General features: G+C 32.6%; 51 protein-coding genes (2 of these 51 running past the window's edge). 14 read left to right on the top strand and 37 right to left on the bottom strand.

The window, feature by feature from the left end:
* The 5 genes in view from ftsH to FHQ18_RS07235 are tightly spaced (at most 23 nt apart) and all read right to left on the bottom strand, a layout consistent with a single transcriptional unit that may run on beyond the window.
* A protein-coding gene (ftsH, locus tag FHQ18_RS07255) for an ATP-dependent zinc metalloprotease FtsH (protein WP_149266502.1) crosses the window boundary here: on the bottom strand, positions 1–1,494 show its 5' portion. 330 nt of this gene lie to the left of the window's left edge; the window shows 1,494 of its 1,824 coding nt (coding positions 1–1,494); its start codon is at positions 1,492–1,494; its stop codon lies off the left edge, out of view.
* Between the two features lie 9 nt (positions 1,495–1,503).
* Positions 1,504–2,037 carry a hypoxanthine phosphoribosyltransferase gene (gene hpt / locus FHQ18_RS07250; protein ID WP_149266501.1) on the bottom strand — a complete coding sequence of 178 codons (534 nt, stop codon included), beginning with the start codon at positions 2,035–2,037 and terminating at the stop codon, positions 1,504–1,506.
* Positions 2,034–3,281 (bottom strand): tRNA lysidine(34) synthetase TilS, encoded by a 1,248-nt coding sequence (tilS, locus tag FHQ18_RS07245; RefSeq protein WP_149266500.1) that lies wholly within the window; start codon positions 3,279–3,281, stop codon positions 2,034–2,036. The genes hpt and tilS overlap by 4 nt, the downstream gene beginning before the upstream one ends.
* Positions 3,265–4,626, bottom strand: a complete 1,362-nt coding sequence (locus FHQ18_RS07240) for a glucose-6-phosphate isomerase (protein ID WP_149266499.1) — start codon at positions 4,624–4,626, stop codon at positions 3,265–3,267. The genes tilS and FHQ18_RS07240 overlap by 17 nt, the downstream gene beginning before the upstream one ends.
* Positions 4,627–4,649: 23 nt before the next feature.
* Positions 4,650–6,203, bottom strand: coding sequence for a cyclic di-GMP-binding domain-containing protein, MshE-related (locus tag FHQ18_RS07235; RefSeq protein WP_188020368.1), 1,554 nt, complete (start codon positions 6,201–6,203; stop codon positions 4,650–4,652).
* 114 nt (positions 6,204–6,317) lie between these two features.
* Between FHQ18_RS07235 and mobB the strand changes: the two genes are divergently transcribed.
* The 5 genes from mobB (at position 6,318) to mltG (ending at position 11,798) form a co-directional block, all read left to right on the top strand.
* Positions 6,318–6,977: a molybdopterin-guanine dinucleotide biosynthesis protein B gene (gene mobB, locus FHQ18_RS07230; protein ID WP_149266497.1), complete on the top strand. Its 660-nt coding sequence runs from the start codon at positions 6,318–6,320 to the stop codon at positions 6,975–6,977.
* Positions 6,970–8,136: a molybdopterin molybdotransferase MoeA gene (locus FHQ18_RS07225; RefSeq protein WP_149266496.1), complete on the top strand. Its 1,167-nt coding sequence runs from the start codon at positions 6,970–6,972 to the stop codon at positions 8,134–8,136. The genes mobB and FHQ18_RS07225 overlap by 8 nt, the downstream gene beginning before the upstream one ends.
* Entirely contained in the window at positions 8,106–9,347 is a 1,242-nt protein-coding gene (locus FHQ18_RS07220) for a S1C family serine protease (protein ID WP_149266495.1), read from the top strand. Before FHQ18_RS07225 ends, FHQ18_RS07220 begins: the two co-directional genes overlap by 31 nt.
* Before the next feature lie 68 nt (positions 9,348–9,415).
* Positions 9,416–10,534 (top strand): glutamine-hydrolyzing carbamoyl-phosphate synthase small subunit, encoded by a 1,119-nt coding sequence (gene carA, locus FHQ18_RS07215; protein ID WP_149266494.1) that lies wholly within the window; start codon positions 9,416–9,418, stop codon positions 10,532–10,534.
* 256 nt (positions 10,535–10,790) lie between these two features.
* Complete coding sequence (gene mltG / locus FHQ18_RS07210) at positions 10,791–11,798, top strand: endolytic transglycosylase MltG (RefSeq protein WP_149266493.1); 1,008 nt, start codon at positions 10,791–10,793, stop codon at positions 11,796–11,798.
* On the opposite strand, the gene FHQ18_RS07205 is transcribed toward mltG, so the two are convergent.
* Positions 11,795–12,673 carry a LysR family transcriptional regulator gene (locus FHQ18_RS07205; RefSeq protein ID WP_149266492.1) on the bottom strand — a complete coding sequence of 293 codons (879 nt, stop codon included), beginning with the start codon at positions 12,671–12,673 and terminating at the stop codon, positions 11,795–11,797. The genes mltG and FHQ18_RS07205 overlap by 4 nt on opposite strands.
* A gap of 85 nt (positions 12,674–12,758) precedes the next feature.
* On the opposite strand from FHQ18_RS07205, the gene FHQ18_RS07200 reads away from it, so the two are divergent.
* Entirely contained in the window at positions 12,759–13,691 is a 933-nt protein-coding gene (locus FHQ18_RS07200; RefSeq protein ID WP_246798687.1) for a YeiH family protein, read from the top strand.
* Positions 13,692–13,714: 23 nt separating this feature from the next.
* Here the strand turns inward: FHQ18_RS07200 and elbB are convergent, their stop codons facing one another.
* Positions 13,715–14,380: an isoprenoid biosynthesis glyoxalase ElbB gene (gene elbB / locus FHQ18_RS07195; protein WP_149266491.1), complete on the bottom strand. Its 666-nt coding sequence runs from the start codon at positions 14,378–14,380 to the stop codon at positions 13,715–13,717.
* 364 nt (positions 14,381–14,744) lie between these two features.
* Between elbB and FHQ18_RS07190 the strand changes: the two genes are divergently transcribed.
* Positions 14,745–15,569, top strand: coding sequence for an SIR2 family NAD-dependent protein deacylase (locus FHQ18_RS07190; protein ID WP_149266490.1), 825 nt, complete (start codon positions 14,745–14,747; stop codon positions 15,567–15,569).
* Between the two features lies 1 nt (position 15,570).
* On the opposite strand, the gene FHQ18_RS07185 is transcribed toward FHQ18_RS07190, so the two are convergent.
* On the bottom strand, positions 15,571–16,068 hold the full coding sequence (locus FHQ18_RS07185) for a flavin reductase (protein WP_149266489.1): 498 nt from the start codon (positions 16,066–16,068) through the stop codon (positions 15,571–15,573).
* 151 nt (positions 16,069–16,219) lie between these two features.
* Between FHQ18_RS07185 and FHQ18_RS07180 the strand changes: the two genes are divergently transcribed.
* Complete coding sequence (locus FHQ18_RS07180; RefSeq protein ID WP_246798685.1) at positions 16,220–17,464, top strand: hypothetical protein; 1,245 nt, start codon at positions 16,220–16,222, stop codon at positions 17,462–17,464.
* 1 nt (position 17,465) lies between these two features.
* Here FHQ18_RS07180 and FHQ18_RS07175 read toward each other — a convergent pair whose 3' ends face one another.
* The 4 genes from FHQ18_RS07175 to FHQ18_RS07160 are packed head-to-tail and all read right to left on the bottom strand — an operon-like array spanning position 17,466 to position 22,695.
* Positions 17,466–18,386: a sulfurtransferase gene (locus FHQ18_RS07175; protein ID WP_149266487.1), complete on the bottom strand. Its 921-nt coding sequence runs from the start codon at positions 18,384–18,386 to the stop codon at positions 17,466–17,468.
* Positions 18,387–18,404: 18 nt separating this feature from the next.
* Complete coding sequence (locus tag FHQ18_RS07170; protein WP_149266486.1) at positions 18,405–18,776, bottom strand: hypothetical protein; 372 nt, start codon at positions 18,774–18,776, stop codon at positions 18,405–18,407.
* Between the two features lie 40 nt (positions 18,777–18,816).
* Positions 18,817–21,921 carry a molybdopterin-dependent oxidoreductase gene (locus FHQ18_RS07165; RefSeq protein WP_149266485.1) on the bottom strand — a complete coding sequence of 1,035 codons (3,105 nt, stop codon included), beginning with the start codon at positions 21,919–21,921 and terminating at the stop codon, positions 18,817–18,819.
* A 33-nt stretch (positions 21,922–21,954) separates the two neighbouring features.
* On the bottom strand, positions 21,955–22,695 hold the full coding sequence (locus tag FHQ18_RS07160) for a 4Fe-4S dicluster domain-containing protein (protein WP_149266484.1): 741 nt from the start codon (positions 22,693–22,695) through the stop codon (positions 21,955–21,957).
* A 196-nt stretch (positions 22,696–22,891) separates the two neighbouring features.
* On the opposite strand from FHQ18_RS07160, the gene FHQ18_RS07155 reads away from it, so the two are divergent.
* Genes FHQ18_RS07155 through arsB form a run of 3 tightly spaced genes read left to right on the top strand, consistent with a single transcriptional unit; the run spans position 22,892 to position 25,062 of the window.
* Positions 22,892–23,590: an ArsR/SmtB family transcription factor gene (locus FHQ18_RS07155; protein WP_149266483.1), complete on the top strand. Its 699-nt coding sequence runs from the start codon at positions 22,892–22,894 to the stop codon at positions 23,588–23,590.
* Positions 23,587–24,003 (top strand): arsenate reductase ArsC, encoded by a 417-nt coding sequence (locus tag FHQ18_RS07150; protein ID WP_149266482.1) that lies wholly within the window; start codon positions 23,587–23,589, stop codon positions 24,001–24,003. Before FHQ18_RS07155 ends, FHQ18_RS07150 begins: the two co-directional genes overlap by 4 nt.
* A gap of 12 nt (positions 24,004–24,015) precedes the next feature.
* Positions 24,016–25,062, top strand: coding sequence for an ACR3 family arsenite efflux transporter (arsB, locus tag FHQ18_RS07145; RefSeq protein WP_149266481.1), 1,047 nt, complete (start codon positions 24,016–24,018; stop codon positions 25,060–25,062).
* Positions 25,063–25,128: 66 nt separating this feature from the next.
* Here arsB and FHQ18_RS07140 read toward each other — a convergent pair whose 3' ends face one another.
* The 8 genes from FHQ18_RS07140 to pckA all read right to left on the bottom strand — a co-directional run bounded on the left by FHQ18_RS07140 (position 25,129) and on the right by pckA (position 33,580).
* On the bottom strand, positions 25,129–26,514 hold the full coding sequence (locus FHQ18_RS07140; RefSeq protein WP_246798683.1) for a sigma-54-dependent transcriptional regulator: 1,386 nt from the start codon (positions 26,512–26,514) through the stop codon (positions 25,129–25,131).
* Entirely contained in the window at positions 26,504–27,883 is a 1,380-nt protein-coding gene (locus tag FHQ18_RS07135) for a sensor histidine kinase (protein ID WP_149266479.1), read from the bottom strand. Before FHQ18_RS07135 ends, FHQ18_RS07140 begins: the two co-directional genes overlap by 11 nt.
* Before the next feature lie 158 nt (positions 27,884–28,041).
* Complete coding sequence (locus FHQ18_RS07130) at positions 28,042–28,890, bottom strand: substrate-binding domain-containing protein (protein WP_149266478.1); 849 nt, start codon at positions 28,888–28,890, stop codon at positions 28,042–28,044.
* Between the two features lies 1 nt (position 28,891).
* Positions 28,892–29,959, bottom strand: a complete 1,068-nt coding sequence (locus FHQ18_RS07125; RefSeq protein WP_149266477.1) for a radical SAM/SPASM domain-containing protein — start codon at positions 29,957–29,959, stop codon at positions 28,892–28,894.
* On the bottom strand, positions 29,949–30,638 hold the full coding sequence (locus FHQ18_RS07120; RefSeq protein WP_149266476.1) for a PP-loop family protein: 690 nt from the start codon (positions 30,636–30,638) through the stop codon (positions 29,949–29,951). The genes FHQ18_RS07125 and FHQ18_RS07120 overlap by 11 nt, the downstream gene beginning before the upstream one ends.
* Positions 30,622–31,023 (bottom strand): archease, encoded by a 402-nt coding sequence (locus FHQ18_RS07115; protein ID WP_149266475.1) that lies wholly within the window; start codon positions 31,021–31,023, stop codon positions 30,622–30,624. The genes FHQ18_RS07120 and FHQ18_RS07115 overlap by 17 nt, the downstream gene beginning before the upstream one ends.
* 1 nt (position 31,024) lies before the next feature.
* On the bottom strand, positions 31,025–31,855 hold the full coding sequence (locus FHQ18_RS07110; RefSeq protein WP_188020367.1) for an energy transducer TonB: 831 nt from the start codon (positions 31,853–31,855) through the stop codon (positions 31,025–31,027).
* Between the two features lie 126 nt (positions 31,856–31,981).
* Entirely contained in the window at positions 31,982–33,580 is a 1,599-nt protein-coding gene (gene pckA, locus FHQ18_RS07105; RefSeq protein ID WP_149266473.1) for a phosphoenolpyruvate carboxykinase (ATP), read from the bottom strand.
* A 65-nt stretch (positions 33,581–33,645) separates the two neighbouring features.
* On the opposite strand from pckA, the gene FHQ18_RS07100 reads away from it, so the two are divergent.
* From FHQ18_RS07100 to FHQ18_RS07090, 3 genes are all read left to right on the top strand, one after another.
* A complete protein-coding gene (locus FHQ18_RS07100; RefSeq protein ID WP_149266583.1) occupies positions 33,646–33,966 on the top strand; it encodes an HNH endonuclease in 321 nt (106 codons plus the stop codon).
* Positions 33,956–36,571: an alanine--tRNA ligase gene (gene alaS, locus FHQ18_RS07095; protein WP_149266472.1), complete on the top strand. Its 2,616-nt coding sequence runs from the start codon at positions 33,956–33,958 to the stop codon at positions 36,569–36,571. The genes FHQ18_RS07100 and alaS overlap by 11 nt, the downstream gene beginning before the upstream one ends.
* 390 nt (positions 36,572–36,961) lie before the next feature.
* Positions 36,962–37,348, top strand: a complete 387-nt coding sequence (locus FHQ18_RS07090; RefSeq protein ID WP_149266471.1) for a class II SORL domain-containing protein — start codon at positions 36,962–36,964, stop codon at positions 37,346–37,348.
* 31 nt (positions 37,349–37,379) lie between these two features.
* Here the strand turns inward: FHQ18_RS07090 and FHQ18_RS07085 are convergent, their stop codons facing one another.
* From FHQ18_RS07085 to FHQ18_RS07005, 17 genes are all read right to left on the bottom strand, one after another.
* Complete coding sequence (locus FHQ18_RS07085) at positions 37,380–38,726, bottom strand: TrpB-like pyridoxal phosphate-dependent enzyme (RefSeq protein WP_149266470.1); 1,347 nt, start codon at positions 38,724–38,726, stop codon at positions 37,380–37,382.
* Positions 38,727–38,950: 224 nt separating this feature from the next.
* The gene (locus tag FHQ18_RS07080) at positions 38,951–39,334 is read right to left on the bottom strand and encodes a DUF3783 domain-containing protein (RefSeq protein ID WP_149266469.1); all 384 of its coding nucleotides are present in this window, start codon (positions 39,332–39,334) and stop codon (positions 38,951–38,953) included.
* A gap of 3 nt (positions 39,335–39,337) precedes the next feature.
* A complete protein-coding gene (locus FHQ18_RS07075) occupies positions 39,338–40,087 on the bottom strand; it encodes a nitrilase-related carbon-nitrogen hydrolase (protein WP_246798680.1) in 750 nt (249 codons plus the stop codon).
* A 340-nt stretch (positions 40,088–40,427) separates the two neighbouring features.
* Positions 40,428–42,329 carry a TRAP transporter permease gene (locus tag FHQ18_RS07070; RefSeq protein ID WP_149266468.1) on the bottom strand — a complete coding sequence of 634 codons (1,902 nt, stop codon included), beginning with the start codon at positions 42,327–42,329 and terminating at the stop codon, positions 40,428–40,430.
* 67 nt (positions 42,330–42,396) lie between these two features.
* The gene (locus tag FHQ18_RS07065; RefSeq protein WP_149266467.1) at positions 42,397–43,407 is read right to left on the bottom strand and encodes a TAXI family TRAP transporter solute-binding subunit; all 1,011 of its coding nucleotides are present in this window, start codon (positions 43,405–43,407) and stop codon (positions 42,397–42,399) included.
* 139 nt (positions 43,408–43,546) lie between these two features.
* The gene (locus tag FHQ18_RS07060; RefSeq protein ID WP_149266466.1) at positions 43,547–44,455 is read right to left on the bottom strand and encodes an ABC transporter substrate-binding protein; all 909 of its coding nucleotides are present in this window, start codon (positions 44,453–44,455) and stop codon (positions 43,547–43,549) included.
* Entirely contained in the window at positions 44,436–45,809 is a 1,374-nt protein-coding gene (locus FHQ18_RS07055; RefSeq protein ID WP_149266465.1) for a sigma-54-dependent transcriptional regulator, read from the bottom strand. Before FHQ18_RS07055 ends, FHQ18_RS07060 begins: the two co-directional genes overlap by 20 nt.
* Positions 45,787–47,472, bottom strand: coding sequence for a sensor histidine kinase (locus tag FHQ18_RS07050; RefSeq protein ID WP_149266464.1), 1,686 nt, complete (start codon positions 47,470–47,472; stop codon positions 45,787–45,789). Before FHQ18_RS07050 ends, FHQ18_RS07055 begins: the two co-directional genes overlap by 23 nt.
* Before the next feature lie 423 nt (positions 47,473–47,895).
* Positions 47,896–48,894, bottom strand: coding sequence for an MBL fold metallo-hydrolase (locus FHQ18_RS07045; RefSeq protein ID WP_149266463.1), 999 nt, complete (start codon positions 48,892–48,894; stop codon positions 47,896–47,898).
* Positions 48,884–50,428, bottom strand: coding sequence for a bifunctional aminoglycoside phosphotransferase/ATP-binding protein (locus tag FHQ18_RS07040; RefSeq protein ID WP_149266462.1), 1,545 nt, complete (start codon positions 50,426–50,428; stop codon positions 48,884–48,886). Before FHQ18_RS07040 ends, FHQ18_RS07045 begins: the two co-directional genes overlap by 11 nt.
* Positions 50,428–50,943 (bottom strand): cysteine hydrolase family protein, encoded by a 516-nt coding sequence (locus FHQ18_RS07035; RefSeq protein WP_149266461.1) that lies wholly within the window; start codon positions 50,941–50,943, stop codon positions 50,428–50,430. The genes FHQ18_RS07040 and FHQ18_RS07035 overlap by 1 nt, the downstream gene beginning before the upstream one ends.
* Positions 50,940–51,788 carry a deoxyribonuclease IV gene (locus tag FHQ18_RS07030; protein WP_246798679.1) on the bottom strand — a complete coding sequence of 283 codons (849 nt, stop codon included), beginning with the start codon at positions 51,786–51,788 and terminating at the stop codon, positions 50,940–50,942. The genes FHQ18_RS07035 and FHQ18_RS07030 overlap by 4 nt, the downstream gene beginning before the upstream one ends.
* Complete coding sequence (fbp, locus tag FHQ18_RS07025; RefSeq protein WP_149266460.1) at positions 51,788–52,783, bottom strand: class 1 fructose-bisphosphatase; 996 nt, start codon at positions 52,781–52,783, stop codon at positions 51,788–51,790. The genes FHQ18_RS07030 and fbp overlap by 1 nt, the downstream gene beginning before the upstream one ends.
* Positions 52,784–52,792: 9 nt before the next feature.
* Positions 52,793–54,364, bottom strand: a complete 1,572-nt coding sequence (locus tag FHQ18_RS07020; RefSeq protein WP_223144593.1) for a SpoIID/LytB domain-containing protein — start codon at positions 54,362–54,364, stop codon at positions 52,793–52,795.
* Positions 54,345–55,454, bottom strand: a complete 1,110-nt coding sequence (locus FHQ18_RS07015) for a flagellar assembly protein T N-terminal domain-containing protein (protein ID WP_149266458.1) — start codon at positions 55,452–55,454, stop codon at positions 54,345–54,347. The genes FHQ18_RS07020 and FHQ18_RS07015 overlap by 20 nt, the downstream gene beginning before the upstream one ends.
* A 38-nt stretch (positions 55,455–55,492) precedes the next feature.
* Entirely contained in the window at positions 55,493–56,530 is a 1,038-nt protein-coding gene (locus FHQ18_RS07010; protein WP_149266457.1) for a polyadenylate binding domain-containing protein, read from the bottom strand.
* Positions 56,531–56,545: 15 nt separating this feature from the next.
* Positions 56,546–57,671, bottom strand: the 3' portion of a protein-coding gene (locus tag FHQ18_RS07005) for an S-layer homology domain-containing protein (protein WP_149266456.1). The gene runs 89 nt beyond the window's last position; 1,126 of the gene's 1,215 nt are visible here — the last part of the coding sequence; its start codon lies beyond the right edge, outside the window; its stop codon occupies positions 56,546–56,548.

Raw genomic sequence — 57,671 nt, 5'->3', positions numbered from 1 at the left:
CTCCGTAGCTCTTTCTATATCATTTCCAGCACCTGTAGTATATCTATTATAAACAATCTCTTCGGCAGCTCTACCACCCATAAGCACACTTATTGTCCCTTCTAAGTATTCCTTGGAATACATGTGTTTATCATCCTGAGGTAACTGTTGAGTCACACCAAGAGCCATCCCTCTTGGTATAATACTCACTTTATGAACAGGGTCACTACCAGGAGTGAATTTTGCTACAATTGCATGTCCAGCTTCGTGATATGCAGTAACTTTTTTCTCCTCTTCACTTATAGTCATACTCTTACGCTCTTTACCCATTGTAATCTTGTCTTTTGCCTCTTCAAAATCATCCATTTCAACCTTTTCTTTGTTTTTCCTTGCAGCAATTAATGCAGCCTCATTTACAAGGTTTGCAAGATCAGCACCGGCAAATCCAGGTGTCCCCTTTGCTATAATTTCTAACTTTACATCATCACCAAGAGGAACCTTTTTTGTGTGCACTCTCAAAATTTCCAATCTTCCCTTCACATCCGGTCTTGGTACAACTACCTGTCTATCAAAACGGCCTGGCCTTAACAGAGCTGGATCTAAAACATCTGGTCTATTGGTAGCTGCTATAAGTATAACCCCTTCATTTGACTCAAAGCCATCCATCTCTACTAACAACTGGTTTAACGTTTGTTCTCTCTCATCATGACCACCACCTAAACCAGCTCCTCTATGTCTACCAACTGCATCTATTTCATCAATAAAAATTATACATGGAGCATTCTTTTTCCCTTGCTCAAAAAGATCTCTTACTCTTGCAGCCCCAACTCCTACAAACATCTCGACAAAGTCAGAACCAGAAATACTAAAAAATGGAACCCCAGCTTCACCAGCTACTGCTTTTGCCAATAAAGTCTTACCTGTTCCAGGAGGCCCCACCAGAAGAACCCCTTTAGGAATTTTCCCACCAAGACGCTGAAATTTGTGAGGATCCTTCAAGAACTCAATTATCTCCTGTAACTCTTCCTTTGCCTCCTCTACTCCCGCCACATCATTAAAGGTAACCCTTTGCTGATCCTGTGTTAGCAGCTTTGCACGGCTTTTTCCAAAGGTAAAAGCTTTCCCTCCAGCTCCTTGCATCTGGCGCATAAAGAATATCCATATTGCTATTAAAATTATCATTGGAAGCCAAGAAATTAACACCTGAACATACCATGGATTTTGATCCGGTGGTTTGGCATAAATCTGTACCTTGTGCTCTCTTAAAATTTTTATCAGTTCATCATCAGGTGGATAATAAGTTTCAAATTGTGTTCCATCTAAATATTCTCCAGAAATATGATTCTGCTTGATAATTACCACCTTGACCTTATCAGCCTGCACATTATCTACAAATTCAGAATAAGAAATTTTCTTTCTAATCCCCTGAGTAGAATTAAAAAAATTAAACATTATGACCATCATTAAAGCAATAACCATCCATAGCATCATGTTTTTATAAAAATTGTTTTTCATCTACCTCTCCTACTTAAATCTTAATATTGATATTTCAGGTAAATTTCTAAAATAACCATTGTAATCAAGTCCGTAGCCAACCACGAACTCATCTGGTATAGTAAATCCCACATATTCTGCTTTAATATCAGCCATTCTACGCTCAGGCTTATCAAGTAATGCACATATTTTAAAGCTCTTTGGCTTTCTTACTTCTAACAATTTCTTCAAATAACTTAGTGTAAGTCCTGTATCCACAATATCTTCCACCAATATAACATTTTTATTACTAAGTGGTTTGTCTATATCACAAAGTAATCTTACCACACCACTAGTTTTAGTTGTTTCACCCACATAGCTTGATACTGATATGAAACTTACTTCAAGAGGAACTTCTATTTCCCTCACAAGATCTGCCATAAAAATCCATGAACCTTTTAGTACTCCAACCAGAAATAATTCTTCTCCACGATAATCTTCAGAAATCATTTTTCCAAGTTCTTTAACTTTTTTTTGGATATCTTCTTTTTTTATAAATGGTTCAAGATAATAATTCTCTTTCATAAACCCCTTCCAATTTTTTTTATTTTTATTGGGCCTTCTTTTGATATATGCTCAGCCCATATAATATTACCGTTCTCTTCTACCAAAATTGCCGTATCCCTTATAATCAAATCAATTTTTTTATCAATAAAAATATCCTTTAATTTTTTTCCTTTAAATTTATCCCCTTTTCTTCTGTTCCTCACAATCAATTTCTTATTTATCATGTCATTATCAAATGTAACAATTTTCCCAAGATGCTTCACAACTATCTCAGTCTCACCATAGTCTTTAACAATTTCAAAACTTTTAAGATACTCATTTTTAAACAAATAGCAACGGGAGATTGATTTTTCAAACAGAAAATTATTTGGAAGATTTATACGTTTAGATGTTTTTTTCTGAATAATTTTAATTAGCTCGTCCACATATTTTTTTTCTGCTTTAATATATCTTAGCAGTAAATTCATCAAAAAATATCTTTTTTCATAATTTTCAAGCTTGTTAAATTTTTCCAATTCAAAGGATACAAAATTAAAATTAGTTATTTCATAGTCTAAACTAACTTTTTTATCCAAATAATTTTTCAATTCTTTAGATTCATTTATCAATCGTTCAATATTGTTATAAAAACCTTTGTTGTAGCTTTTAATCTCTTTTAAAATTCTATTTCTTATCCAATTTCTAAGATATCTCTCATCTCTGTTTGTTATATCCTCCACAAAAGGAATCTTGAAAAAATTTACATAATATTCAATTTCTTCTCTTTCAATATCTATCAAAGGTCTGAATATTTTTTCATCAATGTTAAACCCAGACAAGTTATAAATTGGTGTCCCCCTGAAAACTCTAATAAAAAAATTTTCTATCAAATCATCTTTATGGTGAGCTGTTAAGATAAAATCATAATTCAATTCTTTTAAAAGAAAATAAAGTTTTTCATAACGTAAAATTCTCCCAGCTTCTTCAATACTCATATTGTAATTTTTTACATAATCATATACATAAATATCAAAAAGATAAAACTTAACTCCCCATTCTTCACACAATTTTTTACAAAACATAGCATCAGCATCGCTATTTTCACGAATGTGATGGTTGATATGACAGGCAACAAAACTATTTACACCAATAACTGATTGATTTTCCTTAAAAAAATGAAGTAGTGATACGGAGTCCTTTCCTCCAGAAAGGGCAATTATAACATTTCTATCTTTAAGAATTTGACAACTTTCAAATAGTTTTTTTTCATATAATGTATTCATCAAGCTTTAAATAACCTTGCTCAAACTTTTTTATATAATCCTCAAACCCTCTTAGCCCCAATAATCCATAAGCATAATTCTTCCCTTCTTCAACCCCAGGCTGGTCAAACGGATTTATATTGAAATACAACCCAACAATTGGAACAACATACATAAAAAGCATCATCAAATAACCAAGCCTGTATTCATCTATGATATCAGTAACAATCTTAACTGATGGTCTATTAGCATTTTTTAGTGCAAGCTCAGTGGCATAAAGCTCATAATTCAAAAGCTCACCTAAAGATTTCCCCTTCAAATAATCTACCTCTTCATCCATAACAGATACAATCTTTTTATCCGCATCATGATTTAAAACTTCAATGAACGTAAACACCTTATCATCAGGACCTTCTTTAAAAAGCTGCAAAAGAGAATGCTGGTCAATAGCTCCTACTGACTTTAAAGGTGTTGTCCCGAAAAAAATCTCTTTACCGTCTTTATCATAGCGCTTCCCAAGGCTTTCAGCCCATAGCTGACAATACCAGTCAGCAAATTTTGAAAGCCTCGAAGTATAAGGCATCAACACATTAATTTTATACCCTTTCTCTATATAAAAAATATAAATAGCAGACAGTACCAATGCCTGCTGCAGGTTAGTAGCAATAAAATCCTTAGCACCTTCTATCATTTTATCTATTTCTAATCCCAAAAGTGAAGCAGGAACAAGCCCCACAGGTGAAAATACAGAAAAACGCCCTCCAACATTTTTAGGTACAAAAAAGGTATCTATTTCATTTTCCTCACTCCATTTTCTAAGTAAACCTTTTTCAGGATCAGTAATCACAATGATATGATCCTTTGGCTTTTCAACCTCTTCTGATAACCATTTGTAAAGTATATTGAAATTTGATACAGTCTCAACTGTGCCGCCAGATTTTGAAATAACACAAACTAAAGTGTCAGATGGCTGACAGTTTTTCATTATCCATTGAATCTTATACGGGTCCACATTATCTGCAATCCAGATACGAGGAAAACCACCACGTTCTGAAAAAGTCAAACTGTTATAACCATGAGGTAGCAATGCATTTACAATTGCCTCTAACCCTAAAGATGAACCTCCAATACCAACCACAACCAAATCATTGAATTTTCCAAGTTTTTTCTTAGCATAAGCTGTAATATTATCTAATGCCTGATCCACAAGTTTAGGGAAACCTATATCCCCTTTATCAACAAGCTTTAATAACTTCTGGTACCCAATGTTTGCCTTATCTTTATATTCATCTATCTCAATGCTATCTAATCCAGATTTCAAACTTGATTTTACAGCAAAATTAATATCTACTTTAATATTATGCATTTATTACCCCCCTAAAAACAATATTACTCCTTCAAATATGTTTTAAGAAAATCATAATCTACACTATATCTGAATATATCTTCTTTTTCAATTACACCTTTTGAAACTAAATCAGCAAATTTCTTTTCTAAAGGGATATACTCATTTGACCCTTTCAATTGTGTATCAATACTAGTAAATGATTCTTCCATAATAAATTTTTTTAATTTCAGGCTCATCTTTATATATTCATAAACATACAACTTTTTATCAGAATTTCTCAATTTTACTAAACGTTGGGCTATACATAATCTTAAATTATTAGAAAATCTATTTAATAATACCCTCTTTCTTTTTTCATCCATCAAATTAATTAAACTGTAAATAGCATTAGTAACATTTGGTGCTTCCACAGAAAGAAATACCTTTTTACCCGCTTCTGCTAAATTTATAAGAAGTTCTAACTCCTTGTAGGTTGTTACTTTCGATACAAAAATGACATTTGAATTTAGAAAATAATCTGTCTTTATTGCATCATAAAATGTTGGGAAGTCGTTACCCACTTCAAATTGATAAACTAACGAATTATTCGAATTTATATCATAAATCATGAAATCATCAATAAACAGAAGTGTATATGATTCATTTATACTAAAATTATAAGCAATTGAAGCCAAAACAGTTGATTTTCCATGTCCATAGGGTGCACTTATAATATACAATCCACTACGGCCACTTAATAAATCACTTAAAATTGAGTCTTCTATTTCAAAACTCATAATGTCTGGAATAGATTTTTTTAAATGAATAAAGGTAAGGCTATATTTATTTTTTTGTTTAAGAACAGAAACAAAAAAATTTTTATTGTTTATTTTAACTAAAACTCTTACAAAACCATTTGTTATTAAATCTTTTTTCAATCTATCATTCAGATATTTTTTGATAAATTCTAAAATTTTACCATGGGTAATAATATTATAATTTAATTTTATTACCACATTATCCTTTTTAAGCAAAGGTGGCATACCATCTATAAAAACAATTTGCTCATAATACATTTCAATTTTATCAATAACTGCCGCTACTTTATCAATTTCAACATCAACATTACCAAATTTTTCAACAATAAGACTCTTCAAACTAATATATTTATAATCTTTTAAACCATACGGAAAGTTTCTTAAATCCTCTATAATCTTTCTAAAAACATTATCTTGTAATAAAAAAAGGATAATTTTTTTGCCAGATTCAAACTCAAGCTCATCTAAATAATTTAATGAATTATAATTAGTAATTCCAATAGCTAGTTTATCATCGATAATTTCTAATGGAATAACTTCTTTTTCCAACACAGTTCTTAAGCTCAAATAATTTTGAACCTCTTTTGTAATTACTATTTCGGATTTTTCGTACTTTTTCAAATTGTATTGTTCAGCCAAAAAGCTATAAAATTTATCTTCATCAATAAACCCCATTTTCATTAAAACATTTCCTAATTTCTCCCCGGTAATTTTTTGTCTTCTCAATGCTATTTCTAGCTGTTGCTCTGTAATAATCCCTTTTTCTACGAGGAGCTCACCAATTCTTTTAACTGCCATTTTATTCTCCATTAATTTATTAATTAACAAAATTATATCATAATATGTAAAATTTGACAAACCTATTGATGATTTTAATATTGTCATGTAATATTTCTATTAAGGAGGTGTAAAATGATACCAATTATATCCATAGTGGGAACTTCTGATTGCGGAAAAACAACACTTATCGAAAAGTTATTAAAAATTTTCAATGAAAAAAACTTAAGAGTTGCAACAATTAAACATGATGTCCATGGCTTTGATGTGGATAAAGAAGGTAAGGATACCCATAGACACAAGCAGGCTGGAGCTTATGCTGTTATTATCTCATCACCATGGAAATATGCACTCATTAGTGATGTGGAAAAAGAGCTCACTCTCGATCAATTAGTATTTAAGTTAGCTACAGATGTAGATTTAATTTTAACAGAAGGTTTCAAAAGTGCTAATAAACCTAAAATAGAAATTTTTAGAAAAGGTCATACTGACAAATTGTTGTGCAAAAATGATCCAACACTTATTGGTGTTGCTACTGATGATTTTGATAATCCTGAACTGAAAGGGGTCAAAAATATCTTTGATTTAAACAAACCTGAGGAAATAGCTGACTTTTTAATTGAGCACTATGTGGAGAAAAAAAAGAGAAAAATCGCGATAACAGTTGATGGCAAACCTGTTCACATGAAAGATTTTGTAGCAGATATTGTTTCTTCCACAATAAGCTCTATGATAAAAGCATTAAAGGGTTGTGAAAATGCTAAAGAAATACTTATAAAGATGAAAGATGAATAATTTTGTTGACCTTTACGACGCTTTAAAAATTTTAAATGACATAACTGTAAAAAGAAACTCAAAAGTTATTAATATTGAACAAGCTTTTGGTAAAACATCGTGCAAAACTATCACCTCCCCTTTTGATCTTCCTGATTGCAACACTTCAAGAATGGATGGTTTTGCAATAAACTCGTCTATTTCTGATTTCACCAAGCCCTTTAATGTAGTTGATGAAATCTATGCAGGTGAAATAAGCTCCAAAACGGTTAAAAAAAATGAAGCAATAAAAGTTGCAACAGGAGCAAAGCTAAACGATGACATCGATATGGTAGTACCGTTTGAATATATTACTTATGTTGATGAAAAACTTTTTTTAACTCCTCAAAAAAATTCTTACATCCAGAAAAAAGGTAGTACTATCAAAAAAGGGGACACTATCATTGAAAAAAATGAAATAATTGACCATAGAAAAATTGAAATTTTAGCTACATTAAGAATAAACTGTGTAGAAGTTTACAGACCTGTAAAAATTGCACTGATATCTACAGGTTCTGAACTGACAGAATATTTTGCAAAGTACACTCACATATTAAACAGCAACTATTATATGATATCAAGTTTTTTAAATAACTTTGATACGGAAGTAACGTATCTTGGTATTGAAAAAGATGATTTTGAATCCATAAAAAGCAAATTAAAAATCAATATAGAAGATTTCGATGTTTTAATCACAATTGGTGGCACAGGTTATAGCAAAGCAGATATTATAGAAGATGTGGTAAAATCACTTGGAGGAAAAATTTTAATTAATGGGATCAATGCAAGTCCAGGTAAAACATTTAAATTTGCCCTTATTGATGAAAAGCCTTTTTTCATAATTCCAGGAAACCCACACTCAGCTATTGTCTGCACAGAACTTTTTATAGGTTTTTTTCTGCGTGGATTATCAGATAAAAACCTTTTAATTAAAACCCCAGTAAAATTTAAATTGAATAAAAAACAAAACTTTTACAAAATTATAAAATCTATAACTGTAATTGAAGATGACAACCTTGTCTCTTACGATTTATATCAGTATAATAACAAAGGTTTCAGGAGCTTAACTATTGTGGATAAAAATAAAACTGAATTAAATGAAGGTGATTTATGCGACACATTTTTATTATTTTATCTCTGATTTTTACATTTACTTTTAATAGCTTTGCCTCACACAGAATCAATGACGTAGTTATTGCAATTCAAAAGATTGAAAAATCTGTTGTAAATATCAGAACAGAGAAGATTATAAAAAAAACCTTCAACCCTTTCTTTAATGACCCATTTTTTAACGACTTTTTTGGTTTTGAAAGAACATATAAGACTCAGAGTTTAGGTTCTGGTTTTTTTGTAAAAAATAATATTGTGGTTACAAATTATCATGTTATTGAAGCTGCAAGTAAAATTTTTATTATCCCTTATGACAACAACCAGTATGAAGCTGAACTAATTGGTGGAGATAAACTTCTTGATATTGCTCTTTTAAAAATTAAAACAAAAAAAAGTTTCCCTCCTGTAACCCTTGGTAACAGCGATAACATTTATCTAGGTGAAACCGTTATTGCCATGGGTAACCCTTATGGGCTAAGCAATTCAGTAACCACAGGCGTTGTAAGCAACACAAAACGTATTCTTAAATCAAAAGACGGATTTTCCATTTTCATTCAAACAGATGCATTAATCAATCCTGGAAATAGTGGTGGACCCCTCGTAAATTTAGATGCAGAAGTAATTGGTATTAACTCTGCTATTTATAGAGATGCTCAGGGTATTGGTTTTTCTGCACCCATTAATATGTTAAAACGTATAATGCCAGAAATTTTAAAATACAAAAAAATTAGAAGAGGATATATTGGATTCCTTGTTGAAGAAACAGAAAATGGCAACCTAATGATTTCTCATGTTGATAAAAACTCCATAGCTTTCAAAGTCGGTATAAAAAGAGGTGATATTCTATACTCCCTTGAAGATATCCCTGTTTCCAACAAAAAAGCCATCAATTATATGCTTAGAAGTTACCCCCCAGGTTCTTCATTAAAAATAGTTATAAAAAGAAAAGATGAACTTTTAAAAACCAAAATTAAGCTTGCTACATTTCCAAAAAATTATGGTATAAAACTTTTAAAAGAAATTTTTGGATTGGAATTTCGTCAGAAAGGGGAATATATCGTCGTTACTAATTCAGGAATTCCTGCTTATATTAGAAAGGGAGATATTTTAATAAAAGTTAATGACAAAGATATAACAGCAATAAACGTCTTGAATGAAAGTGTCATAAACAACTATTTAAATGAAATGGAGTTCTCTGTTTATAGAAAAGGACAAATATTTACAATTTTATTAAATCTATAACTAAAAATATTGAAAATTTAATATAATTACACTATAGATTCGAGAATTTAAATTTTGGGAGTGGGATAATGAAGAAAGCCTACCTTGTATTGGAAGATGGAACAGTTTTTGAAGGTAAAAGCTTCGGTGCAGATGGTGAGTGCACCGGTGAAGTTGTATTTAATACATCTATGACTGGTTATCAGGAAATTTTGACAGATCCATCATATTTTGGACAAATGGTCTGCATGACATATCCTTTAATTGGCAATTATGGCATAAATGAAGAAGATTTTGAGTCAACAAAACCATTTGTTTCAGCCTTCATTGTAAAAGAATACAGCAAAATCTATTCAAATTATAGAGCCACAACATCTCTGGGTGATTTTTTAAAAAAATACGGAATTCTAGGAATCGAAGGTATCGATACCCGTAAACTTGTTAGACACATCAGAGAACAGGGATCTATGAACGCTATAATTTCAACAGAGACAGATGACCTTGATTACCTGAAAGAAAAAGCAAAAAACATTCCATCCATTGTAGGTCAAGATCTTGTTCAATATGTGACCACTAAAAGTAAATACGAATGGACTGAAGGAAGCTGGCAACTTGGTAGTGGTTTTTATAAGCCTGAAAAATTTAAATATCACATTGTGGCTGTTGATTTTGGGATAAAACGTAATATTTTGAGGTATTTTGTTGATAATGAATGCAAAGTGACGGTAGTTCCTGCTACTACAAAATTTGAAGAAATAGAAGAACTTAACCCTGATGGAATATTTTTGTCAAACGGTCCTGGTGATCCAGAGCCAATCACTTATGGAATTGAAATAGCAAAAAAGGCTGTTGAAAAATATCCTGTTTTTGGAATATGTCTAGGAAACCAGATACTCTCTTTAGCACTTGGTGGTAAAACCTACAAACTCAAATTTGGCCATCACGGTGGAAATCAGCCAGTAATGGATTTGACAACCAAAAAAGTAGAAATAACTGCTCAAAATCACTGTTTTGCAGTGGATATAGATTCTTTATCTGATGTTGTGGAAGTAACTCATATCAATCTTAACGACAAAACTGTTGAAGGGATAAAACATAAAACAAAACCTGTTTTTGCCGTACAATATCACCCTGAAAACGGCCCTGGTCCTCACGATGCTGTATATTTATTTAAGCGATTTGTAGACATAATAGAAAAATCTAAATAGTACAACTGTTTAATGAGTCTGGCGTCACCCCATAATTTGCAAATTAACGCTTTAAGAATACAAAGGAAAAACATTTTTCGGGTTCAGGTTTCCAAAAAATCGCCATGGATGACGATTTTTGAGAAACCTGCCTCGCAGTGGCACTGGACGTGCCACGAGAATGAGAAAAATGTTTTTCCTTTGTGTTTACTATGTAATTTAACAATAAAATACATAAAATTATTATTATTCCACAAAAAATGGGGTGACGCCAATAATGAGTAAGTTACTAAAAATATTTATTATTGTTATAATAGTTTCATTTACACTCTCTTTTATTGTAGGATTATGGATTTTAAAATGTGAAAACTTCTTAGATAACAATTACATCTCTTTAAGCTTAGAAATTTACAAAGGTGAATCAGTAAATGAAACATATAACAAAATTTTCAAGCACCTTAACCCTCCTCCTTTCTTTAAAGAATATCTAATTTATACATACAAATTTGCAAAAAACAGAAAATTTGGTGACTATGAATTTAAAAATAAAAGTTTGAGAAAAGTAATATATGATATAAAGAATGGTAATGTAATAAAAATCAAAATAACAATACCTGAAGGCTACAACATTTATGAAATAGCAAAACTTTTGGAAGCTAAAGATATCACAACGTATGAAAAATTTATTGCCACTGCTCATAATACAAAATTTATTAACCAATTAACAGGACTTAAGTTAAAAACAATAGAAGGGTTGTTATACCCTGAAACATACTATTTTAGTAAAAAACAAACACCAGAAAATATTATTACTACCATGTATAAACTTTTCAAAGAAAGATTACCTGACAACTTTGAAAATGAGGTATCTAAACACGGACTAACCTTTTATGAAGGGATAATTTTAGCATCCATCGTTCAAAAAGAAACTTATTTAGAAGACGAATACCCTATTGTAGCATCAGTCTTTTACAATCGATTAAAAAGAAAAATGAAATTACAGTCAGACCCAACAGTAATATACGGTATCTTTGAAAATTTTAACGGAAATTTGCAAAAAAAAGATTTACATAATGATAACAATCCATACAACACATATATAATTAAAGGTTTACCTCCCACTCCCATTTGCAATCCTTCCCGTAAAGCAATAAAAGCTGTCATATATCCAGCAACAACAAACTATTTATATTTTGTAGCAGACAAAAATGGTAAGCATCATTTCAGCAAAACATATTTTGAACATAAGAAAAAAGTTTATCTTTATCAGATAAAAAAACATTAATGCAAGTTAAGATAATCCATAAATTTTTTAATTACAGTAGTAATATATTTCTTTTTGTGCATTACAAAATAAAATTTCCTTTTCAAATCAAGAAAAGGAACATTTAAAATTTTAATCTTTTTTAATCTTACCAAATCTTCCAACACAGCTTTTGATAAACATCCTACACCTACTCCTTGTGAAACAGCATTTTTTATAGCTTCTGTATGACCAAGCTCAAGTAACACATTTACAGGAATATTAGATCTACTCATTGCATACTCAAACACTTCTCTCGTTCCAGACCCTCTTTCTCTTAAAATCCATTCGCATTCTTTTAATTCATTTACCGAAATAACATCTCTCTTTGCTAATTGATTATTGATATTTACAAATACGGCCAATTCATCCTCTATCCATTCAATCATTTTAAGATCGGTATGAGTAGAAAAACCTTCCACAAAACCAAAATCAACATCAAAACTCAAAATTTTATTTAATATTTCTTCAGTATTTCCAACTTCTAACATTATCTTTACATTTTTATTTTTAACAATAAACTCTGAAATATATGCTGGCAATATATAATTACCTATTGTAGAGCTTGCGCCAACTCTTAATTCTCCTACAACTTTACCACTTTTAAATATTCTTGATAACTCATATGACTTTTCAATTATTTCCAAGGCATATCCTTTAAGATGCCTCCCGTTCTCATTTAAATACAACTTTTTGCCCACTCTTTCAAACAATTGCTCGCCAAGTTGATTTTCAAGCTCTTTCAAAGCCATGCTTGCAGCGGCCTGAGTCATATTTAATTCTTCAGCTGCCTTCGTAATATTACCTGTTTTAATAATTGTAATAAACACCTCAAGCTGTCTCAAAGTAATATTCATAAATTTTCCTTATATATTTTAATTATTTTATTTATTTTACTTATTAACACAAAAATTATATATTTTCTACAACAAGGAGGTAAATATGATGAAAAAGTCTAGTGTAAAATTAATATTTATAATATGCTTCTTTTTAACAGCCATCCCTATTTTCAGCTCAGCATACGCACTCATTCTAGGGCTAACCTTAAGCCTTATTTTCGGTAATCCGTTTCCAAAACAAACTGCACAATACAGCAAACAGCTTTTAAAACTTTCCGTAATCGGTTTAGGGTTTGGCGTTAATTTTTATGAAGTAATTAAAGTTGGTAAAGACTCAATAATTCTCACTTTCTTGACCATAAGTGCAACAATTCTTATCGGCTATTATTTAGGAAAGTTTTTAAATGTAGAGAAAAAAACTTCGATATTAATCTCTTTTGGCACAGCAATTTGTGGCGGAAGTGCCATAGCTGCCATGGCACCAACGATTGATGCTGATAACAACTCCATAGCAGTTTCTCTAGCAACAGTATTTACTTTAAATGCCATTGCGCTATTGATTTTCCCACCCATAGGTCATTTTCTAAACTTAAATGAACAACAATTTGGACTCTTTTCAGCTCTTGCAATACATGACACAAGTAGTGTTGTGGGAGCTGCAGCCACTTACGGCAGTGTCGCCCTTGCCATTGCGACCACAGTAAAACTTACAAGAGCTTTATGGATTGCACCCTTTTCAATGGCTGCAGGTTTTATAACAGGGAAAAAGAAAAAAGCCTCTTTCCCTCTCTTTATATTAGGATTTATTGCTGCAGCATTTATAAACACTCTTTTTACTAACCTAAATACTATTTGGCACTCAATTGCCATTTCATCAAAACAGCTACTTGTAATGACACTTTTCTTAATTGGTACAGGACTCAGCAAAGAAGTATTAAGGGAAGTGGGAATAAAGCCGCTTATTCAGGGAATAACTCTCTGGATAATAGTTTCGATTTCCACTTTAGGATTAATTTACACGGGATTATTAAATTAAAAGGGAGCTAATGCTCCCTTTTATTATTTGATAAAATCTAACAATTGTTTCACAGTTTTCTCTATCCCCTCTGCTACTTCTGAGATTCTCTGTCCAAGCATATAGGCAGGTGTGGTGATTATTTTATTCTCCTCATCAACCACAGCTTCTTTTACAGGACAACTAATATGAGTTGCTCCAAGATTTTTAATAGCAGATGCTACATTTTCATCTGTTCCAATAGTAATTTTAGATTTAATACCTGTTCCTTCAAGAGCCTTTGCAATCAACACTGGAGCTATACATATAGCCGCAAGGGGTTTTTTAGCTTCAACAGTCTCTTTTACTATCCTTTTAACTTCAAGATCAATATTACAATCCACGCCATCCACGGCAAAGGTTGTTAAATTCTTTGCAGCACCAAAACCTCCTGGAAAAATAAGTGCATCAAAATCATCAACTTTTACATCTTTAAGATCTCTAATATTTCCTCTTGCAATTCTTGCTGATTCCACAAGAACATTTCTACTTTCGCCTTCAGTCACTTCCCCTGTGAGATGGTTTACCACATGCATTTGTTCTATGTTAGGAGCAGCAATTAGCAATTCAGCACCATATTTGTCAAGAAAATACATAGTTAAAACCGCTTCATGAATCTCACTACCATCAAAAACCCCACAACCACTCAAAACCACACAAACCTTTGCCATTTTACACCTCCAACATCATAATTTATGAACCACTCTATATAAATTTAACTCAAACAAAACAATCTTGCAATTATAAAATAGTGTTAGCTGAAAAAATGAAGCTTAAGTGCTGTATAGTAATTTTTTGAAACAACAACAAAGCATAAAGGGGGGTAACCCCCCTTTAAATCCCCCGAAATATAGTATGACTTCCATCCCCCACTTTTTTATTAATAACTGTCTAAAGACTGGTGGAATTTTTATAAGAATATCTGGTAAAATTAACTATTATTAATTAGTTACCACTTTTTCAGTGGCAACTAAAATATTATTTTGTTTTCACACAAATGTTGAAAGGAATCATTTTTTATATTAAATATAGAATATGTTGATGGAAGAAAAATATAAAACTGCGGCAAATGCAATAAAACAAGCACAATGCATGATAATCACAGCCGGTGCTGGTATCGGTGTGGATTCTGGTTTACCAGATTTTAGAGGTGAAAAAGGGTTTTGGAAAGCTTATCCTATGTATGAAAGGCTTGGACTCAGCTTTGTTCAGTGTGCAAATCCAGTTCACTTTGAAAAAGACCCTGCTTTTGGATGGGGATTTTACGGACATCGTCTTGAAATGTATAGAAATACTACGCCACACAAGGGATTCCATCTAATGCTTGAATGGATAGAAAAATTTGAAATGGATTACTTTGTAGTCACTTCAAATGTTGATGGACAGTTTCAAAAAGCAGGATTTTCTGAAGATAAAATATATGAAATACATGGTTCTATTCATCATCTCCAGTGCGTAAAACCTTGCACCATGGCAATATGGAAAAATAAAGAACATGTTGAAATAGATTATGATACAATGAGAGCAAAAAATATCCCAAAATGTAAATTTTGTGGTGATGTGGCAAGACCAAATATCCTTATGTTCGGAGACTACTCATGGATAGCCGATAGAAGCCATACCCAATCTATAAAATACGAAACTTTTATGGAGAATAATAAAGATAAAAATTTCGTTGTCATAGAAATAGGTGCAGGTACTGCTATACCTTCAATAAGATATACAAGTGAACGTATTGGCAGACACTATAACGCAACAGTAATCAGAATTAATCCAAGAGAACCGCAAATAAATAAACCACATATATCCATTGCCGAAGGAGGGCTTAAAGCCCTCACTGAAATCAATAAATACTTGTAAACTATACTTTCTTTAAAACTTTAACTATTTCTCCCACATACATCCTATGATAGTCTTTTTTTGGATAATATGTATCTATCTCCTTATCTAAAAAATTTGCTGATTTTATATCGTCAAAATAGATCTTTTTACAACAATACACCAGATCAGCCTCTTCGAAATATATAAATCCATCGCTTTCTACCTTAGTAAGACCTGTTTCCTTTATTTTATCTACATCAAATCCTGACTTCGTACCACAATATGTCAAAATATCCTTATATTCCTCATCAAAAAAGGTAAGTGTAAAATAATCATTTTCTTCCATCAATTTATAAGTAAACCTTGTTGGCCTCATAAAAACAAATACTACATTCTTATGCCATAAAACACCCATACCTCCCCAGCTCGCTGTCATAGGATTTATTCTTTCTGCTGAAGGAGTAACAAGCATCCATTTTTCACCAATTTCATAAAAAGGATTAAGTTTTAGCTCTTTCAATAATATTTCTTTAAACATACAACCTCCATCTAAGTTAATCGTTTATATAAGATAAACAAATTTTTATTGTTTTTAAATATCTTTTTTGCTATTCAAAGTCATGCAAAATGAAAATCTGACTTATTCAAAAATATTCCGATTTTGGTTCCCCCTTGCTTCAACCTGGATAATGATGTCATTAGAGGGCCCTATTCTTGCAGCAATTATTGCAAGAGCTCCCAATGAAAAGGTAAATCTAGCAGCCTATGGTATTGCACTTGCTTTTGGTTTAATCCTTGAGTCACCTATAATTATGATAATGGCTGCAGCAACTGCATTAATAAAAGATAAAACCTCATATAAAATGCTGCGCAACTTTACAATGATTCTAAATCTATCAGTAACACTTCTTTTCCTAATCTTACTACTTCCTCAAGTTTTTAACTATATTGCAGGCACACTTATCGGATTAACAGACCCTGTGTATTCTCTCACTTACAACGCAATTATGTTTTTACTCCCATGGCCGGGAGCCATCGGATACAGAAGACTTTATCAGGGAGTATTAATCGTTTCAGAAAAAACAAGATATATTGCTTACAGCACTGTAATCAGACTCATCTCTAATGTTTCAACAGCATTATTACTTTTTTTCTTAACACCTATCAAAGGTGCATATATTGGAACTATTGCACTCTCCACAGGTGTTATTTTTGAAGCAATTGCTGTAAGATTAATGGCACATAAATCTGTAAAACAGCTCAAACAAACTTCCAAGGAAGAAAAACTAACGTACTCATTCATTGCAAAATATTATTATCCACTGGCACTTACACCATTTATTGCCCTTTCCTCTCAACCTATAGTTACATTTTTTCTTGGAAAAAGTATAAAAGCCCTTGAATCATTGGCTGTAATGCCTGTAGTTTATTCTTTGACTTTTATCTTTAGAAGTCTTGGCTTATCATACCAAGAAGCAATTATTGTACTAGTATCAAAATATCCAAAAGAATTTAAAAAAGTTAAAAATTTTGCCATTTACCTTGCTATAACTATAACTTCATTACTGTTTATTATAACCTGGACACCTATTTCAAATTTCTATTTTAAAGTTTTAAGTGGATTGACAGAGGAGCTTGCAAATTTTGCAAAGTCCCCCGCCATGATAATGTCTATAATGCCTGCTTTGACTGTACTTCTAACATTTCAGCGAAGCACCTTAATGCTTAAGAAAAATACCTTGCCTATTACGATAGGCACAGTCATAGAAGTTTCAGGAATCATCTTTGTAATCTCCACATTAATAAACTTAAAACTTTTTGTAGGTGCAATTTGTGCTGCCATTGCCTTTGTATCAGGCCGTCTCCTTGCCAACACTTATTTCTACTTAGTTTTTCTTCTGATTAAAAAGAAATTTCAAAAAAACTCCTCTTAAATTAATTTGAAAAATTTTCAATCACATATTTTTTTGTTGGTAATTCATAGGTAGTCCATTCTATTAAACTACCATCAAAGTTTTTCACACTATCCGCTTTGAGAATTTCATGTAAGATAAACCAACCCAAAGCAGAATGATTGCCAGTATTGCAATAAACAATTATCGGTTTATGAATATCAATATTTAAAGCAAATAACGTTTTCTCCATATCGTTTTTTGAAATAAAAGTACCATCATCATTAAAAAATAGATCTTCGGACACTGAAAATGCTGTAGGGATATGCCCAGAATACGCAATATAACTTTTTGTTTTAATCCCCAGATAGTAAGCCATCTCTCTAAAATCTATTATTATAGAATTTTTATCATTTATTGCCTTTTTAACCTCACTAATATCTGCCAAAATTTCGTGATTAACATCTTTCAAAACTACATTACCCTTTGTTACCGCCTTCCCAGCTCCTTTTTCTATCTTTTTTATATCATTTACCCACTTGTAATATCCACCATCAAGTAAAGCCACATTTTCAAATCCATAAACTTTAAACTGCCAGTAAAGTCTAGCTGCATATTTCGCATTTATATGTTTTCTCTGTTTTGTATAGATCACCACTGCTGAATCATTGTTTATCCCAAGTGATCTCAAAAAGTTTTGAAAATACTCTTTCTCAGGTAAAAAACCTTTGACAGATTTTCCCATAATAATTTTATCTACTCTAACTTTGGATTTATCAACAAATACAGCATTTGGAATATGACCTTTATAGAAATCTTGCTTTGATCTTCTCACATCTAACAAAATAACTTTATCCAAATTTTTTTCTAACCACCAGACACTTACATAAGGAGTTGATATTTTAATTGCATAGCTATTAATTACTAAAAAACAAAGAAATAATGTAAAAAATAATTTTTTCATTTCTCACCCCTAAATTTTTTAACAACCCCACTCTCTTTCTTCTTTAATTTGAGGCAGAATTTTGTATTTTTTTTCAATATATTTGTCACCTATATCAATTTTAATGATTACATCATCCCCTTCAAAACATTTATTTTCAAGCTCTAAATAACTGTTGTTGCCAGAAGCACTATATATACCTTTGTTAACCGTAATCCCATTCATCTGGAATACTTGTAAACACTTATTGCTGATACTAATTTTAAAATCAGTTTTTTTATGAACAACAATTATTACATTTTCTAACTCATGAATTTCTTGAGGAAATTCAAAATTTTCATTTTCACTTAAACCCAACAGAGGAATTAGTAAAATAATTAATATAATTTTTATACATATAATAATTCGCATATTTCACCTCAAAAAAAGAGGGGAGATCACTCCCCTCAAATTATGCCTTAACTACTTTTACATGTGTATCATAAAAGGAGGCACTACCACCAATTTTGTCTGTGAGACACATGTTTTTCAGTACAGGATCAACAAGCATTGCAGCATTTGGACAAAGTCCAGTCGCTCTTCTTTTATCCCCTTTAATTACCTTTCCATCTACTACAACATCGTGTGAGCCATATGCCCAATGTCCATAGTGCCAGCTAACTGCAACAGTTCCTGGCTTGATCGCTTCACTCACTTTTACTTTACCAATCATCTTAATTTTCATACCATTTTTCAAATCCCATACACCATCAGGGTTAGTTGGTGAAACAATTTTTGCTGTATCTCCATCACTCAAACCAAGTCTATCGGCATCTTTACTATTCATCCATATAAAGTTTTCATCAAGATACAAGTCTAGCATCCAGTAGTTACTAGAAGTCCTGGACTGTCCCCCTGTTATCTCTTTATAACTTATCAAATGTAAATCATAGCCATCCTGTTTCAAAGGTCTATCAAACATATCAGCAGCAGGTACATAAACTGGATAACCATAAAATCTTTTACCTGTCATAGAATCTCTTGTTTGTGCAACACTCTCCACATAAAGACTTATATCTTTTTTGTACTGATAAGCCAGTTTATCACCCTTATGCGCTCTACTTGTATGCTCAAATCTTCCACCTCTGTTCAATACATAAACAATTTTCTTCCAGTTTGGACTCTCTTTCACTTTAGCCACATCAAAAGCAGCTTTTGTTAAATGTTTTCTAGCGTTGAAGAAAACATCAATCTCTTTTGCATCAGCATCTGGAACAGGTGCTCCTTCCATTGCGATATTTTCAGCAAGTTTCAGATAAAAATCTTCCTCTCTGTAATTATCTAAACCAGGACCGAATCCATCTTTACCAAAACCAGGTAAATTCAACTGCTCAGCAATTGCATACATCAATGTTTCCATACCAAGATGGACTTCCTGACCATATACCTTAGTTTTATCAGTCATAGGATTTACAACAGGTTGTCTGATTTTGGAAACTTTCACTGTGTTGTCAGGTGTTGGATGTGAAAATCCCCATCTTTCCCATATAGCTTTATCTGGAAAAATGTAATCACAATACATAGTTGTTTCACCAATAACAATATCACTACCAATTAATAGAGGTATCCTATTAACATCTTTAAGCATTTCTATAAACACATGACCAGCTGGAGAAGCAAACGCAGGTGTACCTTTATGTATCATAAGACATTTTACATCATAAGGATAACCTTCATATGCTGAAGGTATAATCTCTTGATAAACATTCCCGGTAAATGGGTAAAATGGTCTCTTCGCTGGATATCCATTGAAAAATGTTGTCTTTTCATATTTTGTTTTTTCACGAGTTACAGGATATCCAAATGTCCCAAGTTTATTTTTAACAAGTTTTTTCATATTAAAAGGATTACCTTTTTTGCCACCATATTCATGCCAATGTCCACCACCTACAGAAAGACCACCAGCCCAATCAACATTTCCTATAAGTAAGTTAAGAGCTATTATTGCTGTTGCATTGTAATACCCATTTGTATGTTGAACTGGACCACGATAAAAATCTATAGCTGCTTTTTTACCATAAGATGTAAATTCTCTTGCTAATGTAATTATTTGCTCAACTGGAACATCACATAAATCAGCCCACTCTTTAAGAGTTCTTGACTTTGTAGAATCATAATAAATCTGGAACGCTGATTTTACCTTTATACCGTTTATCACTGTATCTACAAAAAGATCTCCAAAGACAGCATCCCCTTTCTTCTTACCAGCAACAGGCTTGCCATCCTTCATAACAACAAAATCACCAGATAAACCAATTTCTGATGGTTTAAGGAACGCACCTGGCCCATCTTTTTCGATTTTCACAAGCCATGTTGAATTTGTAAAGGTTGTCTCATTTATCGAATAAGCTGCTTTGTAATTTGCCGCTGATAGATATTTCTTATCATATCTCCCGGTCTCAATAATGTATCTACCCATTGCAAGAGCAAATGCTGCATCAGTCCCTGGTCTTATTGGCACCCAATAATCAGCTTTTGCAGCAGTCTTGGACATACGTGGATCAACCACTGCAATTTTCATATTTTTTTCAGTATAACCTGCAGTAAGCTTTTCAGATATAGGTGGTGGACCAAAATTAGCTTCAAAACCACCTGTACCAAAATAAATAACAAATTTACATTCCATCAAATCTGGTTTTAAATGATGTTTACCATTAAACATTTCAGCAAAACCAATATGGTGAGATTGTTCACAAATTGTGGTATGCTCATAGAAGTTTACTGAACCAAAACAATCTTTCATAAATCTCTTCATAAATTCTTTACGGCCATGCTCAATACGACCTGCCATAAAAACAAATTTGTTGTTGTAAGGCCCTGCATCAGGATGGTCAGGATTTGCAAATAAATCCATTTTACCTGCGTACTTTGACTTAAACTCTGACCAGCTCATTTTCTTTTCTGCAAGAGCTTTAGCATCTTTTGCCATCTGCTTCATAAGTTTTGGATCACGCACTTTGAAGATATCTTTTAAACCTTCAACCTTTCTGTTCTCTTCACCTGGCACATCTTTAAAAAGGTATCCACCTTCAACAATTTCTTTTACAGCTTGCTCAAAAGGAATAGCTTTCCACTTATTTTCACCTCTCTTACCAGCTCTTTTTAAAACCTTCACAATTCTATATGGATCATACAATGTTTGCACACCTGCTTGTCCCTTAGGACATATTTTACCATCAATTCTTGCAGCTACATCCACTGGAGTATTGTAAGGTAAATTTTCATACATATTTTGAGCAGAATATGGATTACCATCTATTTTATGTAATACACCATCATAAACCTTACATTTAATATTACATGCTGTGTGACACTGCAAACAAACAGAATAAATTACATGCTCTGGTTTTGCTAACACATATTTTGAAAGTTCACCTTTCTTTGACATCTCATCCAACTTTTTCTGAACACAGCCAAGCTGTGACATAAGCATAACAGAACCACCTAAAAAGGCAGACGATTTTAAAAAGCCTCTTCTATTAACCTCTATTTTATCCACAATAGATTTTTTACTCATAAATTACCTCCACATTAAATATTTAAAATTATTTTATTCATGACATTTTTTACAAAGCTCTATATCATCAGCTACATATTTTGTAGTAGGTTTCGTACCTTCACCCGCAAGGAACGTATAAACATTCAACTCTTTTGCTTTTTGATATACAAGACTTTCAGGATCATTAATATCACCGAAATAATTTGCACCACCAAGACATGTTGTCACACATGTAGGAAGCATACCCATCTCAAGTCTATGAAGACAATAATGACATTTTCTACAGCTACCTATTGGTAAATTCTCACCAACCCTCTCATATTTATGACCATATTCAAAGATTGGTCCTTTTTCATAATCCATAATTTCTGGAGTGCCTTCAGTATAATAATTACCCTTATCAACTGATATAGCTGAATATGGACAAGCATCAACTGCTGCACCACCACAGCTTTGACATTTTGAATAATCAATGGCAACGATGCCATCTTCTCGTTTGTAAATCGCACCAGATGGACAAGCTTTAATACATGGGGCATTATCACACTGCATACAAAGTCCAGGCATAAATATTCTCATAACATTTGGGAATTCTCCATCTTCAGCTTCTTTCACCCAACGATAGTTTACACCTTCTGGTGTTTTGTTTTCAGCTTTGCACGCCACAGAGCACGAATGGCATCCAGTACACTTTCTAATATCCACCAGCATAACCCACTTTCTTTTGTTAGCTGGTTTTAAAAGCGCTCTTTCCAAGTCCTTTTGCATACGCAAAATTATAGATTCGCTCATAATTTGACCTCCTGAAATTAATCACTTTAAGAATAAGCATATTTCATGCCAAAATATTGCGAATAAAAATCCTTTATTATGAAAGGTAATTAAAATCATTATGTAAAGTTTCTTAACAAATACGTTCAATTTCTTTACATTTGAACTCTATCGATTACGTATTGACATATCGTGATACATAGATATATTTGCCGCCATGTCTATGGAAAAATTTTTGAAAGCAATTTCTGACAAAAATAAATTAAGGATTTTAAATCTGATTAATTATCAAGGTCAATTATGTGTGTGTGATCTTGAAAATGTTTTAGAATTAAAACAATCAACTTTGTCCACACACCTCTCTAAATTGAAACAAGCAAATATTTTAGTTGATATGAAAGATGGTAAATGGACATATTACAGAATAAATGAACATCTAGAAAAATCAAAAAAAATTATCCTCAATGAAGTGCTAAATAACTTTTTAAAAAGTGAAACTGCACTTACAGATTTAAAAAAACTTTCATCAAATAAAAATAGCTGCATACCTGCAAAAAAGATTTTAGTGGTAGATTATGACAATTCTTTATATAGTCAAATTATTGAAATCGAATTATCAAAAAAAGATAACATAACCTGTGTAAGTGCAGGAATTGCACCTGCTCCAGAGGTAAATCCTTTAATAAAGAAATTATATCCGAAAGAGTATGCAGAATTAAGATTTTTCACAAAAAATATTAGCAACTTTAAAAAATATTACTTTGATCTTGTCTTAATTTTAAACGACTTTGATAATATTGAAAATTTAAATATTAAATTTGGTAAAATCGAAACTATCAATTTGAATGATATAAAAAATCTCAAACCAAAAGATATGAGAAAAAAACTGATTGAAAAATGTGAGGTGTATTTATGAAAAAAAAGCTTCTTTTTTTGTGCACAGGAAATTCATGTAGGAGTCAGATGGCAGAAGGATACGGGAGGTTATACCTTGGTGATAGATTCGATGTTTATTCGGCAGGCATCGAAAAACATGGACTCAATCATTACATGATAAAAGTTATGGAAGAAGATGGTGTGGATGTAAGCAATCACTACTCAAAGACTCTAAATGACCTTAGTGACATTGATTTTGATGTGGTGGTTACAGTTTGTGGCCATGCCAATGAAACATGCCCAGCTTATCTTGCAAAAGCAAAGATCATTCACAGAGGATTTGAAGATCCTGCAAAGGCAACAGGAAGTGAAGATGAAATTCTTCAAGTTTTTAGAAAAGTTAGAGATGAAATAAAAAATTATATTAAAAACGAACTGAGTAAATTGATATAGGAGAAAAGCTTTATGGAACTGGTATCAAAGAAACTATCTTTTATTGACCGCTATTTAACATTATGGATTTTCATTGCAATGATTTTTGGTGTAGGGGTTGGTTATTATGTCCCATCTGTTGTAAATATAATAAACAAATTTCAGATTGGTACAACCAATATCCCGATTGCTATTGGATTGATTCTTATGATGTACCCACCCTTTGCAAAAGTTAGATATGAAGAATTGCCAGATGTTTTTAGAAATTTAAAAATCCTCTTTATCTCTCTATTACAAAACTGGGTTATTGGTCCGATTTTAATGTTTTTTATAGCTATTACTTTCCTTAGGAATTACCCTGAATATATGGTTGGACTGATAATGATTGGCCTTGCAAGATGTATAGCTATGGTAATTGTATGGAATGAGCTTGCGAAAGGAGATACAGAGTACGCAGCTGGACTTGTTGCTTTCAACTCAATCTTTCAGGTGCTTTTTTACTCTGTTTATGCATGGATTTTTATAACCATTCTTCCCAAATATTTCGGGTTGCATGGAGCAGTAGTAAATATAACTATATCGCAGATTGCCAAAAGTGTTTTTATCTATCTTGGTATACCATTCATCGCTGGAATGATCACAAGATTTATAGGTGTAAAAATTATGGGTAGAGAAAAGTATCATCAGGTTGTAATACCAAAAATCAGCCCTCTAACTCTTATTTCTCTGCTTTTTACAATTGTGGTAATGTTTAGCCTCAAAGGGAAATTAATTGTGCAGCTACCAATGGATGTGATAAGAATAGCAATTCCATTACTTTTATATTTTGTAATAATGTTCTTTGTCTCATTCTATATAGGGAAAAAGATAGGTGCTGATTATAGCAAAACCACAACCCTTGCCTTTACATCTGCAAGTAACAATTTTGAGCTTGCCATAGCTGTTTCTGTGGCTGTCTTTGGAATAAACTCAGGAGCTGCCTTTGCTGCCGTAATAGGACCTCTTGTAGAAGTGCCTGTTATGATTGGACTTGTAAATGTGGCTTTATATTTTCAAAAACGTTACTTCCAAAATTTATAACGTATATGATATTATGATGCGAGCATGCATTATAGTGTGCTCGCATAATATTAGTTTAAAAAAACATCAACTATTAGCAGATTTTATTCCATATTTTTTGAGTTTTGCATTAAGAGTAACTCTGCTTATACCAAGTAATTCTGCTGTATTACTCAAATGATAATTTGTCATTTTTAGTGCCTTTCTAATCAATTTTTCTTCCACTTCTTCAACACTCTTTTCCAGAAGATTGTATTTATATTTACTTGTAAAATACTCTGTAATATCTTGAACATCTTTTTTTTCAATTTCACCATCAATCTTAATATCTTCCACTTTTATTAGATTATCCCTTGTAATCAAAACTGCTTTTCTAATCACATTTTCTAGTTCTCTTACATTTCCTGGCCAATTATATTCCTTTAATATTTCAAAAACTTCATTTTCTATGCAGCATATTCTTTTATTTAATTCCTTTGAATATTTTTTTGCAAAATAAATTGCAAGCTCCTTTATATCGTCTTTGCGCTCTCTCAATGGAGGCAAATGGATATTCACCACATTTAACCTGTAAAACAAATCCTCTCTAAATTTCCCTTCTCTAATCATTGATTTTAAGTTCTTATTTGTAGCAGCAATAATTCGGACATTTACATAATGGAACTTACTGCAACCAAGTTTTTCAATTGTACCGTCCTGTAAAACTCTTAAAAGTTTTGCCTGCAAATCTATAGACATATCTCCAATTTCATCAAGAAATATTGTGCCATTATGTGCTAACTCAAACTTCCCAAGTTTTCCTTTTTCTGCACCTGTAAATGCACCTTTTTCATAACCAAAAAGCTCACTCTCCAGTAGCTCTTCAGGGATGGCTGCACAGTTAATTGGAATAAAAACAGATTCACTTCGTTTACTATACTGATGAATTATTTTTGCAATAAGCTCCTTACCTGTTCCACTCTCACCTGTAATTAATACCGGATAATCAGTCCTTGCCACATTTGCTACCAAGACCATAACATCTTTCATAACTGGAGAAGAACCTATAAAAATATTTTCATGATATTCATAATCATCTATTTTATAACTATTTTCAGGACAAGATTCTCCCAAGTCAGTTCTTTTCAATTTATTTATAATTTTAATCAACTCATCTGGGGCAACAGGTTTAACAAGATATTCAATAGCTCCCATTTTAATACTATCAAGAATTAAATTACTAGTTCCATAAGCTGTCATAACCACCACAGGGAGATTAGCATCTATCTTTTTAGCCTCCTCCAACACATCCAAGCCATTTATTTCTCCAAGCTTGTAATCAAGAAACATAATATCAAACTTGATACTTTTTAGATGATTTAATGCTTCATCCATATTCAATGCAGTATATACATCAAAATGATCACCTAAGACTCTTTTCAAACTATAACACAGCGCATTATCATCATCCACAATAAGAACTCTAGCAGACATACGCATCCCTCAATCTTATTATAAATTTTGCACCATTTTCCCTCCCCCTTTCAAAAACTAACTCCCCATCCATTGCAGTAATAATCATATCACAAATAGCTAATCCAAGACCAGTCCCTGATGACTTAGTTGTATAAAATGGCATAAATATTTTATCTTCACTTTCTAGAGAAATACCTTCACCATTATCCTCAAATTCAATAATTATATCACTATTATCTCTTGTAACTTTCATTATTATTTCGTTTGCCTTAGCTTCAATTGAGTTATTTATAAGATTTAGTAACACCTGAAGCAACTTCTCTTTGTCAGTATAAATTTTCTTTAAATCATAAATAATCTTTAAAGAAACATTATCAAATCTTTTCATTACATATTGTCTCAATTCATAATTTATACTTTCTACTTCTACATCTGCTTTTCTAACATCTACAGGTTTTGAATACTCCAAAAATTCATTTATTCTTTTCACAAGCCTATTTGCTTCATTTTGAATAACTTTTAAATCTTCAGAACAACTATTGTTTGCGGCAGAACATTTTTTCAGCTGATAAACAATAAGATTTATCGTCATAATAGGGTTTTTTAGTTCATGAGCAAGACCTGCAGCCATCATTCCTATTGACGCAAGCTTTTCATTTTTTCTAACCTTTCTTTCCTCTTCATAAAGTTTATTCAAAGCTGCGGCCAATCTTTCTGACATATTGTTTAATGTATCTGATAATTTTTTAATCTCGTATGAAGCATATTCTGGCACAGAGGTTTTAAAAGGCAATTTATCATAATCTAGTTCATTTATCTGATTTATAAAACTGTTCATAGGTCTAATCAAAATTTTTGTTAGATAAAGCCCTAACATAACCCCAAAGAAAATAATCGCAAAATTAATCATTGCTAAATTTAAAAGATTATTCTTAATTTCATTAATTATAAACATTTGATCTATTAAAAATACCAAATATCCAATAGGCTCGTCTTTTATCTTTATTGTTTTTACCCTTTTAAAATTTACCTTATCAAAATCCTGAAGTGTCTTTGCATCTCTTTTAACCTTTGAATCCAAAACATATCTTTTGTTTTTATCAAAAAGGTAAATATCACTTATGTATGGAGAATTCTCTGTTATTTTTTTTAAAGTCTCAAAAATAGTATAAACATCATCATAAAGTATTGCTTCAGTTAAGTTATACTCATTGATTTTAAAGTTAGAATCGATAATGTGTTCAATATTATTTTTCAAAAAGCTGTTTAAATAAACAAAAAGGACTATTAAATTTACAATTACAGTACCTGCACCTAAAAAGCCAATTAGTAAACTAACTCTATGTTTTAACCTTGGTGGTAAAAAACGGAATAATTTTCGTATCATTGTTAATCAGCTAACTCTAATTAGCTCCTTTCAAACAATTATTCTAGGGGTTGCATCAAAATTTCGTCCGTATAAGGACGGGCCCCTTATAAATAAAACAGTTCCATGCTTCTTTTCAGCAAAAAATAATATTTTTTATACCCAAAAAACAGGTAAAACTAATTATTAAACGTATTTAAAAACTTCCGCATAGTTAAAACTTTTTTCAAAAGTTTATAATCAGGTTCAACAAATTTATCTATTTTTAATTTTTTTAGTATTTTAGCACCTTCTTCATTTTTATGCATATTAAGTAAAACTCTTTTTAGTCTTTGTTTGATATTTTTATCAAGATATGTTGAAACAACAAAAGGTGGAGATAAAAACTCATCAGATTCATGTACTATCTTGATATTTTTAACTTTTTCTGGTTGTGAATGTGACACATATTCAAAAACAAGGCTATCCACAGCAGCACCATCCACAACACCTTCGTTGACAAGATAAATTGATTTATCATGACTGTTTGTAAAATAAATACGAGAAAAAAACTGTTCTGGTTTTACTTTCTCTTTTTTTAAAATCAAATATGTGGGATAAATATAACCACTATTTGACAATCTATCAGTAAACGCAAAAACCTTGCCCCGTAATTCATCAATATTATTTATCCCATAATTTTTATTTACAATAATGTATGATTTATATGTACTTTTACCGTTTACTACTGGAACAGCAGCAATTTCGTATTTTTTATTATTTAGATAAATCAAAGCTCCGGTACAAATAGATGCAAAATCAACTTGGCCAGTTTCAATAAGTCTATTCATATCAGCATAATTTCTTCTAAAAATAGCATTTATTTTTATTCCGAGCTTTTTCGCAATATAATTGCCAAAATCTTTGTACAAAAAATATGTTTCATCAGGAGAAATCATTGAGGCTATCCCGAAATTTAGCTCTGCATTAGAAATCAATGGAATAAACAAAAAAATAAATATTACAAAATTAAGAAAAATTTTTCTCATTTTATTTTCTTATATAATTTTCCGGAATATAATCACAGAAAGGCTCTTCTTCCATATAATCACCTGTTACAGCGTAAGCTCTTGCCCTACACCCACCACATACTCCGAGATATTTACATTTTCCACATTTACCTTCATAAGATTTAAAATCCCTTATATCATTAAACAGTTTTGATGTATCCCATATCTCTTTAAAACTTTTTTCAAAAATATTTCCTGCACTAATAGGAAAATATGAACAAGGGTATACATCACCCTTAGCACTAATAAAACAAATGGACTGTGCAGCTATACACCCCTTACCACCACCTGTGGAAAATTTAAGACTTCTTCTTTTTGTATCTTTGCCTTCCTCTTTACTTCTTTCGTGCCAAATTCTGTAATACTGTGGTGCACAAGTGGGCCTAACTAAAATATCCTCTTCATCCCTCTCCATTTCATAATGCCAATTAAGTATATCCTCATAATCCTCTTTACTTACAAGCTCTTTCATTATCTCTTCACCTCTACCTGTAGGAACAATCAAAAACATATACCAGGCAGTGGCACCGATTTTCTTTGCAAGTTTATAAACATTCTCTATATCGTGCTGATTCCTTTTTGTAAAAGATGAATTTATAATAAAAGGAATTTCGTGTTTTCTGAAATATTCTGCAGCCCTCATAACTCCATCAAAAGCACCTGGCTGACCTCTAAAATCATCATGTATTTCCTTTGTAGAACCATCAAGACTCAATGAAACAATTTTAATACCACTCTCCTTAATTTTTTTACAAACCTCATCATTTACCAGTACGCCATTTGTAGCCATACACATACGAAAACCAAGTTCAGTGCCATATTTTGCAATATCAAAAACATCTTTTCTTAAAAGAGGTTCCCCGCCAGAAAGAACAATAACTGGATTTGCGAAGGTTTTTATCTCATCAAGGAGTTTATAACATTTATCTAGAGTAAACAATCCTTCAGGCGAATGAATATCAGAGGATGAACGGCAATGAACACAGTTTAAATTACACTTTTCTGTAATCTCCCAAGCCATCCATTTTAGTTCCCAATTATTTTTCATCATTCTCTCCATAAATTTTATATTTTTCGATAATATAATTAATATTCCCTACAACATCAATAATATTTAAGCCTATCTCTTTCGAAATCTTGCTAACTATATTTGAAACACTATTTTTAACACTACATTTATGCTCGATATCTTCATACCCCATAATTCTTGCATATTTTTCAATATCTTTTTTATTAACAAAATGAAAAGGTCTCACAATGGTAAACATTCCTTCAAAGTAACTTCTGCAAATCGGTAAGGATTCCAACTTTTTATAATAAAACAAGTTCCATAAAAACCTTTCAGCAAAATCATCTGCATGATGGGCAAATAGTATGTATTTTATCCCTTTTTCTTTACAAAATTTGAAAATATATTCACGCCTAACTCTTGAACATTGATAACAGTCAATGGGAAAATGAATTTCTTTATCTACTTCAACATTTATAACATTTTCCAATGCTAATTTTGTTTTTATATCACCCGAAATTCCAACATGAACAGGATAAATTTTTGCTGATATTTCATTTTTTTTATAATATTCTTCCATAACTTTCCATAGAACCCAAGAATCAACACCACCAGATACGCCGACAACCAGATCGTTTCCAATAAACGAAACAGTCTTATTAACTTTTAAAATGCTTCCTATAAGCCTTTCTTTAATCTTTTTAAATATCAAAGACAATCAAACCCTCTAATAAACCCTTGTATTCTTTTACACAAAATCTGTGTTTAGTAGCCGCTTTAATTTCAATCTCAATAAAATAACTATTTCTATAAACTTCAAAAACTGCTCGATTCTCTTCAAGAATCTTTACTTTGAACAAACTCTTTTTGACATACAAGTAAAATATCAAATCATTTAATAAATCATACACAAAATCCTCAAAATCATCAAAATCTTTTTCTACTATTTGGTTCGATTTTAAACCTTCGTCAAAATTAATATTTTCATCAAAAACCAAATAATAAAAACCTGCAATAAGATTCTCAATAAAATCTTTTCTATTTTCACCAAATACTTTTAATCCGACATCGGCCGTAGTTTCGACAATTTCAAACTTTTTCATATCAATACACAAAGAGATAATTTAATCTATAAACAAAATATCCCGTAACATTCAATCTTTTTAAACCGTAAGAATCTGGTAAAGGAATACCTTTCATCTTTTTCAAAGCTCTAACTGCCTCCCTGTCAAGAGCAGGATAACCACTGCTTTGCAATATTCTAATGTTTGTTATAGTACCATCCTTTAAAATAGTAAACTTAATTTTAACAGTCCCCTCCTCACCTCTCTCCGCCGAACTCCTTGGATAATGCCATACTTGATATAATCTTCTCTCAAACTTTTTAAAATAAGAAGCATATTTATACTTCATCATTCTAACATCTACATCATCTTCACCTTCCTTTGAACCTGCTTCACTCTTTTCGGCATATTTCGAAATAATGGATTTCGGATTTAAAATACTGGCAACCTGGTCTTTTGTTAATTTTTTATCTTTCCCCTTATCAAATACCTGCGTTTTTTCTTCTCTTTTTTTCTCTTTTTTCTTCTCTACAGTTTTCTGCTTATTTAAATTTAGCCCTTTCTTCTCCTTTTTCTTCACCACTTCTTTACTTTTTTCAGGTATCTTTTTCTTCTTAGGTATTACAATCTTTTTCTTCTTTTCAGGTAATTTTTTCCTATCTACAATATTGTTATCTTTTTTAGGAATTTTTTCTGTTTTTTTCTCTATCCCTTTCTTTTTTAAAATTTTATCCTTTTCAGATAAAATTTTCTTTTTCTTCTTATCATTTTTTTGAGGTATATCCTTTTTTTTCTTAACAATATCCACAAAAATAGGCTTTTCTTTTTTGATTTCAGGCTTTTTTATTTTTATGAAATAAAATAGGGACATATGGATAACAATTGAAACAATTAAAAAAATTAAAAACGTTTTTCTCATAATCTATCAGTATATACGAAAAAATAAAAAGATTTAAGTTCAAAAATAAAAAAGGCGGCTGTGTAGAGCCGCCTTTTATTAATCAACTAGTTTTGGTGCTCCTTTTAAAATCTCTTCATCAATATCATCTTCAAATTTCTTTATATTTTCCACAAATTCCCGTGCAAGTCTTTTCTTAGTCTCGTCATAAGCATTTTTATCACTCCAAGCTAACCTTGGATTCAAAACATCTTCAGGCACATCAGGAGCATTTTTTGGAACTAAAAATCCAAAAATATCATCCTCTACAAAATCAACATTTTTTAATTTTCCATCAAGAATAGAGTTGACAATGTTTCTTGTATGCTGAATCTTAAATCTTGTTCCTACACCATAAGGACCACCAGTAAGACCTGTGTTAATAAGCCAGCAGTCCACATTATATTTTTTAACCTTTTCACCAAGAAGTTTTGCATATACTGCAGGGTGGTATACCATAAACGGTGCACCAAAACATGCACTGAAAGTTGTTTTAGGTTCTTTTACCCCCCTTTCAGTCCCAGCCACTTTAGCTGTGTATCCAGAAATAAAGTGATACATTGCTTGATTAAATGTAAGTTTTGCCACAGGCGGCAAAACACCAAAAGCATCATAAGTAAGAAAAATTATATTTTTTGGATGTCCACCTCTTGAATTTTTTACAACTCTAGGAAGATGTGAAAGAGGATAACTTGCTCTTGTATTTTCCGTGAGAGAATCATCATCAAGATTTACTCTTCTCGTTCTAGAATCAAGAGTTACATTTTCAAGTATTGTACCAAATTTTCTCGTACACTCATATATATCAGGCTCAGCTTCCTTTGAAAGCCTTATAACTTTGGCATAGCAACCACCTTCAATATTGAAAACCCCCTCATCACTCCAACCATGCTCATCATCACCAATCAAATAACGGTTTGGATCAGTGGAAAGAGTAGTTTTTCCGGTTCCTGAAAGACCAAAAAAAAGTGCCACATCATCTGAGCTACCAACATTTGCTGAGCAATGCATTGACAAAACATTTTCTTTTGGAAGTAAATAATTCATAACTGTAAATATAGATTTTTTTATCTCACCTGCATAACTTGTCCCACCAATCAAAACAAGGCGTTTCTTAAAATTAATTATGATAAAAGTCTCAGAATTTGTCCCATCAATCTCAGGAATAGCATGAAACCTAGGTACATCAATAATAGTAAAATCTGGAGTAAAAGACTCAAGTATATTCAAATCAAACTCTCTAAGAAACATATTCCTAGCAAAAAGATTGTGCCAAGCATATTCCGTAATAACTCTTACTTTTATTCTGTGTTTCTCATCGGCACCTGCATAACATTCTTGAACATACACCTCTTTATTCTGCAAATATGCCTGCAACCTATGATAGAGTCTTTCAAAATTTTCCTCACTAATTGCTTTATTGTCACCTTTCCAATAAACATCTTTACTTACATCATCAGTATCCACAATAAACTTATCATTTGGCGATCTTCCTGTGTGGTGACCAGTTCTTACCACTAAAGGACCAAGATGAGCAATTAGCCCTTCTCTCCTTTTTACAGCTTCTTCATATAATTGAGGTGTGGTAAGATTCCAATGAATCCTCGCAAGATTCACAAGACCATGTTCTTCCAGGCCTGAAAACTCTGTTTTTGACATGACATCCTCCTGCACGATTTTTTGTTGAAATATAACTGTTTTAAACTATAATCGGAAAAATGAATATGGACAACAATTTTTTTATAATTGAAGTTGATGAAAAATTCGTAAAAAAAGAGAAAGAAAAAGCAAGACAATTGCGTAAAAAGCAGTGGTGGAAAAACAAAATTGCAAAAGGTATATGTCACTACTGCGGAAAAAAGGTTGACCCTAAAGAACTTACAATGGACCACATAGTCCCTATTATAAGAGGTGGCAAAAGTACAAAAGGGAACGTAGTACCAGCATGCAAAGAATGCAACAATAAAAAGAAATACATGCTTCCCATTGAGTGGGATGAATATCTGAAAAAACTAAAAAATAATGGAGAGATAGATGACAGGTAAAGAGATTAGAGAAAAATTTTTAAAATATTTTGAAAGCAAAGGGCACACAATTGTTCCATCATCATCATTAGTGCCACATAATGACCCTACGCTTCTTTTTACAAACGCAGGGATGAACCAATTTAAAGATGTTTTTCTTGGCAGAGAAAAAAGGGATTACACAAGGGCATGCTCTTGTCAAAAAGTTGTAAGAGCAGGTGGTAAGCATAACGACCTTGAAAATGTTGGGCGTACGGCAAGGCATCACACTTTCTTTGAAATGCTAGGAAACTTCTCTTTTGGTGACTATTTCAAAGAAGGTGCCATAGAATATGCCTGGGAATTTTTAACAAAAATTTTGGGACTTCCGGCAGATAAACTTTATATCACTATTTACAAAGATGATGATGAAGCTTTTAAGATATGGCACGAAAAAATCGGTGTGCCTGCAGATAGGATTTACAGAATGGGTGAAAAGGATAATTTTTGGTCAATGGGTGATACTGGGCCATGTGGTCCTTGCTCGGAAATTCTCATAGATCAAGGAAGCGATATAGGTTGTGGAAGACCGGACTGTGATCCTTATTGCGATTGTGATAGACATCTTGAACTGTGGAATCTTGTTTTTATGCAATACAATCGTGATGAAAATGGAAATTTAAATCCTTTACCAAAACCAAGTATTGATACTGGAATGGGATTGGAGAGAGTAACGGCAGTTGTCCAAAAAGTTAAAAGTAATTTTGATACAGATCTTATTAAGCCAGTAATTGAATATGCTGCCGAAATTTCCGGCAAAAAATATGGTGAAAACGATGAAACGGATACATCTTTGAGAGTTCTTGCAGATCACGCAAGAGCCACTACATTTTTAATCTCCGATGGTGTTCTCCCTTCTAACGAAGGTAGAGGATATGTATTGAGAAGAATAATGAGAAGAGCTATGCGTCACGGAAAAATGCTCGGATTTAAAGAACCATTTTTTTATAAAGTGTGTGAATATGTATCGGATTTTATGAGCGATCCGTATATCGAGCTGCTTGATAAAAAATCTTATGTCTCAAAAATCGTAAAGTTTGAAGAAGAAAGGTTCAATAAAACCCTTGAAACAGGACTTCGCATTACTGAAGAATTACTGGAAAAATATAAAGATGAGAAAGTAATTCCTGGAAATGAAATATTCAGATTGTATGATACTTACGGTTTCCCTGTGGATTTGCTGGAAGATATAATGGAAGATAACGGATTCAAATTAGATATGACAGGCTTTGATTCTGAAATGAAAAAACAGCAGGAAAGAGCTAAAAAGGCCTGGACAGGTAGTGGTGATATTCAAGTTGCCGATGTTTATAAGAAACTTATCTCAGAAATAAAAAGTGAATTTATCGGTTATGACACATTGAAATCTGACGGAAAAGTTCTTGCCATCATAAAAGACAACAATGTATCAGAAACTGCAGAAAAAGATGAAAAGGTTGAAATAATCCTCGACAAAACCCCATTCTATGCAGAAAGCGGTGGTCAAGTAGGTGATAAAGGGATCCTTTATGCTGAAAATCTGAAAATTGAAGTTTATGACTGTAAAAAAATCGATACATTGATTGTCCATCATGCAGTGATAAAAAATGGTACATTAAAAACTGGTACAACTGTAACAGCAGAAGTTGATGAAGATTTAAGAAAAAATACCGAAAGAAATCATACAGCAACCCATTTACTACACAAGGCTCTACAGGAAGTACTTGGTGATCATGTTAGACAGGCAGGCTCTCTTGTAGCACCTGATAGACTCAGATTTGACTTCACTCACTTTGCGCCGGTAGATGATAAAGAGATCGAAAAGATAGAACAGATTATCAACGAACAAATTATTGCAAACAAACCTGTGAGAAAATCTATCAAGCCTATAGAACAAGCTATAAAAGAAGGTGCTATGGCTCTTTTTGGCGAAAAATATGATAAAGAAGTACGTGTAGTTGAAATACCTGAATTTAGTAAAGAGCTTTGCGGTGGTTGTCATGTTGAGCATACCGGTGATATAGGGTTATTCAAAATAATTAATGAGACAAGTGTAGCTGCAGGTGTAAGGAGAATCGAAGCTGTAACGGCTCTAAATGCATTAAGTTTTGTCAATAATGTCATAAAATCTGCAAAGGTAACAGCCTCTTTATTAAAAACCTCCATAGACGAAACACCTAAAAAAGTGGAAGAACTTATTGAAAGCCATAAAAATTTACAAAAAGAATTAAATCAAATTAAAGATAAGCTCAATGCTTCCAAAGCTGATGAGCTTTTAAGCAACGTAAAGGAAGTTAACGGTATTAAAGTATTAACAATTAGGATGGACAATACAGAAATAAATTCCATTAGAAATTTTATAGATATGGCAAAAGCCAAACTGAAAAGCGGTATAATTCTTGTAGGTTCTGTCAGTGGAGAAAAAGTTACCTTTATATGTGGCGTTACTAAAGATTTAATTAATAAATATAAAGCCGGAGACATCGTTAGAGAAGTTGCCAAAATTGCCGGTGGTAGTGGAGGTGGCAAACCTGAACTAGCTCAAGCTGGTGGTAAAAAACCAGAAAAAATATACGAAGCCTTAAACCATATTTACAATATAATTTAGCTTCTAACATCACCTCCGTTTTTATAAGTTGGAGGATTATTTTCATAGTTGTAAGGATTGTATGAGCAGTAGGGGGTTATAAGGGGATATTTCATCCCCCCTTTTTCCCTTACAACCTTTACTACCTTTACAACCCATACTACCCCTATTTAATCTCATCCTAACCCCTAACCTATTTTAATCATTGAACATTGTACTTTTTCTATTTCCCTACAACCCCTAATACCCTTTATATACCCTTTTCGATTAAACAGAATTTTCAGGAAGTCAAATTAAGACAAATTTTGTATAATTTTAACTTGACAAATTTAGATTTATTCTAAATAATAAGTATGAAAAGAGATCGTTTTTGTGCTATAATGCAAAAGAAACTTTTGAAGGAGGTCATTTATGGCAATTGGAGAATTTGTAAAAAGTGCAGATTTTAAAAGCGAAAAACATGTACCTGTAATTGAATTACCTGAAAAAATTGAAGCAGGAAAAGAGTTCCTTGTTAATGTATCTGTTGGAAAAGAAATCGCTCATCCTAATACCACAGAGCACTACATTGGTTGGATAGCACTTTACTTTAAACCTGAAAGTGGAAATGTTCACAATATAGGTAGAGCAGAATTCACTGCTCACGGAGAATCAACAAAAGGTGCAAACCAAGGTCCAGCATATACTGAACCATCAGCTCTTTTTAAAGTTAAACTGAATGAACCAGGTAAATTTATTGCCGTAAGTTACTGCAATATCCACGGTCTTTGGGAAAGTGAAGTAGAAGTAAAATTCTAATAAAAAAAACCGGAGCAAAAGCTCCGGTTTTTTATACCTTTGGTAAGTTTTTCAAAGATTCTTTAATCATTTCTTCAGGATATTCATAATCCACTAATTTGCCATCAAAATATGCATCATAAGATGCCATATCAAAAAATCCGTGACCACTTAAACAGAAAAGTAATGTTTTTTCTTCACCTGTTTCTTTACATCTTAGTGCCTCTTTAACCGTAGCAGCTATGGCATGGGCAGATTCCGGAGCAGGCACTATCCCTTCTGTCTGAGCAAATAATATCCCGTATTGAAAAACTTCTAACTGTTTCACAGCTTCAGCAGAAATTAATCCATCTTTATATAGCTTACTTACAATAGGTGAATCACCATGATACCTCAATCCACCTGCATGGATAGCTGGAGGTTCAAAGTCATGCCCTAATGTAAACATCGGCATGATTGGAGTAAGCTTAGCCACATCACCATAATCATATGCATAAACACCTTTTGTCAATGTAGGACAACTTGCAGGTTCTACAGCAACCGCTTCCACATCTTTACCGTTAAATTTATCAGCTAAAAAAGGAAAGGCAATACCGCCAAAATTGGAACCACCGCCACAAGATGCAAATATTTTATCAGGATAATCCCCCACCATTTCAAGCTGCTTTTTAGCTTCTAACCCAATAACAGTCTGGTGTAATAACACATGATTTAAAACACTGCCCAACGCATAATTAGTATCATTTCTTCCGGCAGCCTCTTCCACAGCCTCACTTATAGCTATGCCAAGACTACCATTAGAATCAGGATTTTTTTCCAATATTGCTCTTCCGCTATTTGTAAACTCAGATGGGCTTGGAATCACTTCAGCTCCAAACATTCTCATAAAAGACTTTCTATAAGGCTTCTGATAAAAACTTACCTTCACCATGTAAACTCGGCATTCCATATTAAACATTTTTGTTGCAAATGCCAACGCACTGCCCCACTGCCCTGCCCCTGTCTCAGTGGTTAATCTTTTAATACCTTCTTTTTTGTTATAATAAGCCTGAGCAACAGCAGTATTTGGCTTATGACTTCCGGCAGGTGAAACACCTTCATATTTAAAATAAATTTTCGCTGGTGTACCAAGATGTTTTTCCAACCTTTCAGCTCTTATCAATGGAGTCGGTCTCCATAATGATAAAATTTCAAGAATTTCTTCAGGAATATCTATCCAGCGTTTATCACTCATTTCTTGCTCAATAAGGCTTTCAGGAAAAATAGCTTTCATTTCATCAAATGTAACAGGTTTATTAGTAAAAGGACTCAAAGGTGGATCCATCGGCGATGGTAAATCAGCCAAAATATTATACCACTGTTTTGGCAACTCTTTAGTGTCTAAATAAATTTTTTTCATCACTACCTCCAGCTTCTAATGGTTAAGTAATTTTTAACCCAAAAAATAAAAATATGCAACCACATTAAAATCAAAATTTTGTAAAGATAAATAATAAGTAGTTCATCCTTAAGTAAATCGAGAGATGATATATCGGTAGGGATATTATTGAAAAAGAAAACTGGAAACATAACTCGTAAAACGTAAATCGTAAAACCCTTAACCTTAACCTAAGCCTCAACCTACTATCTTTTTTGTCTCATGCGATGATACCTTTCCACCTCTTCACGCTCTTTCACGAGATGGCTCAGTAAATATTCAATACTCCATTCAACATTGTGTTCAGTTACCACACAAAAAAGAGGTTTTGGAAAACCATACTTTTTATATGTTTCAATAAATCTTATAATCTCCTGCTGAGGCATATCATTAAAAAGAATCATTCGCTCTTTAGTCGCCTTTTTATTTTCAACATCCGGCTGAAACTTGAGTAAGTCTTTCACAAGTAAATCCTTATGCCCCTCAAAAACTATAACCGGTTCATCAAATTTTTCTTTTTCGCACATTTTGCAAAGAGCACCAAACTCAATCTCGCCCATTCCACATACAAGGATTTTAGTAGTTCTCATAAATTAACACCTCATTGGAATCGTATTTCTCACTTCATCAACCAAGCTAAAATCAATTTCATCAACCATTACCGTATCTTCTTTATCATCTGCTGATTTTAAAATATTCCCCCAAGGGTCAATTATCATGGAATTTCCACCAAATTTTTCACCCCAAGTATTACCAACGGAATTACAAGCCACAAAATAATATTGATTCTCGATGGCCCTTGCCCTGCATAAAACCTTAAAATGCTCCACTCTTTTTTTCGGCCATTCAGCAGGTAAAAAAACAATTTTAGCACCACTTTTTCTTAGTTGAACAAATATTTCACAAAACCTCAAATCAAAACAAATGGCACACCCTGCCTTTGCATTACTCATTTCAAAAGTATAATATCCCTCACCGGGATTAAAATATTTATCCTCATCCATCAATGGAAAAAGATTTACTTTATCATATATAAAATAAATACCACTTTTGTACTTAATAAAAAAGGAATTATAAAATCCATCCTCTTTCTTTCTTACTATAGAACCCATAAAAGTATTGTTTTCATTTAAAGAATTTAGAAGTTTTATATGAGACTCATCAAGCGTCTGAATTAACTCATAATTGAAACCAGTAGTAAAAAGTTCGGGAAGTAAAAAAACAGTATCTTTATAATTCAAGGTTAAATCATTTACTTTCTGAATGTTTTTTTCAATATTCTCTTCGATTCTTAATTGCACTACCCCCACTTTCATATCATCACTCCAAATATTAAGGGGCATAAGCATGCCCCTAAATTAGTTGCCACTGAAAAAGTGGCAACTAATTTATAATATTTTATTTATACCAATATTACTATAAAAATTCCACCAGTTTTTGGATAATTTTTTGCCACTGAAAAAGTGGCAACTAATTTATAATAAATGATTTATATTTGTTTTATCATAAAAATTCCCCCAGTTTTTGAATACTTTATTACAAAAAACTGGGGGATGAAAATTATAATATTACCTTATTTTATGTTTTCAGAAGAGGATCATTCTTCTTTAACTATTTGCTAAAAAAATAATTTAAAAACTATTAAAATGATAAAAATTTATTTAATAAGTAGTTCTCACTATTTCAGTGAGAACTACTTAATTTTTGAATAATAATCAATGCAATAAAAAGTATTACCCCAGCAGCATGCAAGTATTGCTTGGGATAAAGAAGTAAAAATGCCACAACACCAAATAAAATTCTTTCAATAATATTGAGACTTCTCAACTGAAATCCTTCGAAAAATACTGCAAATGAATATAACCCCAATGTTGCAGTAATTACGGTTTCAGCCACTGCTAAAATACTTCCTTCAAAAAGTATTGGAGTATAAACAAACAGTAAAGGTATAATATAAAGTCCCTTTGCAAGTTTCCAAGCTTCAAAACCTGTCTCAAGGGGTTTACTCCCTGCAATCCCCGATGCAGAATAGGCAGCAAGACACACAGGTGGAGTTACATTTGCATCCTGCGAATACCAGAAAATCACCATGTGTGCAGCAATTAAGCTAGCTCCAAGCATCGTCATAGCAGGAGCAGCAAGAACAGCCAACACTATATATGAAGCAGTAACCGGTAATCCCATACCAAGAATTAATGACGCCAATGCAATTAACACTATAGTTAACAACAAGCTTCCACCGGATATTGCTTGAATCAACATAGAAAATTTAATCCCCATACCCACAAGTAGAACAATACCTATCACAATACCAGAGCAAAGGAGTATAACTCCCGTTGTAACCATATTTTTAGCACCAAGAGCCAGAGCATCAAGAATATCTTTTAAGCCCATTCGTGTTTTTTTATTAAACCAGCTTGAAACCACAATAGCAGCAATCCCTGCACATGCAGAAAAAGTAGGTGTATAGCCATACATCAAAAATCCCATAAGTACTATAATCGGTATAAAAAATTGCCAGCCTTCCTTCAATACTTCACTAAATTTAGGAATTTCCTCTTTTGGTAGTGGTTTCAATCCTATTTTCTTAGCACGAAGATGGACAAAAAAAGCAACAGTCAAAAAGTACATAATGGCCGGGATAAAGGAAACACCCACTATTTTCAAATAAGGGATTTGTGTCCACTGGCTCATAATGAATGCACCGGCTCCCATAATCGGTGGCATAAGCTGTCCACCTGTGGATGCAGCTGCTTCCACAGCTGCAGCAAATTTTGGAGAAAAACCAGTTTTTTTCATCATAGGTATGGTGATGGATCCAGTACCAACGGTATTCGCCACAGCACTACCAGAAACACTTCCCATCAATCCGCTTGCAAACACGGCCATTTTGGCTGGTCCACCTATCGTCCTACCCATAAGTGCTACTGCAAGTTTTATGATAAAATCACCAGCACCTGATTTAATTAAAAACGCTCCAAAAAGTACAAACAGAAAAACAAACGTGGATGAAATCGTTGCAATGGTTCCAAATATCCCATCTGGAGCAAAATACATTCTATATAAAAGTCTTTGAATATTCACACCAGGGAAATTCCATAATCCTGAGAAAAATTTACCAAAATAAAGAGCATATCCTAAAAAGAAAAATGCAAGGAAAGGAATTATTAAACCGGATGTTCTTCTTGTAATCTCTAACAGTAAAATTATAGCAATAGCTGCTGCGATTAAATCTGGTAAAATCGGAACTTCATTTCTTGCATGCAATGCATTTTCAAATAAAACCAGATATAATCCCACCAAAAATGATAAAACAGCAAATATAAAATCGATAGTTAATGTTTTTTCAGGATTCTTTTTTGATAATGGATATAATAAATAGCCCAAAAATAAAAGTAAACCATAATGCACAGCATTTCTTTGAATTTCTGGCATAATACCGATGGTATTAACCCACAAATGAAAAAGAGATGTCAGGATACCAACCACATAAACAATCTTTTTTAGTGTATCCCCTAATTCTCGTTGAACTGTTATAACTTCTCCACTTACATCTTCTTGTGTCTTTTTATTCTCAATAGACATAAAAGCCTCCTAAAACAAAAATGGTGGCGTAACGCCACCATTTTATAATTAACTAATTAGCCTAAATTTATTTGGAAAGTAATGCTGCAGGAATCTTAATACCTTTTTCCTTGTAATATTTAGCAGCACCTGGATGTAAAGGAACTGGTAAACCATCAATAGCTTTATCAAGACTCATAGCTTTAGTAGCTTTGTGAATGTTGTTTAAAAATGGTAAATTTTCATAAATTGTTTTAGTAATAAGATATACAGTCTCTTCAGGAAGATCTGGTCTTACAGCAAGAAAGTTTGGCTGAGCTATTGTTCTTACATCCTTTTTCAAACCTGGGTAGGTGCCTTTTTTAATAATATATCTATTCCAGATAGGATAGACTTTTCTAATTTTTTCAAGTTGCTCATCAGTAAATTCTAAAATAACAACTTTCTTAGCACCTAATTGAGCAAAAAGCTGTGTTACAGCTGATACAGGAGGCCCTGCAGGTGTATTCATACCAACAATTCTTCCATCCATCATAGCTTGAGCTGATGGGTTGTAACCAAGAAACTCAGGTATAATATCTTTACCTATTTCTATACCAAGAGCACCAAGAATTGTACGACCAGATCCTTCAGTTCCACTTCCTCTTTTGCCGATTGAAAACTTTTTGCCCAACCCTTTCAAATCCATAATATTTCCAGTTTTCGCATATTTTTTAAGTAATGTAAAATGCTCAACATTTAACCACAACATTGTTACTGATCTGAAATCTTTAACTGGTTTTCCTTCATAAAGCCCTTTACCGTTATAAGCCATAGCACCAAAGAGCGCCTGAAGAATCGCAAGGTCTGCTTCTTTGTTTTTAAGCATCTGGATATTTTCTCCAGAACCAGCCGAATTGATTGCAGTAGCAGTAATTTTGTACTTTTTAGCTAATTTAATACTAATAAGAGTACCTATAGCAACACCAACAGGATAGTAAGTTCCACCGGTTGTTGCAGTTGCAATAATTAGATTTTTGTCACTTGCCTTTGATTCTGAAATACCTAAAGTTACGAAAAACATCACAGCTAAAAACATACTCAAAAACTTTTTATACATACACTACCTCCTGAATTTATTCAGGAATTACAATGCAAAGCTTATGCCATTTATGGAATCCAGAAAACAAAAGGTTTTTTAAAATTACACATGTTCAGATAATTAACAGTGTGCGGATAGCGAACACATATATTTACATTTACTTAATTATTTTATCAGTCATAATCAACAACGATAAAGGTATATCAACATTGATCTTTTTAGCAGTTTTCATATTAATTACCAACATAAAATGTTCAATTGTAGTAATTGGTATTTTTGACGTTCTTTTACCATTAAGTATCTCAACAGCTTTTTTACCGGCCAAACGCCCAACCCTGTATTCATCAACTACCAATGAAATCAAAGCTCCTTTATTTTTAACAACATCTGAATCTGCAGCAAGCGTTAATATTCCAAAACTATTAGCAAGATCAATCAAGGACTTGTTTATCTTTTGAGATTTAAAAATATAAAGTATATCTAATCTTTCTGATTGAAATATATTCTCCGTATTTTCATTATCTCTTAATACAACTGTTTTAAAATTAAAAAACTTTTCTAATCTAGTTAATTCTTTTAGTGATAGCCTATATTCAAAATCACCTTTGTTTTCAATAATCCCAACTTTTCTGAAATCAACAATTTTTTTCACCGTTTTTAATTGTTGCAAAATGGGAATTTTTGCTACCACACCAGTTAAATTGTTTTCACTACTTTTATAGGATGCAACAATGCCTGCTTCTACAGGATCATGATGCATTACAAAAACAACTGGCGTATAAAAAAAATTTTCAGAAATTGTTTTCACTACAGGAAAACCCACCGCATAAATCAAATCCACATCTAGTTTTTTGACAAATTTAATATACTCTCTCAACAAAAACTCATCTTTATTGCAACTAAAAGAATAAAATCGGATGTTTTTAAAGTTATCCAATATTTCATTCCTAAAACCATTCTCAAACAAACCGTCTCGATTCCAATTAATGAGAGCAACTTTTTCTGCTAAAAGAAGACCATTTAATATAAAAAACAATAAAATAGTTTTATAAACCAAGTTCTTCATATTTCTTTATTTTCCTTAATAAAGCATATCTACTGATACCTAACAACTTTGCAGCTTCACTCTTATTTCCTTTAGCTTTTATCAACGCATCAAGAATAAGTTCCTTTTCAAACAATAACACTTTGGTATCAAGATCCAGGGTATTATCAGATTTTATTCTTTCTTTAATTCTTTTTTCCGATTTTACTGAAAAAATATCGCCGGGCAAATCTTCGATATCAATAACCTCTTTTTTCGTTAATATAACAAGTCTTTCTATTAAGTTCTTCAATTCTCTCACATTACCGGGCCAATGGTAATCAAGAAAAGATTGTTTCACAGCCTTAGTGAAATTATAAACTTTTTTTCCGAACTTTTTTGAATAATAATTCAAAAAATGCTCCGCAAGTAAAATTATATCATTACCCCTTTCACGCAATGGTGGAACATAAATGGGAAAAACATTTAATCTAAAATATAAATCTTTCCTAAAAACTCCTTCTTCTACCAATTGACTTAAATTTCTATTAGTGGCGGCAACAATCCTAACATCAACCTGGATATCATTATTACCCCCAACCCTTCTAAACTTCTTATTTTCTAAAAATCTTAAAAGTTTGGGTTGTAAAGAGATAGGCATTTCGGCAATCTCATCTAGAAAAAGTGTTCCACCATCGCACAGCTCTATAAGACCTATTTTTTTCATTTTAGCATCAGTAAAAGCACCTTTTTCATAACCAAAGAGTTCCACTTCGAGTAAATTTTCTGCGATAGTGGCACAGTTAATATCGATAAATGATTCTTTACCTCGTTTACTCTTTTTATGAATATATTGGGCCACTAATTCCTTGCCCGTACCACTTTCCCCGTATATCAAAACACTAGAGTCAGTTTTTGCAACATTTTCTATTTCATCCAGTAATTTTAAAATTGGCTCGCTTTCACCTATTATCCTTACATCATCCGGATGTCCATAAATCCTTTCACGTAAAACACTTACTTCATTTTTTAATTTCTGTTCATCAATAGCCCTGTTAATCAACATCAACATTTCGTCAAGGTCAAAAGGTTTTGAAACAAAATCGTATGCTCCCAACTTGATGGCATTTATGGCCGAAGAAACATCACCATGCGCAGTAATGACAATAGTCACAATATCTATATTTTGTGTTTTGATATATTTTAAAAGATCAATGCCAAAACAATCAGGTAATTTCAGATCAAGTAATAAGATATCAATATCTAAATCATCAACTCTACTTAAAAAATCTTTTCCTCTTTCAAAAGTATGAACAATATAACCTTCATCTTCAAAAAGGTCCTTCAATGTATTTACCAATAATTTTTCATCATCAACTATCGCTATGCTTTTCATTTATAAAATCCTCAAAAATTAATTTTAATACAGTACCTTCACCTTTTTTACTTTTAATCTCATATTTTATACCATTTTTCTGCATCAGAGTGTAAACTATAGATAATCCGAGTCCTGTACCATCCTCTTTTAAACTGAAAAAAGGATCGAAAATATGCTCAATTTTATCCTCAGAAATTCCTATTCCATTATCACAAATCTCTAAAATATACTTAGAGCCACTAACTCTCCCTATAATTTTTATTTCCCCTTTTTCATCTTCTACTGCTGATATAGCATTCAATAAAATATTTATAATAATATGTAAAAGATGATCACAATCCGCTATGACATAACAGTTTTCAACACTTTTTAAAATCGTAATCCTCTTTTCATCCATTTTTTTTCTTACAAGATTGATAGACTTTTCTATAATTTCATCCAATAAACAACGCTCCTTATGAATTTCATCAGGCTTTGAAAACTGAAGTAAATCAACAACGATTTTATTTAATCTGTCTATCTCGCTGATCACATTTTCAGCCATATTTTTTACATTTGTGTCATTGGATCTTTTATAAATCAATTGTATAGTTGCCCTTATTCCTGCCAATGGATTTTTCACCTCATGAGCGATTCCGGCAGCCAAAAGCCCCAATGAAGCTAGCTTATTCGCCTGTATCAGTTCATTTTGTCTTTTCTGAAGCCTTTTAGCCATTTTGTTAATCGCTTCAGCCAAAATTTTTAATTCTTTACCGCTTTTCAATTTTATCTCGTAGTCAAAATCACCATGTGAAAATTTTTCTGTGCCATAAATTATTTCTTTAATAGGCTTTAAAAACCTTTGCACAAAGTAAAGAGCAACGATAAAAGCGACGAAACTGACAATAATAGAAAATATCAAACTTTTATTCCGAAGTTCATAAACATCATTAAATAAGACATTCTCAGGGATTCCCAATTTTATTACCCAATTTAGAAAAGGAACTTCACCTTTATATATTTTAACTTTTGAACCCACTATTTCATTTGTATCTGCTGTTTTGTAAATAATCTTTCCATCTGTATTTTCCACTACTTTTGAAACCTTATAACCTAAATCCAAATTGATAAAATATGCCAAAACCTTATTGGCGGGAACTTCAAAAACCAACAGCCCCACAGGCAAAGTATTATCTTCAAAATCATATACTCTTTTAATCATAACTAAAAACTTATCACCCACCAGATCTTCTTTTAAATAAAAGTCATAATTAAACACCTCGCGCAAAAACAGTTTGTCTACATGCTCGTATAAATTTTTGTAAGTTGAAGGAACCGTTAAAACCGGTTCACCATCACCGGTAAACAGTGTAATCCTTTCATAAAATTTATTATTACTCCTATATAACGCTAATTTATCCCTCACCATATTCATTCTCTGACCATATTTAAACTGTAAAAAAGAAAGCTGAATCATTGGATTATCAGCCATTTGGAAAATATCGCCCTTCATTTTGTCATAGGTTGAAACTATCTGGTTAGAAATCCCCACAATCAACTCGTTTATCTGCTTTTCTGTTATTCTATTAATAGATTTTGAAGCAATGTAAGATGAATAGAACGAAATAAGAATTAACGGCAACATACCCAAGAAAAAATAAAAGATTATCAATTTCCATTTTAACGATAAATTTATCCTCATACAAAAATATTAGAGAAGTTACAATTATTAGTCAATGAAATAGATATCTGGAATCACCCCATTTTTTACAAAAATTTAAAATATCTGGTTTACGGAAAAACATTTTTCGGGTTCAGGGTGTAGCACAAAAGATAAACATCAGCTTTTAAAATAATAAATAATAACTGCTAAAATAGCTCACAGGATGTATCTTGGCACCATGTGCAACACCCTGAAAATCCCCATAAAACCACCATGGACGGCGGTTTTAGAGGGATTTACCTCGCAGTGGCACTGGACGTGCCATGAGAATGAGGAAGATATTTTATCTCTGGCTTTTTTTGAGTAATTCATTGAAATTAATAACATTTTCTAGCTCTATGTCAAAAAAATGGGGTGACTCCAGAATAGATATAAGATATGCTCAAAAATTACTGTAAATATTTATAATGTTTTTAAAATCTTATCTGAAATACCTGAATACAAATTTGCAAAAAACTTTCCCTTATCCTTTTCGTATTTTGGAGAAAAATGAAAAAATTTAACATAAATAGAATTACTTGATGCAAAAATTTCTTTGGCAAGTTCAACTGTCAAATGTTTTTTATAAATTGCATCTATTATATCACACTTTAAAAACATTGCCTCAATAAGTAATATAGATGAATTCTTAGCAAAATTCACAGCTTTTACAAAATTTTCATAAGTTGGTGCAATATCGGTAATATATGTAATATCTTGCGGCTTTTTATATATAACAAGCTCTTCTTCAAGCTGTTTAAGTGCAATTTCTTTCGTTCCATCTACGGTTTCTACTGGAATCATTTCATTCAAATCGGTGCAGTTTCTAAGTTTTGCTTTCAAAGTGCTGAGCCAAGGCCCTGGTATATAGCCATACTTATCAAATACATCCTTCTTTATATTCACATGTTTATCTTCTTTAATTCTATAACCCACAGAAATTATGTCATGATCAAAAAATTCATATTCTAAAATAAAACCGTCCTCAAGCTCAATTCTATCTATAACATTCTCCTCAAAATAAGGGATAAAACCATCTTCCGCATTAAAAAACGCTTGTTTTATCTTACCATCACCACGTAATTCAACCACTTCAATTTTAAATGTATAATTTTTTATCAAATTCCAGGTGTATCCCTGTATCTTACCACTTACATTATTTATGATACCAGGAGGGCCAAAAATTCTGATTTTTTTATCAGATCTTAGAGAACCTCTTAAAATTCTATCAAAGCCATAAAAGTGGTCAATATGTGTATGTGAAACAAAAATATCTGAAATACTAAGAATTTCAGAATTTTCTATATTACCAAGTCTGCCACAATCAAGCAAAAAAGCCTGTCTTTTGTAAACATTTCTAACAAAAAATGCTGTATCCTCAAAAGGGGAATTAATCTGTTTTATTGTAAAATTATGCCTCATTATCTAAAATAAACTCAACTATTCTTTTTATATTTTCTTCAATACTTCCCGTGGTCTCCACCACCAAATCAGCCATATTTCCAGTTTCAAAGCTATTTACTTGCTTATCTAAAAGTTCCAATCGCCCATCCGAAACAGATACTTTGTCCTCTCTTCTTATAAGTCTTTTTTTAAGAACTTCAAGTGGTGCTGTAAACATTATTTTATAATAACGTAATTTTTGTTCATCAAGCAAAGAAAAATATTCTTTCTTTGAAAAACTCCCATCAATAACGACAGCTCGCCCAATTCTATTTAAGTGATTAACTTTTTTTGCAATATGCCCATAAGTTTTTAAGCTATTTTCGTAACTGTACAACCCTTTATTAAAATCAACTTTCACCGATTCTTCAGGATTATATCCAAAAAGTAATTTTCTTTCCACATCTGTATTTATATGTCTAAAAGGAAATTTCTTGGTAAAATATTTTGAATTCTTTGTCTTTCCAGACCCCATAATACCATAAAAAACATAATTTTTAAGTCCATCCATATTCAAAGCATAAACAAAGGCAGCATCTAACAATCTATCTAAATTCTGTTTTGTTACTTCATAACCATCCCATTCTTCCCCCTTTTCTTCAAGAAGAAAACATGTAACCTTAGCTCTCACATAAGCCCGGTAACATCTGTAAAAATTTAACAATTTTCTACTATTTTCATCGCTGAATACTGAAAAAAATCCTTCTACTATATTATCAGAAATCTCATAATAACCTTTTGTATCCAACTCCATACTCAAAAAAGCAATCTCAGAAACAACATCATTGAATCTAAATCTTCTGTTAAACTCAATACAATCAAGAAGCCCTATCTCCTCTCCATCAAAATAAACATGGTCAATACGCAAATCGCCATGTCCATCCTTCACAAAACCTTCTTTTACTCTTTTATCAAAAAGTGATTTATTATCATTTAAAAATTTTAACGTTTTATTCTTTATAAAATCAAAAATCTTTTCATCGATTAAATTACCCACATATTTTTCAGTCTGAGTAAAGTTCTCCTCACAATTAAACTTTACCACATCATAAGAACCATGCTCCATTGCCTGCTCAATAGGTGTCTCAATCTTCCTGAAAAGACTTGCAATTTGTCTTCCTATTTCATAGGCTTTTTCACTGTTGATCTCTCCATTTTTTAATTTGGTGCTAAAAAAATCTTCATCTTTTATCCTTCTCATCTTTACAACATAATCAATAGCAAACATCGTGTTGGTATGTGGCACAAGTTTGAACTCTTTTCCAAATTTTATTATTTTCAAAACATCCAGATAAACATCTTTGCTAAATCTAGAATTTAACTCTTTTTCCAGTATGCAATATCTTCTTCTGCTTTTTGAAAGCCTGTAGTCCAAAAAACCAAAATCAACCGGTTTTTTTAACTTATACACATATTCATCTGTTATCATTGCATAGGATATATGTGTTTCTTCAATTCTCTCAGGTTTAACAAGCTCCTTTAAAATTATAGCTTCAGGAGATAAATCTTTCATTAAATCAACTCCACCATATGAACTTTTTCCAGTTGATAAATACCAAATTCATGTGTCTTTTCATCAAGCCCAGTTATACAATCCTTTGGCACTATAACTTTATATCCAAGACTAACTGCATCAGCTACTGTATACATAACACAAATATTTGTAACCACTCCTGTTACAATTAAAGTATCCACACCCAAATCCTGGAGCAAATCATTTAAGTTTGTATTGAAAAATCCGGAATATCTTGTTTTCTCCACAATGTAATCATCTTTTTTAGGCGCCAATTCATCAACTACCTTTGCCCCCTCTGTATTCTTTACACAATGTTTGGGCCAAATTTTAAACTCAACATCATCTTCATCATGGGCATCACACACATAAATTACCGGATACCCATCTTTTCTTGCCTTCTCAATTTCTCTTTTTATATTAGGAATAATATTTTTTGCATCTGGTACTTGTAATGGAGCTCCATCCAAAATAAAGTCATTTAACATATCAATTACTAAAAGCGCCTTTTTCATAACTCCCTCCTCAGGGACTTTAAAATCTCTACCTGCACTTTATAAGTTTCATCATTATCAATTGGTGTTTCTAAAACTCCAAGCACTCCACCTAACCTTTTATCATTCACCACTTTTTCAAAAAATTCCAAGCCTAAAATCCCTCTTCCAATGTACTCATGTCTATCTACCCTTGAACCACAGTTTTTATTGGTATCATTAAGATGAAATACCTTTATTTTATCTCCAAATTTACTTATAAAAAGATCTATCACCTCGTCATAGTTGTTTTTTAAATCATAACCTGCAGCATAAAGATGTGCCGAATCAAGACATATTCCAATTTTTTCAGAGAATTTTGAATGTTCAATGACATAGTGTATATGCTCCCATTTATATCCAAGATTTGTACCCTGTCCTGCAGTTGTCTCAAGTAACAGCATAACATCAAAATTGTATTCTGAATATATTTTATCAATATTGTTTACAAGTTTTTTCAAACCGTATTCTTCCCCCTCACCAAGATGCGAGCCTGGATGCATTACATAATAAGGTATTTTAAGCTGCTCACATCTAGACATTTCATCAATAAAACACTCAATGGATTTTTCTTCAGTGTCTTTTCTTGGAGAACAAAGATTAATCAGATATGAACTATGAGCACATATTCTATCGATTCCAAAAATTCTCGCCTTCTCAATAAATCTATTTATATCATTTACAGTTAAAGGTTTTGCTTTCCATCTGCTAGCATTTTTTACAAATATTTGAAGACATTCATCACCATCAGATATGGCAAAATTTATACTTTTGTAAACACCACCTGCAATTGATTCATGGGCTCCAATAAACATGAGGCCTGACATCAGGCCTCATCCCTCATAAACTTTAGAAATGTTTCTACTTCCCACCTTGAACCAATAATTAGTGGTGTTTTCTGATGTAATTTTTCAGGTTGAATATCAAGAATCATCTCCTCACCATCTGTTGCAAGGCCACCAGCCTGTTCAACAATGTATGCTAAAGGATTTGCTTCATATAATAATCTAAGTTTTCCTTTTGGGTTCTTTGAATCTCCAGGATAAAGAAATACTCCACCTTTTAAAAGATTTCTGTGAAAATCAGCCACAAGTGAACCGATATACCTTGATGTATACTGTCTCTCCTCATAATTTTTAATATACTCCACATACTTTCTTATTCTTTCATTCCATCTATGATAATTTGCCTCATTAATTGAATATATTTTACCATATTCAGGAATTTTTATATTTGGATGTGATAGTAAGAACTCACCTACACTTGGATCCAAAGTAAAACCATTCACTCCATTTCCAGTGGAATAGACAAACATTGTACTTGAACCGTAAATCACATAGCCAGCGCCCACAAGATTTCTACCTTTTTGTAGAAAATCTTCTTTACAACCATTCCCTCCTTCACTAACCCTTTTGTAAATCCCAAAAATAGTACCTATACTGATATTCACATCTATATTACTTGAACCATCAAGCGGGTCAAATACCACTACATATTTCCCCTTTGGATACTTTTCAGGAATTTGTATTACCTCATCTTCCTCTTCACTAGCCATAGCACATACCTTACCAATATGATCAAGAGCCTGTATCATCTTGCTATTTGCATATACATCAAGTTTCTGCTGCTCTTCACCATGAACGTTTATAGAATCAGTTTTACCAAGGATATTGATTAAACCAGCTTTATTCACCTCTCTACTTATTATCTTAGCGGCAAAAGCTATTTGCTCGAGAATAATCGTAAAATCACCTGTAGCTTCAGGATGTTTCCTCTGCTCTTCAATTAAAAATCTTCCAAGACTTGTAATCCCTTTTTGCATCACATACCCTCACCACATTTTTTTCAAGACAGCACCTTCATAATAAAATTTTAGTATTTCGTCAAATCTTTTTCCCATTTCTCCCAGAGCCTTGCCTCCCCATTGAGAATAACCAATACCGTGCCCAAAACCTCCTCCAGTAAAAACTATATTATTACCCTGTTGGCTTATTTTGAAAAGGATATCGTATAACCCTACAGCCCTTCTCACCGTAGTATACGTTCTCATCACTTTACTACCACCTGAATGGATTATTTTCACTTTTATTACCCTACCAGCAGGCGTTACTTTATACGGCTGAATAGAATAAATAGTCCCTAGATTTACACCTTTTTTCTTTAAATAAATTTCAATTTGGCTCAAAGTCGCTTTTTTAGTCCATCTACCCATCTTTTCTTTAGCACTGTAAGGATCTGGTTTAGAACGTAAATATGGATATCCCGAACCAAAAATATACCTAGGATCATCTATATACCATCCTGTACTTGCAGTAAAAAAAGATAAAATGGGTCTATCTCGGTATGTTAATACCAATCCTGTAGTTTCAGCTACTGCTCTAATCCCCTTATCTGTTTCATTTCTTACTCCGTTGTAAGCCTGATCCCCCTCACTATCCACCACATCATAGCTCCAATCTTCCCTGTGTAATTTCTGATACAAAGCATAAGTCCTAGCTGCCACTGCTTGAGCTTTCAATGTCTCTAATGGCCAGCCGGAAGGCGATTCACTTGTCACAACACTCTTTAAATAATCTTCAATATTTAAAATATTAACCACATATAATTTACCTTTTTTAACAAAAGCTTTGAAATACCCACGATACTTCCTAAAACTCTTCTTTTTATATATAGATAGATAACTACCGTTACTGTAAATAAAAAGCGTCTGTGTATTAATTGGCCTGTAATTAACCATTATCGACTGACCACTTGCAGAAAGATTAAGAACACCATTATATTGATAAAGTATTCTTCCTGCTGTATCTTTCAAAATCATATTCCCTTTTAGTTTTGCAGCTTTGCCTTTGTACAACCTGACCCTTATATCAGGAGCATTTTTTATAGTAACAGGTGGTAATGAAAACCTTTGCCTAGGAGTATACAACGGTTTTTTTGTATATCTTTCAACAAAGAAAGAAGCAGTAAATCTGAACCTTCCCATTGGATAATACTGCAAATAAAGTTTGAAATACTGTAAAGCTTTTCTTTCATCTTGAAAATCATTGTAAAGTAAAGCTAACTTATAAAGAGCAGTCTCCCCTTGAGGTAAATCAGGAAATCTTTTAAATATTTCTTCATAAATATTAGCAGCCTCTTCTGGTTTATCGAGATAATGGGCAAAAAGTGTGGCTTTCTGCAAAAGGGCATCAGCCACAATATATTTGTTACTTGTTGCCTCAAGAGCTGTTTCAAAATACTCTAAAGCATCAAGATATTTTCCTACCTCCACATAATATTTTCCTTCAGCGATGGACTGACGAGCAAAAAGAATATCGGATACTTCACGATTACCACTCGTTGTTGAATTATCAGCAAACGCTACAGAACAAAAAACTAAAAAACTAATTAAGAATTTGTACATCAATCTCATATTCACTAAACTTTACCACTTTATAGTTTGGTCTGCTATTTATTGCAGCAGCTAGATACAGAGCCTTCTCAGGATATTCCACTAAAAAAGTATTTATACCCTGATCTTGTACAGACAAGACCCAGCTCACATATTGAATAAAATTTTTAAACTCCATCATTTTCTGCATATCACTCACATTTGTTAAAACCACTTTGATTTTCTTAGCAGAACCTTTAATTTTATTTATAATAATACTGACCAATTGGTTAGCTACCTTCTCACTCATATCTTCCAACATCTTATATGTCGCATCATCAACTGATGCCCCCATACCACGTCCAGATAAATAACCACTAGCTAGTATCACTCTTTGCCCCCTTCTCTCCGTAATCAAGCGATAAACCAACCTACCTGTTACAATATTGTATGGTAAACTAACCCCGTAACCTATGTTTTTACCCTCCTTTGCAGTCATTGTGGTAGTCACTTTGCCCACCAGCATCACATTTGATAAATATTGATATGCAAGATTTCTAATCATCAAGAAATTATTTGTTCTCAAGGCATGATCAAGCTGAAAGACAGTTACATTAGAACCACTTGCAATATCTATCACATCATAACCCTGAACGGATAGCTCATTTATCAATCTTTCACTCAAAGGATTAGATTCCTCCACTCTGCCATCAGGAAAAATCAGAGGTATTATCACGGATATAGCAGTATTTCTTGAAATTACACCCACAGCATCTTTAGCTTTGCTAGGAACTATAAAGGCATTAATCTGAACCCAGTAAACTCCTTGATTTTGTCCTTCTTTAACGATTTGAAACCCCTTAATAACTCCTTGAATTTCCGACTTTATTGCTTCATCCACCAAAATGGCATTTTGTACCACACTTTGTGCTTTAACTTTTACACCTGCCGCCTGTTCTAAAGCAGACCACTTTGCTCTTGCCACAGCTTGCAACTTTGCCGTTTGAACATCATCATTAATAATCTCAGCCTCACCATAAGCTTGTATAAATATCCCTTGTTCCCCCATCGAAAAAACAATTACAGGAAATAGCAACAGGACAAAAAATAGCAGTTTTTTCATATTACCCCCTTGATAAAAAAAAGGTAAGGGGAACCCCCTTACCTAAGAACAAATACTACTTTTGCACCCTCTAAAAAATTTGTTTTTTGATTTGATGCAAATACAGTAGTGGCATCATCGGCAGAAATTTTTACATCAGTATACTTTACAACCCCAATTGCTTTAACAATTAATGGGTTATTAACACCTCTTTCAGAAAGAATAGCTTTAGCTTTTCCTATTTCATTTGTGTAATCGCCACACCCTCTTTGAGCTAAAATATCTTCTGCAATCTTAGTAGGATCATATAATATTTCCCCTTTATCGCTTAAAATTCTGTTTATCAAAGCAGGCCTAAAGTTCGTTCCAGTAGTATCAACTATTAAACCATCATAAGCTCGAGGTGCTGGAGGTACAACTTGTGGCTGAAAAACAGGGGCAGGTGGAACAGCCTGAAATATTGCCTGTCTTGCGTTTTGATCTTGAAACATCGCAGTAACAAATGACTTTGTCCCTACTTCCAAACATACATACCCAACACCCTGAGTCATATCATAATATCTACCACACTCTCGTGCTCCTTGTAAGAACCCCTGAACTGTTGACCTTATTACATCATTTACTAATAAACCATTCTGTACAGTTGTATCACCAGCCACTGTCACTCCTTGAATTACTTCAAGGAGGTCTCTTTGAGCAATTACCTTTGCAGCCCTAAGAGCAGCATACCTTCTCTGCCCTGCTTCAGATTCCCCTATAACTCTTATATAACCAAGAGAAAATACTGCAGACGGATTAGTAATTGGTTGAGGTAAAGGTGGCATTCCTCCCTGCATCATTGGTTGCCCCATGGGCTGGTGCTGCATCATAGGTTGTCCCATTTGTGGATTATAAGGCCCGGCCCCGTATGGAGGCTGACCATATGGTTGTTGATAATTTTGCACAGATTGACCATATGGCTGAGGCTGTTGATATCCAGGATTATAAGGTTGTTGATACCCAGGATTATATGGCTGTGGTTGACCATAAGTTTGCGCAAAAACAAATGTTGCACATAAAACAATAAGTATTACAACTAATAATCTAGAAAATTTCATTTCGCCCTCCTACTCCTAGTACACATTAAGAGTTTGTCTAAGAACTCTTATAGCAAGTAATGCTTCCGCACCATCCACATAATCATCTGGTCTAAATTCACCGGATAGCTCTGTTTCCATAAGTCCTCTAGTTACTACGTTCATCACAGCATTAAACCATGGGGCAGTTGCTCTAACATCAGGATACGGAGAATTTTCTTGTCCAAAATATTTCCTTGGTAAAGACTCATCACCTGTAAGTTTTACTAGCACATCTTCCAGTATCAAAGCAAATTCTTTTCGTGTAAGAGGCTTATTAGGAAAGAAGAGATACGCCTTTGTTGTTTCATCATATATTGGTGATAATCCTCTTATATTCCATTTTAAAACAATTTCAATTTCAGGTCTAAATGGATTATTTAGAATATCTGCAGGTATAAATTCTGGATTCATTTTAGCAATTTTAGATTTTACTGGTATTCTTCCTTCCATAATTTTCTCAATTCTTAGCTCATCTACAAGTAAAGCTGCAAAATCTGCCCTTGAAACAGCATCTTTTACAGCAATTTTTTTACCCACATTACCAACAGTTATACCTGCCATTGCCCTAACAATTTTATCAGCCTTTTTCCACATTGTATTTGCCGATGCATGCCACTTACTCTGTCTTGACATATTTAGTACACCAGCAAAAGCATCTCTTGCTTTTTGAAACTTCTCACCTTTCAAATATGCCACACCCATAAAATATTCTAAAGCCTCAGGTCCCTGATAATAAGGAAGCTCATTGAAATTTACTCTTTTCTCAATATCTTTAGCGTCATCATAAAAATCTTTTACTTTATCAAGCCAGTCTTCTATCCTTAATTCCGTATACGTTCTAATTGCCGTTACATAATAAACATATTCCTGTGCTTTATTTTTTGCATATTTCTTTGCCTTTTTAAGACTTTCAAGGCTTCTTTCCACCCAAACCTGCTTTTCCCCCATATCATTTTTTGTATTTGCAATCATTGCAAGTGCCAATGATTTTCCAGCATAACCTGGAGAATATTTAGGATCACACTGTATCGATCTTTCAAACTTCATATTAGCATTATTCACATCACCTTTTTCTAACAATTCCATCCCAGTAAAATAGTTATGCTGAGGATTATCTGTA

The sequence above is a fragment of the Deferribacter autotrophicus genome (genome assembly GCF_008362905.1).
Taxonomy (GTDB): Bacteria; Chrysiogenota; Deferribacteres; order Deferribacterales; family Deferribacteraceae; genus Deferribacter; species Deferribacter autotrophicus.
Note: the sequence above shows the minus strand (reverse complement) of the source record. Positions and strands in the feature narration are given on the sequence as shown.

What these genes read in the sequence shown, in the direction of transcription:
- hpt (WP_149266501.1), bottom strand. Translation starts at nt 2,037, where the DNA reads ATGAAAGAGAATTATTATCTTGAACCATTTATAAAAAAAGAAGATATC.
- tilS (WP_149266500.1), bottom strand. Translation starts at nt 3,281, where the DNA reads ATGAATACATTATATGAAAAAAAACTATTTGAAAGTTGTCAAATTCTT.
- FHQ18_RS07240 (WP_149266499.1), bottom strand. Translation starts at nt 4,626, where the DNA reads ATGCATAATATTAAAGTAGATATTAATTTTGCTGTAAAATCAAGTTTG.
- FHQ18_RS07235 (WP_188020368.1), bottom strand. Translation starts at nt 6,203, where the DNA reads ATGGCAGTTAAAAGAATTGGTGAGCTCCTCGTAGAAAAAGGGATTATT.
- mobB (WP_149266497.1), top strand. Translation starts at nt 6,318, where the DNA reads ATGATACCAATTATATCCATAGTGGGAACTTCTGATTGCGGAAAAACA.
- FHQ18_RS07225 (WP_149266496.1), top strand. Translation starts at nt 6,970, where the DNA reads ATGAATAATTTTGTTGACCTTTACGACGCTTTAAAAATTTTAAATGAC.
- FHQ18_RS07220 (WP_149266495.1), top strand. Translation starts at nt 8,106, where the DNA reads ATGCGACACATTTTTATTATTTTATCTCTGATTTTTACATTTACTTTT.
- carA (WP_149266494.1), top strand. Translation starts at nt 9,416, where the DNA reads ATGAAGAAAGCCTACCTTGTATTGGAAGATGGAACAGTTTTTGAAGGT.
- mltG (WP_149266493.1), top strand. Translation starts at nt 10,791, where the DNA reads ATGAGTAAGTTACTAAAAATATTTATTATTGTTATAATAGTTTCATTT.
- FHQ18_RS07205 (WP_149266492.1), bottom strand. Translation starts at nt 12,673, where the DNA reads ATGAATATTACTTTGAGACAGCTTGAGGTGTTTATTACAATTATTAAA.
- FHQ18_RS07200 (WP_246798687.1), top strand. Translation starts at nt 12,759, where the DNA reads ATGATGAAAAAGTCTAGTGTAAAATTAATATTTATAATATGCTTCTTT.
- elbB (WP_149266491.1), bottom strand. Translation starts at nt 14,380, where the DNA reads ATGGCAAAGGTTTGTGTGGTTTTGAGTGGTTGTGGGGTTTTTGATGGT.
- FHQ18_RS07190 (WP_149266490.1), top strand. Translation starts at nt 14,745, where the DNA reads ATGTTGATGGAAGAAAAATATAAAACTGCGGCAAATGCAATAAAACAA.
- FHQ18_RS07185 (WP_149266489.1), bottom strand. Translation starts at nt 16,068, where the DNA reads ATGTTTAAAGAAATATTATTGAAAGAGCTAAAACTTAATCCTTTTTAT.
- FHQ18_RS07180 (WP_246798685.1), top strand. Translation starts at nt 16,220, where the DNA reads ATGATGTCATTAGAGGGCCCTATTCTTGCAGCAATTATTGCAAGAGCT.
- FHQ18_RS07175 (WP_149266487.1), bottom strand. Translation starts at nt 18,386, where the DNA reads ATGAAAAAATTATTTTTTACATTATTTCTTTGTTTTTTAGTAATTAAT.
- FHQ18_RS07170 (WP_149266486.1), bottom strand. Translation starts at nt 18,776, where the DNA reads ATGCGAATTATTATATGTATAAAAATTATATTAATTATTTTACTAATT.
- FHQ18_RS07165 (WP_149266485.1), bottom strand. Translation starts at nt 21,921, where the DNA reads ATGAGTAAAAAATCTATTGTGGATAAAATAGAGGTTAATAGAAGAGGC.
- FHQ18_RS07160 (WP_149266484.1), bottom strand. Translation starts at nt 22,695, where the DNA reads ATGAGCGAATCTATAATTTTGCGTATGCAAAAGGACTTGGAAAGAGCG.
- FHQ18_RS07155 (WP_149266483.1), top strand. Translation starts at nt 22,892, where the DNA reads ATGTCTATGGAAAAATTTTTGAAAGCAATTTCTGACAAAAATAAATTA.
- FHQ18_RS07150 (WP_149266482.1), top strand. Translation starts at nt 23,587, where the DNA reads ATGAAAAAAAAGCTTCTTTTTTTGTGCACAGGAAATTCATGTAGGAGT.
- arsB (WP_149266481.1), top strand. Translation starts at nt 24,016, where the DNA reads ATGGAACTGGTATCAAAGAAACTATCTTTTATTGACCGCTATTTAACA.
- FHQ18_RS07140 (WP_246798683.1), bottom strand. Translation starts at nt 26,514, where the DNA reads ATGTCTGCTAGAGTTCTTATTGTGGATGATGATAATGCGCTGTGTTAT.
- FHQ18_RS07135 (WP_149266479.1), bottom strand. Translation starts at nt 27,883, where the DNA reads ATGATACGAAAATTATTCCGTTTTTTACCACCAAGGTTAAAACATAGA.
- FHQ18_RS07130 (WP_149266478.1), bottom strand. Translation starts at nt 28,890, where the DNA reads ATGAGAAAAATTTTTCTTAATTTTGTAATATTTATTTTTTTGTTTATT.
- FHQ18_RS07125 (WP_149266477.1), bottom strand. Translation starts at nt 29,959, where the DNA reads ATGAAAAATAATTGGGAACTAAAATGGATGGCTTGGGAGATTACAGAA.
- FHQ18_RS07115 (WP_149266475.1), bottom strand. Translation starts at nt 31,023, where the DNA reads ATGAAAAAGTTTGAAATTGTCGAAACTACGGCCGATGTCGGATTAAAA.
- FHQ18_RS07110 (WP_188020367.1), bottom strand. Translation starts at nt 31,855, where the DNA reads ATGTCCCTATTTTATTTCATAAAAATAAAAAAGCCTGAAATCAAAAAA.
- pckA (WP_149266473.1), bottom strand. Translation starts at nt 33,580, where the DNA reads ATGTCAAAAACAGAGTTTTCAGGCCTGGAAGAACATGGTCTTGTGAAT.
- FHQ18_RS07100 (WP_149266583.1), top strand. Translation starts at nt 33,646, where the DNA reads ATGGACAACAATTTTTTTATAATTGAAGTTGATGAAAAATTCGTAAAA.
- alaS (WP_149266472.1), top strand. Translation starts at nt 33,956, where the DNA reads ATGACAGGTAAAGAGATTAGAGAAAAATTTTTAAAATATTTTGAAAGC.
- FHQ18_RS07090 (WP_149266471.1), top strand. Translation starts at nt 36,962, where the DNA reads ATGGCAATTGGAGAATTTGTAAAAAGTGCAGATTTTAAAAGCGAAAAA.
- FHQ18_RS07085 (WP_149266470.1), bottom strand. Translation starts at nt 38,726, where the DNA reads ATGAAAAAAATTTATTTAGACACTAAAGAGTTGCCAAAACAGTGGTAT.
- FHQ18_RS07080 (WP_149266469.1), bottom strand. Translation starts at nt 39,334, where the DNA reads ATGAGAACTACTAAAATCCTTGTATGTGGAATGGGCGAGATTGAGTTT.
- FHQ18_RS07075 (WP_246798680.1), bottom strand. Translation starts at nt 40,087, where the DNA reads ATGCCCCTTAATATTTGGAGTGATGATATGAAAGTGGGGGTAGTGCAA.
- FHQ18_RS07070 (WP_149266468.1), bottom strand. Translation starts at nt 42,329, where the DNA reads ATGTCTATTGAGAATAAAAAGACACAAGAAGATGTAAGTGGAGAAGTT.
- FHQ18_RS07065 (WP_149266467.1), bottom strand. Translation starts at nt 43,407, where the DNA reads ATGTATAAAAAGTTTTTGAGTATGTTTTTAGCTGTGATGTTTTTCGTA.
- FHQ18_RS07060 (WP_149266466.1), bottom strand. Translation starts at nt 44,455, where the DNA reads ATGAAGAACTTGGTTTATAAAACTATTTTATTGTTTTTTATATTAAAT.
- FHQ18_RS07055 (WP_149266465.1), bottom strand. Translation starts at nt 45,809, where the DNA reads ATGAAAAGCATAGCGATAGTTGATGATGAAAAATTATTGGTAAATACA.
- FHQ18_RS07050 (WP_149266464.1), bottom strand. Translation starts at nt 47,472, where the DNA reads ATGAGGATAAATTTATCGTTAAAATGGAAATTGATAATCTTTTATTTT.
- FHQ18_RS07045 (WP_149266463.1), bottom strand. Translation starts at nt 48,894, where the DNA reads ATGAGGCATAATTTTACAATAAAACAGATTAATTCCCCTTTTGAGGAT.
- FHQ18_RS07040 (WP_149266462.1), bottom strand. Translation starts at nt 50,428, where the DNA reads ATGAAAGATTTATCTCCTGAAGCTATAATTTTAAAGGAGCTTGTTAAA.
- FHQ18_RS07035 (WP_149266461.1), bottom strand. Translation starts at nt 50,943, where the DNA reads ATGAAAAAGGCGCTTTTAGTAATTGATATGTTAAATGACTTTATTTTG.
- FHQ18_RS07030 (WP_246798679.1), bottom strand. Translation starts at nt 51,788, where the DNA reads ATGTCAGGCCTCATGTTTATTGGAGCCCATGAATCAATTGCAGGTGGT.
- fbp (WP_149266460.1), bottom strand. Translation starts at nt 52,783, where the DNA reads ATGCAAAAAGGGATTACAAGTCTTGGAAGATTTTTAATTGAAGAGCAG.
- FHQ18_RS07020 (WP_223144593.1), bottom strand. Translation starts at nt 54,364, where the DNA reads ATGTACAAATTCTTAATTAGTTTTTTAGTTTTTTGTTCTGTAGCGTTT.
- FHQ18_RS07015 (WP_149266458.1), bottom strand. Translation starts at nt 55,454, where the DNA reads ATGAAAAAACTGCTATTTTTTGTCCTGTTGCTATTTCCTGTAATTGTT.
- FHQ18_RS07010 (WP_149266457.1), bottom strand. Translation starts at nt 56,530, where the DNA reads ATGAAATTTTCTAGATTATTAGTTGTAATACTTATTGTTTTATGTGCA.